51 protein-coding genes, 4 tRNA genes and 1 riboswitch (1 of these 56 running past the window's edge) are annotated in these 57,671 nt (G+C 39.3%); of the genes, 31 read left to right on the plus strand and 24 right to left on the minus strand.

Going from position 1 to position 57,671, the window contains the following annotated elements; all coding sequences use genetic code 11:
• Positions 1-128: 128 nt before the first annotated feature.
• The 7 genes from J8L71_RS16640 to murB form a co-directional block, all read right to left on the minus strand.
• A tRNA-Thr gene (locus tag J8L71_RS16640) sits at positions 129-204 on the minus strand.
• An 11-nt stretch (positions 205-215) separates the two neighbouring features.
• A tRNA-Gly gene (locus J8L71_RS16645) sits at positions 216-290 on the minus strand.
• A 44-nt stretch (positions 291-334) separates the two neighbouring features.
• Positions 335-419: transfer RNA gene (locus J8L71_RS16650), tRNA-Tyr, on the minus strand.
• A 40-nt stretch (positions 420-459) separates the two neighbouring features.
• A tRNA-Thr gene (locus J8L71_RS16655) sits at positions 460-535 on the minus strand.
• Positions 536-652: 117 nt separating this feature from the next.
• Positions 653-1,372, minus strand: a complete 720-nt coding sequence (locus J8L71_RS16660) for a type III pantothenate kinase (protein WP_211001522.1) — start codon at positions 1,370-1,372, stop codon at positions 653-655.
• Entirely contained in the window at positions 1,369-2,361 is a 993-nt protein-coding gene (gene birA, locus J8L71_RS16665) for a bifunctional biotin--[acetyl-CoA-carboxylase] ligase/biotin operon repressor BirA (protein ID WP_211001523.1), read from the minus strand. Before birA ends, J8L71_RS16660 begins: the two co-directional genes overlap by 4 nt.
• Entirely contained in the window at positions 2,358-3,368 is a 1,011-nt protein-coding gene (murB, locus tag J8L71_RS16670) for a UDP-N-acetylmuramate dehydrogenase (RefSeq protein ID WP_211001524.1), read from the minus strand. Before murB ends, birA begins: the two co-directional genes overlap by 4 nt.
• A 143-nt stretch (positions 3,369-3,511) precedes the next feature.
• Here murB and J8L71_RS16675 point away from each other — a divergent pair, with 143 nt between their 5' ends.
• Positions 3,512-5,353, plus strand: a complete 1,842-nt coding sequence (locus tag J8L71_RS16675) for a M1 family metallopeptidase (protein WP_211001525.1) — start codon at positions 3,512-3,514, stop codon at positions 5,351-5,353.
• A gap of 59 nt (positions 5,354-5,412) precedes the next feature.
• On the opposite strand, the gene J8L71_RS16680 is transcribed toward J8L71_RS16675, so the two are convergent.
• Positions 5,413-6,012: a DUF2057 domain-containing protein gene (locus tag J8L71_RS16680; RefSeq protein ID WP_211001526.1), complete on the minus strand. Its 600-nt coding sequence runs from the start codon at positions 6,010-6,012 to the stop codon at positions 5,413-5,415.
• A 92-nt stretch (positions 6,013-6,104) separates the two neighbouring features.
• On the opposite strand from J8L71_RS16680, the gene J8L71_RS16685 reads away from it, so the two are divergent.
• The 3 genes from J8L71_RS16685 to J8L71_RS16695 all read left to right on the plus strand — a co-directional run bounded on the left by J8L71_RS16685 (position 6,105) and on the right by J8L71_RS16695 (position 9,624).
• A complete protein-coding gene (locus tag J8L71_RS16685; protein WP_211001527.1) occupies positions 6,105-6,467 on the plus strand; it encodes a histidine triad nucleotide-binding protein in 363 nt (120 codons plus the stop codon).
• 220 nt (positions 6,468-6,687) lie between these two features.
• The gene (locus J8L71_RS16690; RefSeq protein ID WP_211001528.1) at positions 6,688-7,344 is read left to right on the plus strand and encodes a response regulator transcription factor; all 657 of its coding nucleotides are present in this window, start codon (positions 6,688-6,690) and stop codon (positions 7,342-7,344) included.
• 123 nt (positions 7,345-7,467) lie between these two features.
• Entirely contained in the window at positions 7,468-9,624 is a 2,157-nt protein-coding gene (locus J8L71_RS16695; RefSeq protein ID WP_211001529.1) for an ATP-binding protein, read from the plus strand.
• Positions 9,625-9,649: 25 nt separating this feature from the next.
• On the opposite strand, the gene J8L71_RS16700 is transcribed toward J8L71_RS16695, so the two are convergent.
• From J8L71_RS16700 to J8L71_RS16710, 3 genes are all read right to left on the minus strand, one after another.
• Positions 9,650-11,068, minus strand: coding sequence for a mannose-1-phosphate guanylyltransferase/mannose-6-phosphate isomerase (locus J8L71_RS16700; protein ID WP_211001530.1), 1,419 nt, complete (start codon positions 11,066-11,068; stop codon positions 9,650-9,652).
• Positions 11,069-11,136: 68 nt separating this feature from the next.
• Positions 11,137-11,910 carry an amidohydrolase gene (locus J8L71_RS16705; protein ID WP_211001531.1) on the minus strand — a complete coding sequence of 258 codons (774 nt, stop codon included), beginning with the start codon at positions 11,908-11,910 and terminating at the stop codon, positions 11,137-11,139.
• Entirely contained in the window at positions 11,898-13,040 is a 1,143-nt protein-coding gene (locus J8L71_RS16710) for a methionine aminotransferase (RefSeq protein ID WP_211001532.1), read from the minus strand. The genes J8L71_RS16705 and J8L71_RS16710 overlap by 13 nt, the downstream gene beginning before the upstream one ends.
• Positions 13,041-13,147: 107 nt before the next feature.
• Here J8L71_RS16710 and J8L71_RS16715 point away from each other — a divergent pair, with 107 nt between their 5' ends.
• From J8L71_RS16715 to J8L71_RS16730, 4 genes are all read left to right on the plus strand, one after another.
• Positions 13,148-13,771: a methylthioribulose 1-phosphate dehydratase gene (locus tag J8L71_RS16715; RefSeq protein WP_058548769.1), complete on the plus strand. Its 624-nt coding sequence runs from the start codon at positions 13,148-13,150 to the stop codon at positions 13,769-13,771.
• Entirely contained in the window at positions 13,771-14,454 is a 684-nt protein-coding gene (mtnC, locus tag J8L71_RS16720; protein ID WP_211001533.1) for an acireductone synthase, read from the plus strand. The genes J8L71_RS16715 and mtnC overlap by 1 nt, the downstream gene beginning before the upstream one ends.
• Positions 14,451-14,993, plus strand: a complete 543-nt coding sequence (locus J8L71_RS16725) for an acireductone dioxygenase (protein ID WP_211001534.1) — start codon at positions 14,451-14,453, stop codon at positions 14,991-14,993. The genes mtnC and J8L71_RS16725 overlap by 4 nt, the downstream gene beginning before the upstream one ends.
• A 130-nt stretch (positions 14,994-15,123) precedes the next feature.
• On the plus strand, positions 15,124-16,188 hold the full coding sequence (locus tag J8L71_RS16730) for a RelA/SpoT domain-containing protein (RefSeq protein WP_211001535.1): 1,065 nt from the start codon (positions 15,124-15,126) through the stop codon (positions 16,186-16,188).
• Here J8L71_RS16730 and mtnA read toward each other — a convergent pair.
• Positions 16,166-17,206 (minus strand): S-methyl-5-thioribose-1-phosphate isomerase, encoded by a 1,041-nt coding sequence (gene mtnA, locus J8L71_RS16735; protein ID WP_211001536.1) that lies wholly within the window; start codon positions 17,204-17,206, stop codon positions 16,166-16,168. The genes J8L71_RS16730 and mtnA overlap by 23 nt on opposite strands.
• Before the next feature lie 128 nt (positions 17,207-17,334).
• On the opposite strand from mtnA, the gene mtnK reads away from it, so the two are divergent.
• Positions 17,335-18,552, plus strand: coding sequence for an S-methyl-5-thioribose kinase (gene mtnK / locus J8L71_RS16740; protein ID WP_211001537.1), 1,218 nt, complete (start codon positions 17,335-17,337; stop codon positions 18,550-18,552).
• Between the two features lie 70 nt (positions 18,553-18,622).
• Here mtnK and J8L71_RS16745 read toward each other — a convergent pair whose 3' ends face one another.
• A complete protein-coding gene (locus tag J8L71_RS16745; RefSeq protein ID WP_211001538.1) occupies positions 18,623-20,104 on the minus strand; it encodes an FMN-binding glutamate synthase family protein in 1,482 nt (493 codons plus the stop codon).
• Between the two features lie 96 nt (positions 20,105-20,200).
• Positions 20,201-21,979, minus strand: coding sequence for a DUF885 domain-containing protein (locus J8L71_RS16750; RefSeq protein ID WP_211001539.1), 1,779 nt, complete (start codon positions 21,977-21,979; stop codon positions 20,201-20,203).
• Between the two features lie 345 nt (positions 21,980-22,324).
• Here J8L71_RS16750 and J8L71_RS16755 point away from each other — a divergent pair, with 345 nt between their 5' ends.
• The 14 genes from J8L71_RS16755 to mdoH all read left to right on the plus strand — a co-directional run bounded on the left by J8L71_RS16755 (position 22,325) and on the right by mdoH (position 38,838).
• Positions 22,325-23,311 (plus strand): diguanylate cyclase, encoded by a 987-nt coding sequence (locus tag J8L71_RS16755; RefSeq protein WP_211001583.1) that lies wholly within the window; start codon positions 22,325-22,327, stop codon positions 23,309-23,311.
• A gap of 83 nt (positions 23,312-23,394) precedes the next feature.
• Positions 23,395-24,150 carry a bifunctional demethylmenaquinone methyltransferase/2-methoxy-6-polyprenyl-1,4-benzoquinol methylase UbiE gene (gene ubiE / locus J8L71_RS16760; RefSeq protein WP_058548777.1) on the plus strand — a complete coding sequence of 252 codons (756 nt, stop codon included), beginning with the start codon at positions 23,395-23,397 and terminating at the stop codon, positions 24,148-24,150.
• 11 nt (positions 24,151-24,161) lie between these two features.
• The gene (locus J8L71_RS16765) at positions 24,162-24,845 is read left to right on the plus strand and encodes an SCP2 sterol-binding domain-containing protein (RefSeq protein ID WP_211001540.1); all 684 of its coding nucleotides are present in this window, start codon (positions 24,162-24,164) and stop codon (positions 24,843-24,845) included.
• A gap of 10 nt (positions 24,846-24,855) precedes the next feature.
• Positions 24,856-26,457 (plus strand): ubiquinone biosynthesis regulatory protein kinase UbiB, encoded by a 1,602-nt coding sequence (ubiB, locus tag J8L71_RS16770; protein WP_211001541.1) that lies wholly within the window; start codon positions 24,856-24,858, stop codon positions 26,455-26,457.
• A 79-nt stretch (positions 26,458-26,536) separates the two neighbouring features.
• Positions 26,537-26,785: a Sec-independent protein translocase subunit TatA gene (gene tatA / locus J8L71_RS16775; RefSeq protein ID WP_211001542.1), complete on the plus strand. Its 249-nt coding sequence runs from the start codon at positions 26,537-26,539 to the stop codon at positions 26,783-26,785.
• Between the two features lie 5 nt (positions 26,786-26,790).
• Positions 26,791-27,117 carry a Sec-independent protein translocase protein TatB gene (tatB, locus tag J8L71_RS16780; RefSeq protein ID WP_211001543.1) on the plus strand — a complete coding sequence of 109 codons (327 nt, stop codon included), beginning with the start codon at positions 26,791-26,793 and terminating at the stop codon, positions 27,115-27,117.
• Positions 27,118-27,165: 48 nt separating this feature from the next.
• Positions 27,166-27,906 (plus strand): twin-arginine translocase subunit TatC, encoded by a 741-nt coding sequence (gene tatC / locus J8L71_RS16785; protein ID WP_211001544.1) that lies wholly within the window; start codon positions 27,166-27,168, stop codon positions 27,904-27,906.
• A gap of 1 nt (position 27,907) precedes the next feature.
• The gene (locus J8L71_RS16790) at positions 27,908-28,438 is read left to right on the plus strand and encodes a hypothetical protein (protein ID WP_211001545.1); all 531 of its coding nucleotides are present in this window, start codon (positions 27,908-27,910) and stop codon (positions 28,436-28,438) included.
• Entirely contained in the window at positions 28,438-29,223 is a 786-nt protein-coding gene (locus J8L71_RS16795) for a TatD family hydrolase (RefSeq protein ID WP_211001546.1), read from the plus strand. The genes J8L71_RS16790 and J8L71_RS16795 overlap by 1 nt, the downstream gene beginning before the upstream one ends.
• Positions 29,223-31,073 carry a diguanylate cyclase gene (locus J8L71_RS16800; protein ID WP_211001547.1) on the plus strand — a complete coding sequence of 617 codons (1,851 nt, stop codon included), beginning with the start codon at positions 29,223-29,225 and terminating at the stop codon, positions 31,071-31,073. Before J8L71_RS16795 ends, J8L71_RS16800 begins: the two co-directional genes overlap by 1 nt.
• Before the next feature lie 11 nt (positions 31,074-31,084).
• Complete coding sequence (gene hemB, locus J8L71_RS16805) at positions 31,085-32,095, plus strand: porphobilinogen synthase (protein WP_211001548.1); 1,011 nt, start codon at positions 31,085-31,087, stop codon at positions 32,093-32,095.
• A gap of 136 nt (positions 32,096-32,231) precedes the next feature.
• The gene (locus tag J8L71_RS16810; protein ID WP_211001549.1) at positions 32,232-34,955 is read left to right on the plus strand and encodes an ExeM/NucH family extracellular endonuclease; all 2,724 of its coding nucleotides are present in this window, start codon (positions 32,232-32,234) and stop codon (positions 34,953-34,955) included.
• Between the two features lie 330 nt (positions 34,956-35,285).
• On the plus strand, positions 35,286-36,905 hold the full coding sequence (locus J8L71_RS16815) for a glucan biosynthesis protein G (RefSeq protein WP_211001550.1): 1,620 nt from the start codon (positions 35,286-35,288) through the stop codon (positions 36,903-36,905).
• On the plus strand, positions 36,877-38,838 hold the full coding sequence (gene mdoH / locus J8L71_RS16820) for a glucans biosynthesis glucosyltransferase MdoH (RefSeq protein WP_211001551.1): 1,962 nt from the start codon (positions 36,877-36,879) through the stop codon (positions 38,836-38,838). Before J8L71_RS16815 ends, mdoH begins: the two co-directional genes overlap by 29 nt.
• Before the next feature lie 261 nt (positions 38,839-39,099).
• On the opposite strand, the gene fusA is transcribed toward mdoH, so the two are convergent.
• On the minus strand, positions 39,100-41,184 hold the full coding sequence (gene fusA, locus J8L71_RS16825) for an elongation factor G (protein ID WP_211001552.1): 2,085 nt from the start codon (positions 41,182-41,184) through the stop codon (positions 39,100-39,102).
• An 811-nt stretch (positions 41,185-41,995) separates the two neighbouring features.
• Entirely contained in the window at positions 41,996-42,940 is a 945-nt protein-coding gene (gene ylqF / locus J8L71_RS16830) for a ribosome biogenesis GTPase YlqF (RefSeq protein WP_058548793.1), read from the minus strand.
• 91 nt (positions 42,941-43,031) lie between these two features.
• Here ylqF and J8L71_RS16835 point away from each other — a divergent pair, with 91 nt between their 5' ends.
• Both J8L71_RS16835 and J8L71_RS16840 read left to right on the plus strand, forming a co-directional pair.
• Positions 43,032-43,568 carry a YaeQ family protein gene (locus J8L71_RS16835; protein WP_211001553.1) on the plus strand — a complete coding sequence of 179 codons (537 nt, stop codon included), beginning with the start codon at positions 43,032-43,034 and terminating at the stop codon, positions 43,566-43,568.
• A 21-nt stretch (positions 43,569-43,589) separates the two neighbouring features.
• Positions 43,590-44,195 carry an alpha/beta hydrolase gene (locus J8L71_RS16840; RefSeq protein ID WP_211001554.1) on the plus strand — a complete coding sequence of 202 codons (606 nt, stop codon included), beginning with the start codon at positions 43,590-43,592 and terminating at the stop codon, positions 44,193-44,195.
• On the opposite strand, the gene J8L71_RS16845 is transcribed toward J8L71_RS16840, so the two are convergent.
• Positions 44,192-44,401 (minus strand): hypothetical protein, encoded by a 210-nt coding sequence (locus J8L71_RS16845; RefSeq protein ID WP_211001555.1) that lies wholly within the window; start codon positions 44,399-44,401, stop codon positions 44,192-44,194. The two genes, J8L71_RS16840 and J8L71_RS16845, sit on opposite strands and share 4 nt — an antisense overlap.
• Positions 44,402-44,737: 336 nt before the next feature.
• Here J8L71_RS16845 and J8L71_RS16850 point away from each other — a divergent pair, with 336 nt between their 5' ends.
• On the plus strand, positions 44,738-45,211 hold the full coding sequence (locus J8L71_RS16850) for a Dps family protein (protein WP_211001556.1): 474 nt from the start codon (positions 44,738-44,740) through the stop codon (positions 45,209-45,211).
• A 601-nt stretch (positions 45,212-45,812) separates the two neighbouring features.
• Here J8L71_RS16850 and J8L71_RS16855 read toward each other — a convergent pair.
• Entirely contained in the window at positions 45,813-48,752 is a 2,940-nt protein-coding gene (locus J8L71_RS16855; RefSeq protein WP_211001557.1) for a TonB-dependent receptor, read from the minus strand.
• A gap of 239 nt (positions 48,753-48,991) precedes the next feature.
• On the opposite strand from J8L71_RS16855, the gene J8L71_RS16860 reads away from it, so the two are divergent.
• A complete protein-coding gene (locus tag J8L71_RS16860; protein ID WP_211001558.1) occupies positions 48,992-49,753 on the plus strand; it encodes a response regulator transcription factor in 762 nt (253 codons plus the stop codon).
• Positions 49,754-49,772: 19 nt separating this feature from the next.
• Here J8L71_RS16860 and J8L71_RS16865 read toward each other — a convergent pair whose 3' ends face one another.
• From J8L71_RS16865 to J8L71_RS16880, 4 genes are all read right to left on the minus strand, one after another.
• Positions 49,773-50,174 carry a hypothetical protein gene (locus tag J8L71_RS16865; protein ID WP_211001559.1) on the minus strand — a complete coding sequence of 134 codons (402 nt, stop codon included), beginning with the start codon at positions 50,172-50,174 and terminating at the stop codon, positions 49,773-49,775.
• A 60-nt stretch (positions 50,175-50,234) separates the two neighbouring features.
• The gene (locus J8L71_RS16870; RefSeq protein ID WP_211001560.1) at positions 50,235-52,310 is read right to left on the minus strand and encodes a S9 family peptidase; all 2,076 of its coding nucleotides are present in this window, start codon (positions 52,308-52,310) and stop codon (positions 50,235-50,237) included.
• A 147-nt stretch (positions 52,311-52,457) separates the two neighbouring features.
• Complete coding sequence (locus tag J8L71_RS16875; RefSeq protein WP_211001561.1) at positions 52,458-53,027, minus strand: chitin-binding protein; 570 nt, start codon at positions 53,025-53,027, stop codon at positions 52,458-52,460.
• A 95-nt stretch (positions 53,028-53,122) separates the two neighbouring features.
• A riboswitch (cyclic di-GMP riboswitch) is annotated at positions 53,123-53,213 on the minus strand.
• A gap of 90 nt (positions 53,214-53,303) precedes the next feature.
• A complete protein-coding gene (locus J8L71_RS16880) occupies positions 53,304-53,960 on the minus strand; it encodes a cytochrome b/b6 domain-containing protein (RefSeq protein ID WP_211001562.1) in 657 nt (218 codons plus the stop codon).
• A gap of 107 nt (positions 53,961-54,067) precedes the next feature.
• Between J8L71_RS16880 and J8L71_RS16885 the strand changes: the two genes are divergently transcribed.
• From J8L71_RS16885 to J8L71_RS16895, 3 genes are all read left to right on the plus strand, one after another.
• Positions 54,068-54,769, plus strand: coding sequence for an AzlC family ABC transporter permease (locus J8L71_RS16885; protein WP_211001563.1), 702 nt, complete (start codon positions 54,068-54,070; stop codon positions 54,767-54,769).
• Complete coding sequence (locus J8L71_RS16890) at positions 54,769-55,068, plus strand: AzlD domain-containing protein (RefSeq protein WP_211001564.1); 300 nt, start codon at positions 54,769-54,771, stop codon at positions 55,066-55,068. Before J8L71_RS16885 ends, J8L71_RS16890 begins: the two co-directional genes overlap by 1 nt.
• A gap of 273 nt (positions 55,069-55,341) precedes the next feature.
• Positions 55,342-55,833 carry a glutathione peroxidase gene (locus tag J8L71_RS16895; RefSeq protein ID WP_211001565.1) on the plus strand — a complete coding sequence of 164 codons (492 nt, stop codon included), beginning with the start codon at positions 55,342-55,344 and terminating at the stop codon, positions 55,831-55,833.
• A gap of 118 nt (positions 55,834-55,951) precedes the next feature.
• Here J8L71_RS16895 and J8L71_RS16900 read toward each other — a convergent pair whose 3' ends face one another.
• Positions 55,952-56,137 (minus strand): hypothetical protein, encoded by a 186-nt coding sequence (locus J8L71_RS16900; RefSeq protein WP_082660591.1) that lies wholly within the window; start codon positions 56,135-56,137, stop codon positions 55,952-55,954.
• A gap of 390 nt (positions 56,138-56,527) precedes the next feature.
• Between J8L71_RS16900 and J8L71_RS16905 the strand changes: the two genes are divergently transcribed.
• Positions 56,528-57,325 (plus strand): YggN family protein, encoded by a 798-nt coding sequence (locus J8L71_RS16905; protein WP_211001566.1) that lies wholly within the window; start codon positions 56,528-56,530, stop codon positions 57,323-57,325.
• 78 nt (positions 57,326-57,403) lie between these two features.
• Here J8L71_RS16905 and J8L71_RS16910 read toward each other — a convergent pair whose 3' ends face one another.
• Positions 57,404-57,671: the end of a PLP-dependent aminotransferase family protein gene (locus J8L71_RS16910; protein WP_211001567.1), read on the minus strand. The gene runs 1,178 nt beyond the window's last position; 268 of the gene's 1,446 nt are visible here — the last part of the coding sequence; its start codon lies beyond the right edge, outside the window; its stop codon occupies positions 57,404-57,406.

Genomic DNA, 57,671 nt, shown 5'->3' on the forward strand with positions numbered 1-57,671 from the left:
GACGGAACCTATCAGTTTTGTGTATCTAAATTACATATGAAAATAATCCACCAAAGGTAGATTAAGTAAATTTTTTCAAATAGTATTTTCTGACAGATAAAGGAAGTAATCAAGGAGATTCTTAGGACTGGTGCTGATAGGCAGAGTCGAACTGCCGACCTCACCCTTACCAAGGGTGCGCTCTACCAACTGAGCTATATCAGCAACACAAGAACTGGAGCGGGCAGCGGGAATCGAACCCGCATCATCAGCTTGGAAGGCTGAGGTAATAGCCATTATACGATGCCCGCATAAAAATCTGTTCTTAAACTACCTCTAACCGTCAAGAATAAAGTGGTGGAGGGAGCTGGATTCGAACCAGCGAAGGCTGAGCCGTCAGATTTACAGTCTGATCCCTTTGGCCGCTCGGGAACCCCTCCACGATAATTCTCTACTAATTCACTTCCGGTAAAAGGAAAGTGGTGCCGACTAACCGAGTCGAACGGTTGACCTACTGATTACAAGTCAGTTGCTCTACCAGCTGAGCTAAGTCGGCACTGCTTTAGTACGGGGCGAGATATTAGAGTAAGGTTTATTGGGATGCAACAATAAAATTAAAAAAAATGTAATTTTTTACCTCAAATGCTCACAATTCATGCAAAACAGTGGTTTTTTATACTTTTTGGCCATGTTTACTCAGGTCGCGCCAATAATTTAAGCCTTTCATTACAAGTAGCGAATCAAAAATACTACCCGTAAATTGCTGCTGTAATAATGCGCCATAGCCACCAGCAAAGATTATTTTAGGCAATTGACTACAATTATGCTGCGCTAAGTGACGCTTTGCTTGCTCAATTGCTCCAACTGTTGCTGCTAAAGCACCATTTTTTAATCCGTTAGGGGTGTTTTTCCCTAGCTTATCTTCAAATGGTGTAGTGCCATCATCAAATACGCGTTGAGTATTTTGCGTTAAAGAGGTGGTCATCAAATCAAGGCCCGGTAAAATCCACCCGCCTAAGTGAACACCATTATCAGCAAGCACATCAATAGTGGTGGCGGTACCTGCATCAACAATAATGCACGGCGTATCTGGGTAAAGTGTAAAGCCTGCTATAAGTGCAAGCCATCTATCTATACCTAAATTGCCAACTTGATCGTATGCACAGCTAAGCTTGCCTAATTGTTTTGTTACGTTGGCTTCAAAATTAGGAACGCCATGTGTGCTTGCTTGTGCAAGTAACTCTGCCATTAATTCGCTTTTGCCTACGCAGGCATACACAACTTCAGTTATCTGCTGCCAAGGTAAATTGTTTATATTTGCAGGCTGTGCTTGCTGGTTTTGCCAAAGCACCGCTTTTAATGACGTATTGCCTACGTCGATGAGTAATCTCATGGTTGTGCCTTTCTTAGCGAAACTTCTCCGCCGTAGTAACTTTTTACCTCGCCGTCTTGGCGAATACGAATGCCACCTTGTGGGTCTATGCCTTCACAGATACCACGCCAACTTCTGTGACCTGTGTTGAGCTCTACCTGCTCGCCTGCAAACGCATTTAACGCATTCCATTGATCGTACATTGCTTGTAAACCACTTTGGCTGTACTGCAATAAACGCTTTTCTAAATAATACGTTAGTGAAGCCACCAGCATATTTTTATCAAGCTGTTGAGTGTGCTGATTTAAATCTGTCCATGCCTGATCTATATGTTGGCTAAAGCTTTCTGGCATCTGTAGGTTTATACCTACACCAATAACTAACTGGCAAGGCCCTTGTGGCTGCCCGTCTAGCTCAACTAATACGCCTGCAAGCTTTTGCTTATTTATATATATATCGTTTGGCCATTTAAGCTCTACGTCAATTTGGTATAACGCTTTAATTGCATCATAAACAGCAAGACCTACTGCGATTGATACACCCATCGCGGCTTGTAGCCCATCATCTAAACGCCAAAAATAACTGTAATACAAATTGGCACCGAACGGCGACTGCCAAACACGGCCACGTCGGCCACGCCCTGCTTGCTGCATTTCAGCCACAATGACCTTGCCCGATTCAAGCTCCGCTTTACTTTGTATGCGGCGCATAAGCTCGCTATTGGTCGAATCGATAATAGGGTGCACTTCAACATCTGCCGTGCTCGCACCTAACGCTTTGTAATGCAGATCAATTTGTGTTTTATTTAAAAGGCCCACTTGGCTATTCAAGCAATAGCCTTTGCCGGTTACTTTAAAAATGTCCAAACCCATTTCTTGTAACGTTTTAATATGTTTACTAACCGCAGCTCGACTAATTCCAAGCTCTTCACCTAACGCTTGCCCAGATACAAAACCACCTAGGTTGAGTGCATTTAAAATAGCGAGCTTGTTTCCATCTGGCGCTTTCATTGTATGGGCTCCATTTTAATATGGCATTCGCTGTGTGTATCTATTAAACGCACTTCATGCTCTAGCATAATGTTATAACGGGCATGCACCGCTTGCTGAATATGTTTAATCATTGTTATGAGGTCGCTTCCTTCACTATTTCCATGATTAACTAATACCAAGGCCTGCTGCTTATGCACCTCAATACCTGCAACTCTGTACCCTTTTAAACCTACTTGATCAATTAGCCAGCCTGCCGCTACTTTATGGTGGCTTTGCCCGTATTCATAATGGGGTAAATCCGTAAATTGCGTTAATAGCTCACCTAAATGCTGATTAGTAATAATAGGATTTTTAAAAAAACTCCCAGCATTAGCCAATGTATACGGGTTAGGTAATTTACTATTACGGGTTTGTATAACTTGTTCAAACACAGCTGTTGGCGTAACACTGCTAAGCTGTTGTAAAGGCCCGTAACTTAATACAGGTTGCCATTTTTTAGGCAGTGCAAAATCAACGCGAGTGATCACCGCTCTATTTTTAAGTGAATGCTTAAATATGGAGTCTCTGTAGGCAAATTCACACTGTTCATTATTAAGTGCGTGCACGGCCTTAGTGGTTATATCAAAGTACTCTACTGACTCTACAAATTTTGCAATCTCAACACCGTAAGCACCAATATTTTGTACTGGTGATGCGCCAACAGTACCTGGTATAAGTGCTAAGTTTTCAAGCCCTGGAATGTTTTTATCAAGCAAGTAACTTACTAATGCATGCCAATTTTCGCCTGCGGCAACACTAATTAAAAAGTCATCTTCTCGTTCAGTAACTTTAATGCCTTTGGTCGCCATTTTTATTACTGTACCTGTGTAATCATTTAAAAAAACGGTATTACTGCCCTCACCTAATAGACAAAATGGTGTGTTAAAGCTTTGCGCTTTAAGTTGCTCAAGCTGAGTAATTTCAACAAAATTTTGGCATTGGCTGTTTAATGCAAATGTATGTAAGGAGTGTAATGAATACGCCACAAAGCTCTCTAAAGTTACCGGTAACTAATCGCAATAGTTTACCTCATCGTCGCAAATGTGGCACTAGATTGTAAAAATCACTCAACCCACTGCGGCAATCGTGATATAAAACCAGCACTTTTTTATTTGTGTTCAGGGTAATTATGAAAATTAAACCTCTTTTTTTAAGCCTCGCTATGGCAGGTATGTGTTCGCAAGCAATGGCTAATGCGATTGACCAAAACTCGTATGCTAACCTTGATGACGTTGTGACTACTCACTTAAACCTTGATTTAGATGTCGATTTTGCCGACAAGCAGTTAGAAGGTTTTGTTGAGCACACACTAAAGTGGAATAATTCAAAAAGTAAAACATTAGTACTTGATACTCGCGACTTAGACATTGATAAAGTAATGTATCAAGACGTCGACGGCAGCTGGCACAAAGCAGACTACACACTTGCTAAGCGTGACGACGTAAAAGGTTCTAAATTAACAATTAAATTTAAAGATCAAGCTGCCAAAGCCCGTATTTACTACAACAGCCGCCCAGAAGCATCAGGTTTACAATGGCTAACACCAGAGCAAACAGCCAGCAAAACACATCCTTTTATGTACAGCCAATCGCAAGCTATTCATGCTCGTAGCTGGATCCCAGTGCAAGATACCCCTGCAATGCGTGTGACATATTCTGCGCGAATTCATACACCAAAAGATATACGTGCGGTTATGAGTGCCGATAATAAAGACGCACTTTATAAAGATGGCGACTACATTTTTGACATGCCTCAAGCGATTTCTCCTTACCTTATTGCCATTGGTGCGGGTAACTTAGAATTTAAAGCCATGTCGCGCCAAACAGGTATTTTTGCTGAACCTGAAATTTTAGATGCATCGGTTGCTGAGTTTAACGACACACAAGCCATGATCGACAAAACCAACGAAATGTATGGTGAGTACGCATGGGGCCGTTACGATTTACTTATGCTTCCGCCTAGCTTCCCATTTGGTGGCATGGAAAATCCACGCCTATCGTTTATTACACCTACTGTAGTGGCAGGCGATAAAAGCTTAGTTAACCTAATTGCGCATGAGCTTGCTCATTCGTGGTCTGGTAACTTAGTCACTAATGCAACGTGGGAAGATTTATGGTTAAACGAAGGTTTTACCTCGTACGTTGAAAACCGCATTATGGAAGAAGTGTTTGGCCGTGACCGCGCTGTTATGGAACAAGCATTAGATGCAGCAGGCTTACGCGCTCAGCTTAAAACGATTGATGCGCCAGATACCCGCCTTAACTTAAAACTTAATGGCCGCGACCCAGATGATGCATTTAGCTCAGTGCCATACACTAAAGGTCAGTTATTTTTAATTTACCTAGAAGAAAAATATGGCCGTGATAAGTTTGACCCGTTTGTAAAAGCGTACTTTAAAGAGTTTTCGTTCAAATCGCTGACCACTGCGCAATTTGTTACTTACTTAAAAGCTAACTTAATTGAAAAATACCCAGGCGTTGTAAGCATGGATAAAGTAAATGAGTGGATTTTTGAACCAGGTTTACCAAGCGATGCACCAAACCCTACTTCTGATGCGTTTGATAAGGTAGACACTGCAACAGCAGCATGGCTAAAAGGCGACACAACTGCAGCTGAACTACCAACAGCGCAGTGGACAGTGCATGAATGGCTACATTTTTTAAATAATCTACCACGTGATTTAAGCTTAGATAAAATGAGTGAGCTAGATAATCAATTTAACTTAACGCAATCAACTAACGCTGAACGAGCTTTTGCCTGGTTTATGCTTGCGGTAGGTAATGGTTATCAGCCAATTTACCCTGCGCTTGATAAGCACTTATCAGGTATTGGTCGTCGTAAATTAATTGTTCCGTTATATAAATCACTCATCACTAACGGTAAAAAAGAGTGGGCACAAAGCGTGTACTTAAAAGCACGTCCGGGTTACCACCCACTTGCACAAGGTACTATTGACGCATTATTTGAATAAATAATAGCGTTAACTAAAAAGGGCCAAATTTAATTTGGCCCTTTTGTTTTTGTACTATTTTATTTTGTTACTTTTTCTAAAAATGCTTTTCGTTCCGTTGCAGTGGCTTGCTGCCACCAAAAATCGAGCATTTGGGGTGCACTTGGCATTCCTTTCCCATTTATAGGCGCAATAGGCTTTATTGGCTGACTAGGACGTGAAGGCCCTGCTGGAACTGTGTTTTGCATTGCAGGTTTATTACTTGCAAGCTGGGTATTAGAAACAACACTTAAAGGTATCGCCACCGCGCTACTTTTTGCTTTTAAACTTACTTGTGGTGCTTCAGCGAACACTTTTGCAGACACTGCATTTTCAGCACGGTTAAACACTAAGGTATAGTCTTTACCAGCCTCAATAGTTACATTCACCCAAAACGGTTCTGACTCTACAACTTCGTGTGTATCGTAATCATCTTCGTATAAGTCTGTATATTTGAGTTTTAGTTGATAAGTGCCCGGTGCAAGCTCTACATCATCAATACGGCTAAACAAAGAACTTTCCAGTATACGATCGCCCACTTGCAAAGGAACAAACTCTTCTGGGAAGTGAATATTTTCAGCATTAGCAGAAGAACTAAGTAGTAATGCAACAGCACTACCTATTAAAATTGGTTTAAGCATATTAACTCCTTTATTTGATTTCAGTTTGACACTGCTTTGAAAGTTTGTCATTAGTGAGCTTAAATTTCGTACCACTTAATTAGGGACACAGCATGAGCCAAGAAACTATTTTTACCAAAATAATAAATAAAGAAATCCCAGCAGACATTATTTATGAGGACGAAGACACACTTGCATTTAAAGATATAAACCCACAAGCCCCTTTTCACGCTCTTATTATCCCAAAAAAAGCAATTTCAACAATCAATGATATTACGCCTGAGAACTCTCATTTAGTCGGTAATTTATATGTGGTTGCTGCTAAATTAGCAAAACAATATAACTTTAGCGATGAAGGTTACCGCGTAGTAATGAACTGTAATGAACATGGTGGACAAACTGTTTACCACATACATTTACACATGCTTGGCGGTAAAGAAATGGGTTGGCCACCGTATCAGAGCACTAAAAAGTAAATTAATTATTTTAGTGAAATTATCCGGCTCAAATATTTAGTTACAAATGTTATGGTTTTTCATGATTATAAAGTGAAAAACAGTTACTTATTTGCAACATTTTATGTTTAAATAATCGTAAAATCGTATTTGTTCTTGAGTACATCGGCGACTTCCTAATACAAAAGGTGTGGAAGTCGTGGTAAACTCAATCAGTCAGCTTTATAAAAGAGTAAAAAACATGAGCAGTTCAGCCTTTTTGTTATTAGATCAAGAGCCAATTAACACTATTGGTATTAACGTTTTAGAACCTTTGTTAAAAACGCAAGGCCTTGACGTAACCACTGGTACAAACATTTTAGATGTGCCTGAAGGGACTCGACTTCTGTTTATTGAAACATCTAATAAAGATGCATGGGGAAAGCTAAAAGAACAATTAGTAAACCTACGTATTAAATGCGATATCATATTATTTAATCTAGACGAAAACCCAGAGCTCGCTAACCGCGCGCTATTAAGCGGTATTCGTGGTGTTTTTTACACAACAGATAACGCCGATGTATTAATGAAGGGCATTCGTTTATTACTTGAAGATCAACTTTGGTACCGCCGCGATATAATGTGTAACGCACTAAACCGTATGCTTCAGTTTAATAAAGATGCACTACATAAACTAACCGAAGGTGATATAGAGCCTGTTAAACTTACAAAGCGAGAGAAAGCAATAATCTCACTTATGAGCAAAGGTTCTAAAAACAAAGAGATTGCAGAAGATTTAAGTATTAGCCCGCACACAGTTAAAACTCACTTATACAGCGCATTTAGAAAAACTAAATGTCGTAATCGTATTGAGCTACTATCTTGGGCACAGCAAAATATTCCAGACGAAATTCGCTAATCTAAATATTTATTGGTAACTTTAAAAACAGACACTTAAGTGTCTGTTTTTGTATGTGTTATATGCTTGTCTAATACCATACTTTTTATTATTCTCAACTAAACTCCTTTTGCTGGAATATTAATGCTCGACTCCTTTACTCTTTTTTTTGCCAGCATTGCGACTATGATCGTCATGACTTTTCTTAACTTTTTAACATGGCGAACAAATAAAAATACTCCTGGTACGCTACTTTATATTTTTTATCCCATTTTATTGCTGGGTGCTGCAATAGGCTTTACCACAGTAGTCGAAAGTCACAACCTTGTTGTAGTAAGCATTGCCACCCTAATGATGTTTTCAGCGTCACTGGTGCATTGCTTGTCGTTAAGCCAGTTTTTAAATTACCGGGGCTTAAGCTTTAAATTTCTGTGCTCATTTACTCTTTTTAGCGCTGTAATGCTATTTTACTACTCATTTATAAACCCATCATTAGAAGAGCGAATACTAGCCTCAGATTTACAACACATAACCGAAGCAATATTTTTACTTTATATTTTTATAAAGTATGCCCGTAAGCCCTACCCCAATGGCAGTATTGTTTACATAACCATTTTAACGTTGGTTGTATTTAGCTTTATTGGCCGCTCATTTTTTATGGGTAACATCAACCAAGCAACGTTATCAGAAAGCGGCTGGTTTAGTTTATTACTTTTTTTGAATGGTGTTATTGCTCCCATGTTTTATGCCGCAGGCATGGCACTATTATGTAATGAACGCAGAGAGCAAAACTTAAACCAATTAGCCGACAAAGCACAAAAAGATTTGGAAATACGTGGCTTATTTTTATCAACGATTAGCCACGAAATACGCACTCCACTTAATGGCATACTCGGCAGTGCGCAACTGGTTATGAACCAAACAAGTGACACGCGAAATAAAGCCTACTGCGAGGCAATTATTAACTCCACCGAGTCACTTAACTTATTGGTCGATAAAGTACTCGACTATGCAAGCCTAGATCAAAGCGATGAAGCGCTTTACGAGGAGGATATAGAATTTAAGACATGGCTTAATAACTTATGCTTGTTATTGAGCCCGCTTGCAGAGCAAAAACAGCTTAAGTTTGAGCTAATTTGTAATATTCCCGAGCAAGCATGTTATTACTGCGACCAACAAAAATTAAGGCAAATAATTATTAACTTAGTGGGCAACGCCATTAAGTTTACTGATTACGGAAGTGTTAAAATTCAGGTCGACTTAGTCCTCGAAAAGCAGCTTGAGCACACCATAAAAGTTAGTGTAAAAGACTCAGGCCCCGGCATCGAAAACGACGAAATAGCCTATCTCACAGAGCCTTATGTACAAAGTAGTGCCGGCAAAGAAAAAGGCGGCACAGGCCTTGGCCTTGCTATTACTAGTCGACTTTTAGAAAAACTAGGCAGTCGCTTAGAAATAGCCAGCCAATTAGGCACAGGCAGTGTATTTAGCTTTTCTGTAACCTTTGCTATAGGCGAATTAAGCCTTGTAGAGCAACGCCACCAAACAAAGGATTACCTAACAGGCCTAGATGTTTTGCTGGTTGAAGATTTAGATTTAAACCAAAAAATTGCCATTGAATTTATGGCCGATGATGAGCATAAAATTAAGCTTGCCAAAGATGGTAAAAGCGCTATTGAGCTGATGCAAGCCCATCATTTCGATGTTGTATTGCTTGATATGAACTTACCTGACTTCACAGGGCAAGAAGTACTCAAGCAGCTAAAACGCATAGATCATAAAAACCAGCGCACCCCTGTACTTGCTTTTACAGCAAGCCTTAGCCCTGATGAAGTAAAGGAATATTTATCTTTAGGAATAAAAGACATTGTGGGTAAGCCAATAAAACACGAAAAACTAAGACAAGCGCTTAGTGATTCTCAATCAAATCAGACAACAAATATTGCCGTAGAGCTTGTTGATACCTTATATGATGAAACCGCCGCAGAAACGCTAACGAGTTCGTTTAGTGAAGACGAAGTGTCGTCTATTTATAATGAGTTTGTCCTCTCTGCGCGTAACAAACTAATACGTTGCCAAGGTTTAATAGACCATCAACCCGAGCAATGCATTAAGTTATTGCACCGCCAAGCAAGCACCGCTTTACAACTCGGATTTAACCGCTACGGCATTGAACTGAAAAAGATAGAGCGCCGATTGCTTGATAATAAACCCCATAACAACCTGCTTGATGAAGCGTTAGAACTATGGCAGCGCAGCCTAGAGCAATATTTAAAGTACGTGCGCGGGCAGTTGGGGTAATGGGCTTTTTTGCAGGTTAAGGTTTTTATTCTCTACCATACTTATCATTAAATCGCTCTATGTCGCTTTCATCTAGTACAGCGCCGGTTTGCACTTCAATGACTATTAACGGCTCTTTTTGATTGTTAGCTAAACTGTGTATTTGTTTTGCTGCAATATAGCAAGATTGGTCATGGTTGAGTGTTAATGCTTGCTCATCAATACGAACATCAGCAATACCCAATACCACCACCCAATGCTCTGCACGATGCTGATGGCGCTGCGTCGAAAGTTTAGCACCGCTATTAACGGTTATTTTTTTAACTTTAAAACCACTACCTTCAACCAAAGTGCGGTAGTTACCCCATGGACGATACACAATCTGATGGTGATTGAGTTTATCGCTTTGGCCCATTGCTAATTGTTTTAGTAATAAAGGTAAGCCATCGAGCTTATTTTTATCGGCAACAAGTGTGGCGTCGTGAGTGTGAATAATGGCTAAGTCACTTACCCCAAGCGTTGCGATACTATGGTCATGTTCGCTAATAACAAAATTATTAGTACTGTTTTGCGCTATATGATTTTGGTTTTCATTATTACCGTGCGCATCTTGCTTAGTAAGACTTGCAAGAGCACTAAAGCTACCTACATCACTCCATTTAAGCGCAACAGGTATCACCGCTACATTATTGCTGCGCTCTAAAATAGCGTAATCAATAGAGTCACTTGGGCAGTTTTTAAGTGGCTCTATGTTTGGCCTTGTAAAGCCTAAGTCGTGTGAAAACTGAGATGCCGCTTTTACACTGTGCGCTATTTTTGGCGCAAAACGTTCAAGCTCATTTAAATAAGCACGTGGCGTAAATAAAAACATGCCGCTATTCCAACTATAACCGCCTTCAGCTAAGTATTTTTGCGCCGTAGCTAGGTTTGGCTTTTCTTTAAATTCAGCGACTTCAAAGCAGTTTGAGCCGGAAATTTTACTGCCTTGCTTTATATAGCCAAACCCGGTGTGCGCCTTGGTGGGTGTGATTGAAAATGTAATTAGCATACCTTGCTCAGCTAACTTAACAGCATCATTTAACTGAAGTGTTAGCTCAGCAAAGTTTTCAATATGATGATCGGCTGGCATCACCAACATTGGCCCTTCAATACCCTGCTGTAGTGCGTAATGTGCAGCTAACGCAATAGCAGGTGCCGTATTTTTACCCTGCGGCTCTAGTAAAAGCCCTTGCGGGTTAGCAATTGTGCTTTGCTCGGCGGCAATAAAACGGTGTTGTTCGTTACAAACAAGTATTGGCTTTGCAAACTGATCACCTGATACACGCGCTAAAGTGCTTTGTAATAACGAGTGCGTGTTATCAAGCAAGGGTAAAAATTGCTTAGGCATAGCTTGGCGAGAAAGCGGCCATAACCGAGTGCCAATGCCGCCAGCTAAAATTACCGGTGTAATAAGGGATGTATTCATAAAGCCGCCAATAAAAATATCAGCAGCTATTTTAGCACTTAATATTTTTAGTGCTACGTGAAGATAATTTAAGTTAGCGTAAACTGATCTGCATCTAAATAAGCGGGAAACGCGGTTTTAAAATCTTCCAGCGGTGCTTTTTCAAGCGTTACAGTGAGTAACTCTTGCGTATTATCTTTTGCTTTAGCGAGCGTATCGCCTTTAAAGTCGTATACGGCCGTACCGCCATTGTGCGCTTCGCCGTTACCGTCATCACCAACACGGTTTACGGCCACTACGTAACATAGGTTTTCCATTGCGCGGGCCATAAGTAATGTATCCCAAATGTGGCGACGAACCGCAGGCCAGTTAGCTACGTTTATCATTACATCGTAGTCGTTGTTATTACGCTGAAACACCGGAAACCGTAGGTCGTAGCACACCTGTGGAAGTAGCTTAAAGCCATTAATTTCAAATGTTTTACGCGCTTGTCCTGCTACAACATAGTCGCCCTCACTTCCTAACCTAAATAAATGACGTTTGTCGTAATAATTCACTTCACCTTTAGGGGTTACCCAATAAAACCGATTGGCTTTTTTATCGCCTTGTGCAACTAATACCGACCCTGCAATAACTGCGTTATGCTTATGTGCTTGCGTTTTTAGCCAAGTGAGTACTTTGCCGTTTTCAGGCTCTGCACAATCAAGGTTAATAGCAAAACCAGTGGCAAAGGTTTCGGGTAATAAAATTAAATCGGGGTTAGCGGTTATCTCTGCTAATTTTTTATCGAACATGGCTAAATTGGCGTCTTTATCGAGCCAGTGCAGCTCACTTTGCACTAAGGTAAGCGTTAAAGTTGACATAATATTTGCGCAGCCTCTATTAAGGTTTCATCGTTTTTAGCAAAACATAGTCGAATCACTTTATCATTTGAGGGCTGCTTATAAAACACACTAAGCGGAATTGCCGCAACACCTGCCTGCTCTACAAGCCAGTGACAAAAATTAACATCGCTTAAGTCAGACACATCACTATAATCGAGTAATAAAAAGTAAGTGCCTTGGCTTGGTAAAATGTTAAAGCGGCTATCACTCAAATGCTTTATTAATAAATCGCGTTTTTGCTGATAAAAACCACTTAACTCATCTACATGCCCACCTTGTTGCTCTAGCATATCGGCAAGTGCATGCTGCGCTGGCGTAAAGCTTGAAAATGTAACGTATTGATGGATTTTTCTAAACTCAGTAGCTAGGTGTGCAGGTGCAATACAGTAACCCATTTTCCAACCTGTACTATGAAATGTTTTACCAAAGCTTGATATAACAAAGCTTTTTTCTCTTAGTTGCTCATCACGCAGCATACTTAAATGTTGCTGGCCGTCAAAAGTGATGTGCTCATAAACCTCATCGCTAATTACAAATAAGTTGTGAGCACTTACCAACTCTTTAAGTGCTTTTATATCTTGCGGCTGAAGTATTTTACCACTTGGGTTATGTGGCGTATTAATAATGATAGCGCGGGTGTTTTTTGTAATTGCTTGGCTAACTATCTGCCAATCGATTGTATAATTTGGCGCATTTAACGCAACATTTACTGCCTTACCGCCTGCTAACTCAATAGCGGGTTGGTAAGAGTCATAAGCGGGGTCGAATACGATGACTTCATCATCAGGGCGTACTATAGTTTGAATAGCAACAAATAGCGCCTCAGTAGCACCCGATGTAACCGTAACTTGCTCTGCCGCATTAATTTTTGCAGCGTATTTTCGCTCAACCAAATTGGCTATTTCTTGCTGTAATCGTGGTACACCGCTTGAGGGCGAATACTGATTTACACCTTGCTGAACATAGTAATTCAACTGTGTTTTTAAAAGTGCGGGAGCGTCGAATTCAGGAAAGCCTTGCGATAAGTTAATTGCTGAAAAATGATTAGCTAAGCCACTCATTTGGCTAAATATACTAACACCTAAATTTGGTAATTTACTTTCAAACACGTGATGCCCTTAATGATGGTTTTGCGCTCAAAGCGATGCTATCATTGCTTAAAACAGAAGTATAGCCGTCTAAAATAACAAACTTAATGCTCATTAGTGAGGAACGTATGCAAAACAATACCGCTATTTCACAACTTATTGAAGCTGGAAAGTGGGTAAGCCAAAAAGGCTGGGTACCTGCAACTGGTGGAAATTTTTCATCGCGCACTGCATCAGGGTTTGTAGTTACCGCTAGCGGCTTTGATAAAGGCCAACTGGGTACACACACCTTCATTGAGCTTGACCATGAAGGAAACCGCATTAAAGGTGCTGGCAACCCATCGGCCGAAACACAACTGCATTTAGGTATGTACAAACTTATACCGCACGCTAACGTAGTGCTGCATACGCACTCGGTTGCGGCAACCGTATTATCGCGAGTTATAAAAAGCCATACGCTAAATTTATCAGGTTACGAAATGCAAAAGTCGCTCAGTGGTGTTACCTCACACTTAGATACCCTGAGCATCCCTATTTTTGAAAACGACCAAGATATAGAACGCTTAGGTTTGCTGTTAAGCGATCATCATTTACATACCCCTATTGAGCATGCTGTATTAATTCGTGGACATGGCGTGTACGTAGTTGGACGCAATTACAAAGAAGCGCTTCGCCACTTAGAAGGCCTAGAGTTTTTATTTAGCTGTGAACTAGAACGCATAAAAATAGAAGGCATTGAGGCAAACCTATAATGATAAAAGCAATTTTAACCGACATTGAAGGCACCATTACACGCATCTCTTTTGTAAAAGACGTGCTATTTCCGTATGCAGCAAAGCAATTGGCCACCTTTTTACGATTAAACGCTAAAAAAGCCCATGTTGCAGAGCAAATAACGGCTGTAAAAACGATTATTGATGAGCCTAACGCCGATTTAGAACGAGTCATTAGCGTTTTACTCACTTGGATTGAAGAAGATAAAAAAATAACGCCTTTAAAGCAATTACAGGGGCTTATTTGGCAAACTGGTTACGAACATGGTGATTTTAAAGGTCACTTATACCCAGATGCATTCGACTTTTTACAAGCGCAACATGCACAAAATATTGCGCTTTATGTGTACTCGTCAGGATCAGTTAGAGCGCAGCAGTTACTATTTAAATACAGCGACTACGGTGATATTCGCGCTCTTTTTAACGACTTTTTTGATACAAAAGTAGGCGCAAAGCAAGAGCAAGCAGCATATAACACCATTATTGAACAGCTGCCATTTGATGCAAGCGAGGTATTATTTTTTAGTGATGTAGCCGCAGAACTCGATGCCGCAAAAGCTGCAGGCTTTAAAACACTTCATTTAATACGTGATGGACAAGCGCAAAGCGAGCATCCTTATGTGCATGATTTTACCAATGCTAAATTAGAGCAATTTATATGAGCCAATTAACAATTTATGCTGACAACAACCCTAAAAATGTACTTACCAGTACAGAATATGCAGATGAAATTGCAGCGCAATTAGCTTTAGTAAATGTGCGCTTTGAGCAGTGGCAAGCAAATGCTCAAATTAACGAAAGCACTACAAATGAGCAGATCATTGATGCGTATAAAAATGATATAGCACGCTTAAAAGAACAAAACGGTTACCAAACTGTAGATGTTATTTCGCTTACTAAAGGGAACCCAGCTGCACCACAAATGCGTGAAAAATTTTTATTTGAGCACACTCACAGTGAAGACGAAGTACGCTTTTTTGTAAAAGGCCAAGGGCTATTTTGTCTACATATTGGCACTAAAATTTACCAAGTGTTATGCCAAAAAGGCGATTTAATCTCAGTACCAACCCTTACCCCGCATTGGTTTGATATGGGTAGCGACCCAGAATTTACCGCTATTAGACTATTTAATAACACCGAGGGCTGGGTTGCAAAAAGCACTGAATCACAAATAGCTAAAGATTTTCCACTATTGGCATAGTATGAGATTGCCTGCAATTATTTAACAAAATCCACGCAGGTAGTTTATTCACGTTAAACTTGCATGATGACTTCAAACGTTTAACTCTGTAATATTATTTCTAGTAGTAACAATGATAATGAGTGCTTTTATGGTAAACGAACAGTATCAAAAGTCTAAACAGCAACTAGCTTATTCACGTAAGCAAGTTGAAAAGGCTGGCCGTATCTTTCGTAAAAATGAAGGAGACTTTGATTTTGCTACTGAAGTTATCCAAAATTACAGAGCTGCGCATTTATATCCACTCACGATAATTAAAAACTTAGTATGGAAACATATAAAAAAGCTTCATTTGCTTGAATCTGCAACCATTGTCAGACGCTTGAAACGCTTACCTACTATCATCGATAAACTTCAAAGAGCATCGTTAGATGGCAAAAGTGAAAATGCAATTAACCTAAAACGTATGCATGATATTGGAGGCTGTAGAGTAATTTTAGACAACCTTGAGCATTTATATAAATTAAACATGAGCTTAGATTCAAGCAGAACTGTCCATAGCGTTAAATCGTATGATTATATAGAAGAGCCTAAAGCAACTGGCTATAGAGGGATTCATCGTGTTTACAAAAGCTATAACCATTTAGAGTCTCACGATTACAAAGGCTTTCAAATTGAGGTTCAGTTACGTACTAAACTGCAACACCTATGGGCTACCACAGTTGAAATAGTAGATATTATAGAAAAAGAAACCCTAAAAACGAATCCTCAAGCAGCCGACACAGACTGGAAGCGATTATTTTTTATTATGGGTGAGTTTCTGGCGGTCAAAGATGGTTCAAATATTTTAAGTCAAGAAGAGGTGCAAAGCTATGTTGATGAGCTGGCTAACTTAAACAAAAAACTTGCTGCCTTCCAAAAACTGGATGCATTTAACCGAGCATTCCAAGTTGATGAGATTAAAAACAAATCCAAAGATACAGGCTTTGCTTTATTAGTTCACAATACAGAAACACAAATGGGTCGAGTATATCTATATGCCGCAAATAAAAAACAAGAAGCGCTAACACACTATGCTGAACAGGAAAAACAAACCCATAATAATGTGCTTTTAGTAGCTGGGAATGATTTAAAATCCATAGAAAAAGCATATCCCAACTACCTTAATGATACTTCCGAGTTTTTATCTGAGTTTAGTCGTATTCTACTTGGTTAATTTTAAGTAATGCCCCACTTTCTACATCACTTTTATCGTAAACACCGGTATCTAACACCCAACCTGTTACCAATTTTGCAGGTGTTACATCAAACGCGGGGTTGTAAACATTGGCATTAGTTGGCGCCCATAACGCTTCACCAAAACTGCCACTTACACCACGTACTTCTGCGCTATTTCGCTGCTCTATTTCTATATCACTTCCGCAAATGGTGTGTGTATCAAGTGTGGTCACGGGGGCTACAACATAAAAAGGAATATTATGAAAATGCGCTAACACAGCTAAATTATACGTTCCCACTTTATTAGCAAAGTCGCCATTAGCGGCAATACGGTCTGCCCCTACAACTATTTTATCAACCTTGCCTGCCGCCATTAAACTTGCTGCCATATTATCGCAAATGAGTGTGTATGGTATTTTCCAGCGCTCAAGTTCAAACGCAGTTAAACGCCCGCCTTGTAATAATGGACGGGTTTCATCAACCCATACATGTACATTGCCATGTTGCTGCTGCGCTTTATAAATAACACCTAAAGCAGTGCCTATCCCTGCGGTTGCCAATGCGCCGGTATTACAATGCGTTAAAATGTTATCGCCGCTGTTTATAAGTTCAGCGCCAAAGGTTGCCATACGTTCACACAACTCAATGTCTTCAATAAATAGGCGCTCGGCAGTGGCTACTATAGCTATTACAAAATCACTTTGCTTAAGCGCCTCTCTTAATGCGGCCATGCAATGCATTAAATTAACCGCTGTTGGGCGTGTGGCTTCCAGCTCATTAATAGCATCATCAAGCGCTGCTTTTGTAGCGCCTTGCTCTGCTAAATAAGCAACAAGCAAGCTAGCACCTAAACCAATTAAGGGCGCTCCACGAATTTTTAGGCTAATGATCAGCTCTTTCATGGCTTCAACGCTACTGCACTCGTGCCACACTTGCTGATGCGGAAGTAAATATTGGTTTAGTACACTCAATGTACCGTTTTCATATTTTAAACTGCTTGCTACTAAGTTTTGCATGGTGACTTTGCTTAATTTAAATGCGTAAAGGTATTTTACATCAGTTTGAATAACTCTCAAGTTAGACTTGTAGACATCTAAACATTTAAAGGTATAGAATGCCCAAAAAGTTAATGTGAGATTTGGCCATGGCTAACTATGTCGCTTTTAATGCGCAGCGCGCAATCGAATACGTAAATTCGTTAATTGATTCTAAGCAATGTGATTTTTTTATCGCAGGGCAAAACTTATCTGCGTATGAGTTTGGTGACGGCAACCTTAATTTAGTTTTTAGAGTTAGTGATGAGCAAAGCAACAGCATTATTTTAAAGCAGGCACTACCTTATGCCCGCTGCGTGGGTGAGTCGTGGCCATTAACGCTTGATAGAGCCCGCATTGAAGCGCAAGTATTACTTAATCATGGTGCTATTTGCCCCAAATACACGGCAAAAGTGCTGCATTACAATCATGATTATGCACTCACTATTTTAGAAGATTTAGGCAGTTTACAAATATTGCGCGCTGCACAAAATAACGCGCAGCAATTCCCTAAATTAGCCCAGCATGTGGCTACTTACTTAAGCCACACTGGTTTTTACAACTCAGATTTTTACTTAGCCGCTCAATACAAAAAAGCATTAGTTAAGCAATTCACTAACCCTGAGCTTTGCCAAATAACCGAAGATTTATTTTTTAGCGATCCGTACATAGATCATGAGCGCAATAACTTTCCGGCGCAGCTAGCTGCGCAAGTGAAAGCTCTTCGCGATAACCGAGTACTTAAGTTAGAAATAGCCAAATTAAAAGCTAATTTTTTATCTAACCCGCAAACATTACTACACGGCGACATGCACAGCGGCAGCATTTTTGTTGATACAAACACAACTAAGATGATTGATCCCGAGTTTGGCTTTTTTGGCCCTATAGGATTTGATATTGGCTCTTTTATTGGCAACTTACTACTAAACTACTGCGCACAAGCAGGGCATATAGAAGAGTTTCTTGCTCGTCGTAACTATCAAACACATTTGCTTAGCTGCATTGTCGAAACCTACAACTTATTTGAACAACACTGGCTAAATTTAATCAATACCAAAACAATAGATGAGACACTTAATAGCGATGCTTATGCGCAATATTTTATGAAAAACGTGTTGCAAGATGCTATAGGTTACTGTGGCGCAGAGCTTATTAGACGTACCATAGGGTTAGCACATGTAGTTGATATTGATAGCATTAGCGATGAAAGCACACGCCTTAGCGTACAAAAACAAACACTTGCCCTAGGCGAGCAACTGATTTTGAATGCGCAAACCTGCGAAACAAAAGATACCTTTTTTAGTTTGTTAATAAGCCAGCTTAATTAAAAAAGGCGCAAAAGCGCCTTTTTACCTGTAATGCAGTTACCAGCGCTTATTTACGCATTTATTTGCGCTTTTATTGATAGTTCTCATAAATTTTATCTAACGGCTCAGAAAGCCCGCTTTCTTGCACTATTCGCACATGTTTACGCCCTAATTCGCGTGCACTTGTTACACCACATGAGTGAGCAATTAATCCAGCGCCATAATGAATATACCTATTATAGTTAGCAACTCGCTGGGCTTTATCTGCAACGTTTAAGCCCTTTTGCAATCGTTTATTATGGGTGGTGACCCCTGTTGGGCAGGTATCTTTATTACATTGCATTGCCTGAATACACCCTAATGCAAACATATGTCCACGAGCAGATACAACAAAATCTGCGCCAAGCGCAAGTGCCCACGCCACTTTTGAAGGAACAATAAGTTTACCTGATGCTATAACTTTTATACGCTCTCTAAGCCCATGCTTTTCAAGCATATTCACAACAAGCGGTAAGCTTTCACGCAGTGGTAAACCAACCGAATCTAATAGCGGTTGCGGCGCAGCGCCCGTACCACCATCGGCACTATCAATTGTAATAAAATCAGGGGCTGACTCAACGCCGCGATGATTTATTTCAGCAAAGAGTGTTTCAAGCCAAGTGTAATCACCAATTACGGCTTTAAAGCCAGTCGGTTTGCCTGTTGCGTTGCGCACTGTGGCAATCATATCTAAAATATCACTAGGCTTTTTAATTTCAGGATGACCATTGGGACTAATTGAATCTTGCCCCTCGGGTATTCCTCTAATTTTTGCTATTTCAGCATTTACTTTTCGACCAGGCAGCATACCGCCTTTACCAGGTTTTGCACCTTGGCTCATTTTAAGCTCGAACATTTTAACTTGATCATGAGCTGCAATTTCTTTTAGCTTGTCGGTGCTTAAGTTTCCATGCTCATCACGCACACCATATTTTGCTGTCCCAATTTGAAACACCAAATCGGCCCCACCTTCCAAATGGTAAGGGCTCAAGCCCCCTTCGCCCGTGTTCATCCAACATCCAGCAAGCTTTGCCCCTTTTGATAAAGCACGTACCGCTGGTTTTGAAAGTGCACCAAAGCTCATACCTGACACATTAAATAATGAATTTGTGGTGTAAGGCGTTTTACAATGCGGCCCAAGAGTAACATTACTTGGGTCGAGCGCCTCCTCATCTAAAGTAGGAAAAGCACAGTTCATAAACATGACTGTACCGGTTACTTCAAGGCTTTGTGTTGAGCCAAATGCCGCTGTGCGATCTACATCTTTTGCCGCACGGTAAACCCAACTTCGCTCTGCGCGGTTAAATGGCATTTCTTCTCTGTCTTGGGCAAAAAAGTATTGCCTAAAAAATTCACCTTGGCGTTCAAAAAAATACCTAAAGCGGCCAATAACCGGGTAGTTGCGCCTAATTGCATGTTTTGTTTGTGTAATATCACGAAAATAAAAAATAATAACAGTTAGAACAATTAGCCCAAGTGCGACAATAAAAATACTCGCAAATACATCAATACTAAAAATTATAAAGTTGCTCATCCAAGGCCCCTTGATGGCGGTTTTAAAAAATAAAAAAGGTGTTGCGCCAAAATGACACAACACCTTTATTTGTTCAAGGTTTATACGCCTTGAGCGTTAATTTTGCGAATTTTCTAGCTCGTTTTTAATGTATAAACGCACTTGTGTTTCTAGCACCGATAATGGCACAGAGCCATGTCGCAATACTTGATGATGAAACTCACGTATATCAAAGTTTTGCCCTAGTGCTTGCTCAGCTTCTGTGCGTAAACGTTTAATTGTTAGCTCACCAATTTTGTATGAAAGTGCCTGCGCAGGCCACGATATATAACGGTCGGTTTCGGTTTTTACATTATGAAGTGAAAGCGCCGTGTTCTCGCTCATAAAGTTCATAGCACGCTCACGACTCCAGCCGTACATATGCATACCTGTATCAACCACTAAACGTGCAGCTCGCCACATTTCATACGTTAAGCGCCCAAAACGGCTGTATGGGTCTTGGTAAAAGCCAGCCTCTATTCCTAAATATTCAGAATAAAGCCCCCACCCTTCACCAAAGGCAGAAAGGTACGCATTTCGACGATAGCTCGGTAAATCTTCAAGCTCAGCATTTAGTGATATTTGTAAATGATGCCCAGGTACAGCCTCATGCAGAGTAAGCGCTTCTAAAACGTAAAGTGGGCGCTTATCAAGCGCGTATGTGTTTACCCAATAAAACCCGGCCTGATCGTCTCGGCTTGAGCCTGAATAGCGCCCTGTTGTGTATTTTGGCGCTATAGCTGCAGGCACCGGCGCTACACCATAAGGCATACGCGGTAATGTATGAAATAATTTAGGTAACTGCGCATCCATTTTTTTTGCAATATAAGCCGCTTCCTTTAAAAGCTGCTCTGGTGTTGTTGCATAAAATTGTGGATCGGTTCGTAAAAAGTGAACAAATTCAGCAAACGTGCCCTTAAAGCCCACCTCCGCTATGACCGTTTCCATTTCACTACGAATACGAGCAACCTCCTTTAAGCCTAACTCGTGGATCTCTTTAGGTGTCATATCTGTGGTGGTGTAGTATTTAGCTCTATTTTTATAAAATGCCTCGCCATTAGGCGTACTTGAAATACCAATACTTGTACGAGCTCCGGGTTGGTATTGCTGGGTGAAGAACGTTAAATAATCTTTATAAGCAGGGATAACTTTATTTTTTAACACTGCCTTAGCTTGTTGCTGAAGGGCGTAAAAGTCACTATCACTCAAGCCCGCTGTATTAGTTAAAAATGGTTTATAAAATTCTGATTGGGTTACATCGTCAACAATATAGGTTGTTATAGAGTCTTCGTAGCCTTTAAGTACAGCTTTTGGTTGAGTGAGACCGGTTTCTAGGCCTTTTTTCATCCAATAGATATTTTGCTCAAAAAAGCGTGGAACTTGCGCCAAACGCGCAAGATACACTTCTAAATCTTGCTCTTTTTTATATTGAGAGCTGTTTATTATGTAAGATAACCCAGAATGAAAGCCATATTCCGAAGTGAGTGGCATGTAGTGCGCATGAAATACATATTCATCAACGCTGTTTTGGACCTGCGCACGAATAATACTAAAGTTAATTTGGTTTTCATCACTCAATTTAGCAGTATCAACTGCATCTAAATCAGCCAAGAGTTGTATTTTATTTTTATATTCTTGTTCTACATAATCAGGCGATAAGTTAGCTAACAAATAACCATCAACACCCTGAGGGCTGCTATAAGGGCTTGTACTTTCTCTATATTGCACAATAGATTGTGCAACTTTAGTAAATTGCTCATTTGCATTTGGGGTTGTTATTTGACATGCACTTAATGAACATAAAACAGCCATACTAAAAAGAGACTGGCGAAACGTTTTTGGTAATAAATAATTCATTATAATTTAGCTTAGTAATACAACAGATTGCTTTAAGCTATCGTAGGGTAAATAAATAGCAAGTAAATGAGATGAGCTTTACTGTATTGGCCTCCCAAGCTTTAAGGTTTTATACATAAAAGTATATAAAAATCAGTTTAATTGATGACAAAAGCAGCGGTTAAACGGTTAAAACTAAATTTATGTTCCCTAACCCTCATTTTTGCTTTTAAATGGCCGCTAATATGGTTACTGTTTTAAAACAATAAAAAGCTTGGACGCATTACCACCTCACGGAATGAGATATTTTAAACCTGCGATTAATGCGTACTTAGTTGGTGTTTAATAATGATGTTCCATGATTCCATGGCTATTGCTCAAGAAAAAATGACTAAAGTGTGTATTTTTTTAGAGCGCTTTTCGCTTCCCCCTACGCCACTTAACTATCAAGTTATTTATACTTATACTAGCCAAGTTAATAACAAACTAAATGATGCCTTAGACCGCATAATTTCTAAAAATGATAATATTGATAGTGTTTTAATAGAGCAGCTCTATAGTGAGTTTTTAAATGCTGGCCATACAACACAAATCAATATGATTCAAAATGTTGATAGTGTAATAAAGTCGCTCTCTAACAACGCCCAAGCAACGGAAAAACAAATAATTCGCTTTGCAGGCCACGTAAGTGAATGTGTGCATACACTTGATGAAAATAATATAGAGCAAAGTCGCCAAGCGCTTAGAGGCCTTAACAACCAAACTGCTGAGTTATTGAATCAACATAAGCAATTTAAACAAGAGTTAATCAAAGCCAAACAGCTGCATCAAAAAACACAAAAACAGCTAACTCAACTTCGAAAGCAACACATTGTAGATACCCAAACAGGCCTCTATAAACGCTATTACTTAACGCAGCAAGCTCAAGCTTGGAGCAACCAGCAAAAATCAATTTGCGCTATTGCTATTCAAATAGACAACCTTGAACACTTCACACAAAACTATGGAGACATCATTGGTGAAGTAATATTAAACAAGGTAGCAAAACAATTACAAAAATATGTTTTTCAAAGCGGCCTACCGGGGCGTACAGCTAAAGATCAGTTTATTGTTTTGTTGGCTGATATTGATGCTGATACAGCAAGCTTAATAGCTGAAAAAGTGCGTAACGGTGTTGAAAAACTTCGCTTTGTGAGCTCAAAAACAGGTATTAAACTGCCTAGTATTGACCTATCACTAGGAATTGCTCAGCATCAACATGAAGATGATTTTAATAAGTTAGCTAAAAAAGCCTCCCAAGCGGCATTTAAAGCTCGCTCTTTAGGGCTTAGCAGCTACACCGCTGGTCAATAAATTACCTGATAAATCATATTCAAATTGCACCTACCGCGTACAATCAAGTACACTAACCTCTATTGTCACGATAGAGATTAATCATGAACGAAACCGAACAAAAGACCACGCATTTTGGATATAAAACAGTAGCCGAGAACGACAAAGCTTCTATGGTTGCTGACGTATTTCACTCAGTTGCTGCAAAATACGATGTAATGAATGATTTAATGTCTTTTGGTGTTCATCGTTTGTGGAAACGCCAAACCATTGCAAGCTCAGGTGTTCGTAAAGGTCATCACGTTCTTGATTTAGCCGGAGGCACTGGCGATTTAACAGCAAAATTTAGTCAATTGGTTGGCGAAACTGGCCAAGTTGTATTGGGTGATATCAACTCATCTATGCTTAAAGTTGGTCGTGAAAAACTGCATAATCTTGGCTTAGTTGGCAATATTGACTACGTTCAAATGAACGCCGAAATGCTACCATTTCCAGATAATAGCTTTGATGTGATCACCATTGCCTTTGGATTACGTAATGTAACCGATAAAGACAAAGCGTTACGCTCTATGTACCGTATATTAAAGCCAGGTGGTCGCTTACTTGTTTTAGAGTTTTCAAAACCTGAACATGAGCTACTTAGCAAAGCTTACGACTTTTACTCGTTTAATTTATTGCCAACCATGGGCAAAGTAGTTGCTAACGATAGTGAATCGTACAAATACTTAGCAGAATCCATTCGTATGCATCCAGATCAAGACACTCTAAAAGCAATGATGGAAGATGCAGGGTTTGAGCAAACAACATATCAAAACCTTACTGGCGGAATTGTTGCTCTACACCGTGGTTTTAAATATTAAGGCAGGCATTTATGGCGCTTGATAACACAGCTAAAAATAATAGTGGCGTAACACCCGCTGAGTTTTTTATGTTACCTAATTTTGTACTGTCGCTTATTGAGCGAGTACTAAATCAAGCGCTAAATCTTGACCCGCAATTATCACAAAAGCTCAATGCAGTTAAACATCAGCGCTTAGTAGTTGAAGTAAGAGACTGGCAGCAAAGTATTCAGCTAATTTACAGTGATGAACAATTGCATTTATACAGCGCACTAAATAACGAAAATGCAGATTGCATGATAAGCGCCGATATAAATACGCTGTTAGCACTTAAAAACCCTGCAATGCTTACTCAATTGATTCGCCAAGATAAGCTCGACTTACAAGGCGATTTAAACATTGCACAAACCTATAGTAGTGCGTTTTCAAGCCTAGATATTGATTGGCCTGAGCAACTATCTAACTACATTGGTGATGCTCCTGCTCAACTGTTATTTCAAAATCTATCTATGCTCAAACATCAAGGCGCTAAAGCTCACTCAAAAATAAGTACAATGCTTAGCAGCTTATTCCAAGATGAGCTCGCGATAACCATTCATCCGTTAGAGCTCGAGCAATTTAAACAGCAAAATAGAGCGCTAAAAAGTAAAGTAGCGGCTGTTGAGCAGCGCATAAACACCTTGTTAAACTCTTTCTCACCTTCTGATACACGCTAAGGACTTTTTTGTGTCGACTGCACGTTTGTATTACATCACTAAAACACTACTTAGCTATGGATTAGACGAGTTAGTACCTAAACACAAAATCCCCTGGTTTGGTAAAGTAGCGCGAGGTAGTTTGTTTTGGTTACGTAACCAACATAAGGAAAAACCAGCTGGTTTACGCCTACGCTTAGCATTACAAGAGCTTGGCCCTGTGTGGATTAAGTTTGGCCAGATGCTCTCTACTCGCCGTGATCTACTCCCACACGATATCGCACTAGAGCTTGCTTTTTTACAAGACCAAGTTGAGCCATTCGAAGGTGAGCTTGCACAACAAATAATAGAAAAAGCACTCGAAATTAACGATATAAGCGAGCTATTTAGTGAGTTTTCACAAACACCACTAGCATCAGCTTCTATTGCGCAAGTGCACACAGCAAAATTGATTGATACTCAAAACATTGAGCAAGATGTAGTAATAAAAGTAATTAGACCCAATATTCACGAACAAATTAATGCTGATTTAGCGCTAATGGAGAAGCTCGCTAAGGTACTGGCTAAAATACTTAATGAAGCTAAGCGTCTTCGCCCTGTTGAAGTAGTAAAAGAATACAAAAAAACATTACTAGATGAACTCGACTTAATGCGCGAAGGGGCCAATGGTATTCAATTAAAGCGTAATTTTGAAGGCTCAGAATCATTATATATACCTGCAGTTTATAGTGACTATAGCCGAAGCAATGTGCTTGTAATGGAGCGTATTTACGGGATACCAGTATCGGATACCGAATCATTAATTGCGCAAAACACGAACATGAAATTGCTAGCTGAGCGCGGTGTAGAGGTATTTTTTACACAAGTATTTAGAGACAGTTTTTTTCATGCAGATATGCACCCTGGCAATATATTTGTTTCTCGCGAGCACCCTGAAAACCCGATGTATATTGGCATAGATTGCGGTATTGTTGGCACACTTAATAAAGAAGATAAACGCTACTTAGCAGAAAATTTTATCGCCTTTTTTAATCGCGATTACCGTCAAGTTGCACAGCTTCATGTTGACTCTGGCTGGGTACCACCCGATACCAGCATCGAAGAGTTTGAATTTGCAATACGTACCGTGTGCGAACCTATATTTAATAAGCCACTGGCTGAAATTTCATTTGGCCATGTACTGGTTAATTTATTTAATACAGCAAGACGTTTTAATATGCAGGTACAGCCGCAACTGGTATTACTGCAAAAAACATTACTTTATGTTGAAGGGCTAGGCCGTCAGTTATATCCACAGCTCGACTTATGGAAAACGGCTAAACCATTTTTAGAAGAATGGGTAAAACAACAAGTAGGCCCATTATCAGTACTGAAACAAATGTATGCTAACTTGCCGTTCTGGGCTGAAAAAATGCCAGAGCTGCCTGATTTAATTTATCAAAATTTAAAGCGCACACCTCAGGTTTACCCTCAAGAGCAAAAGGGTTCTCATAAACCTTTAATATTGAGTGTATTTGGTGGTGCGACTATGGTTATGGCAACGCTTTGTTACTTGCAACATGATTTTATCGTTGCGGGTATTGCTATTAGCTTATCAACAATAAGCTTTGTAGCAGCATGGCGTAGCTCATAAACAAAGTGCTATTTGTGCTATTGGGCGTATAATTAATTTTTAAAATACGTATTTAATCGTTTATTTATTGGAGAAAAACATGGGTCTTGGTGGTATTAGCATTTGGCAGTTATTAATTGTTTTGGCAATTATTGTTTTAATCTTCGGCACGAAAAAATTACGTGGTATGGGTGGTGATATTGGCGGTGCTGTTAAAGGCTTTAAAAAAGCAATGTCGGACGATACTGCAACCGAGCAAGAAAAATCAGAGCAAATTCAGCAATCAGAGAAAAGTACAGTTCAAGATTCTACCACCACTGAAAAAGCCAAAGAAAACGATAAGGCTTAATTAGAATGGGAATGTGGGAACTTGTTGTTATTTTTATTGTTGGCTTAGTGGTACTTGGCCCTGAGCGTTTACCGGTTGCTATAAGAACAGTGAGTAAATGGATCAAAACAGCTAAGTCGATGGCTAATTCAGTTAAAGCCGAAGTAAGCGAAGAGCTGCGCGTTCATGAACTTCATGAAAACCTAAAAAAAGCAGAACAACAAGAGCTAAAAGATTTAAGCCCTGAGCTACAGCAGTCGGTTGACGAGCTCCAAAAAGCAGCTCAGTCAGTAACTCATAGTTATAAAAGCCCCCCAAGCAAAGCAACTAACGAACTTGATGAAAAAAAGTGAAATTTATTTCTCACTTTGTGGTCAACTTACTACATGGTATAAAAAATAATGGCTGAGGAAGTTAAATCGGGGTTTGTAGCGCATTTAATTGAGCTACGCGATAGGCTAATTAAAGCACTACTAAGTATCTTAGTGATATTCATTGGCTTGATATATTTTGCAAATGATATATACGAGTTTGTATCTGATCCATTAATAGCTCACTTACCAAGTGAAGCCACTATGATTGCGACAGATGTGACTGGCCCATTTATAGCACCACTAAAGCTAACATTATTTGTAGCCTTATTCGCCGCTATTCCATGGATATTACATCAAATCTGGGGATTTATGGCACCCGGCTTATACCAGCACGAAAAGCGCATGTTAATGCCAATTTTGGCCTCTAGCATTTTGCTATTTTATGGCGGTATTGCCTTTTGTTATTTCGTAGTACTGCCTAGTATATTGGGGTTTTTTACCAGTATTGGGCCACAAGTGATGACCCTAGCACCCGATATTAGTAGCTATTTAGATTTTGTACTTAAGCTGTTTTTTGCTTTTGGTGTAGCGTTCGAAATACCTGTAGCTATTATGCTGCTATGTTGGAGCGGTGCAACAACAACTAAAAGCTTAAAAGAAAAGCGCCCTTATATTGTGGTTGGCGTATTTGTAGTGGCTATGTTTTTAACGCCACCGGATGTGCTTTCACAAACATTATTAGCATTTCCTATGCTGCTTTTATTTGAGCTAGGGTTAATTTTAGCGAAATTTTATACAGTTAAAGAACAACAAGAATCTGAGGAATAAAATGAAAAAGCAATTACTCTCACTACTGGTTTTAATAAGCGCCCCTGCATTTGCAGCACAAGAGATTAATGTACAAGCACTGCAAGCATGTAGCTTTATTGAAAACGACTTCAATCGCTTACTTTGCTACGATAATACTGTTGCAGGGAAGCCATTAACCAAGCCAAGTGAGAAAAAAACACTTACACCGCCAAAAGCCGTTACCAATATTACACCTAACGTAAGCGCTCCGGTTGCAGCTGTAAAAGAAAAAGCCCCTGTAGCAAAAGCTGATGACTTTGGCCTAGAGCATAAAGAACTCACCAAAGATAAAGAAGAGAACATCACCGCGCTTGTATCATCAGTTAAAAAAGCCCCCTATGGCGAGCTTATTATTAAACTTGATAATGGCCAAGAGTGGCGTCAAATTGGATCTGACAGTCTTAAACTAAACGAGTCAGACACAGTTAATATTAGCCGAGGTGTATTTAATTCATTTCTATTACGTAAAGAGGGTCAAAACCGCTCTATTCGCGTAAAGCGTACTCAGTAATGACTAATACCTTAATTGATGCTGGTGTTAATTTAACTAATCATCAATTTGATCAAGTTCATGATGACGTAATTGCCCGCGCAGATGCTGCGGGCGTTTCAAAAATGCTTATTATAGGTTGTGATATCGCAAGCAGCCAACAATCGTTAGGGTTAGCGATTAAGTACAACCAATATGCAACAGCAGGTATTCACCCACATGATGCTAAATTGGCAACGAGTGAATTAGAAGATCAATTAACAACGCTTGCAAATAACAATCAGGTGATAGCTATTGGTGAATGTGGGCTGGATTATAACCGTGATTTTTCACCTCGTGATGTGCAATGTGAAGTTTTTAAACGCCAACTCGCATTAGCGGAAAAATTAGATTTACCTGTTTATTTACATGAACGCGATGCAAGTGAAGACATGCTAAATATTTTGCGAGAGTATAACGTACGCGGTGTTCTTCATTGCTTTACAGGTAATGCACACGCATTAAAAAACTATTTAGAGCTGGGCCTTTATATTGGCATAACTGGCTGGGTGTGTGATGAAAGGCGCGGCCAAGAACTGCAAAAATTAGTTCCAAGTATTCCTTTAGAACGACTGTTAATAGAAACAGATTCACCTTTTTTAATTCCACGAACAGTAAAGCCAAAGCCGAAATCACGTAAAAATGAGCCCGCGTTACTGCCTTATATTTGCCAAACAATTGCTCAGCTTTATCAAATTGATGAAAGCGTAGTTGCAAATCAAACGACAAAAAACTTTTACCGTGTTTTTGGTTTAGAGAATCGTTAATGACGCACGCAAAGGTATTTTTAGGCCTGTTATTGCTTCTTTGTTCTTTTTTCTCTTTTGCTAATCCTGTTGTAACTAAAAACTTTAAATCTGTAAAAGTAGATACATTAAGTTATTCTTTCTCACCTACCTCTGCACAAGATGCCTATATAAATAATAAGTCTAATTGGCGAGCAATAACTAATGAGCCTCTAAACTTAGGTTTTGAGCAGCGCCCTGTATGGCTAGCATTTACAATTAAAAATACGTTAACAGTGAATACCTCTTCTTTGCTTTCTTTGGATAACCCGCTTTTAAATGAAGTACAGATTTATCACTTTTACAACTCCAAATTACTATCGCATACTCAGCTTGGCGATGCATTTGCGCTTTCACAGCGAACGCTTAAGAGCGAATCTCTACTAGCAAAGCTAACACTACCCGCAAACAGTGTGAGTACTATAATTATAAAAGTAAGTAATTCTGCAGGATTACGTGTGCCTATTACACTTTGGCAACAAGACGCATACCTTGTCCATAAATCAAAACTTAATTTGATTTATGGACTACTCATAGGCTTTTTGTTTTCACTTGCTATCAGCTGCTTAGTTTTATATGGTTTTTCGCGCAAGTTATACTTTGCTTACGCTGGTGTAATCACTCTCATTTTAGGCGTGTTACTAGCGTATTTGTGCGGTTTTGGGGTGCGTTACTTTCACCCTAACACGCCTGCTGCACAGCAGTTTATGATCCCTGTATTACTCATGCTTACAACACTTGTGTTTTTACCACTTCAAAATCAAATATGTGAAATAAAAACATCTAAACTTGTTAAAGGGCAAAACATAATAACGAGTATATTTGCAGTGACCTTACTATTTACTTGGGCCCTGCCTAACGCACTACTGACTATTTTTTGCTTAACAGCTACACCTATTGTTATTTGCTATTATCTCGCTACAACAATAATGTACATGCACCATACACCATCAAAACCAGTACAAGCGTTAACCGTTGCCCTGATATTCTTTTTACTCGCTCTTGCTTACCTAATTATTGTTGTTTTTGGGTTGTACCCGCTGAGTATAAGTAGCTTAGCGTTTATATTTATTTGCTTTTTTAGCAGTACATTCTGTTTATGCTTTGGCGTTTTGAAGCAGTTTATATTAGAGCGCGATGAGCAAGTAATTACACAGCAAACCCTAATTGCTGAAAATGCCGCCCAAGATACACTTCTAAAAGAGCGTTTAATGCTACAAGAACAAGCGCAAAAAGAGCTTGAATCGCAAGTTGATGAGCGTACTTTTGAGCTGCAGGTTACACTTCGCGAGCTTGAAGATAAAAATCATGAGCTCGAGCAGCTTAATATGGAAGATGCGCTTACAGGTGTAAAAAACCGCCGCTTTTTTGATAAAAAACTCATTATGGAACTTCGTCGCTCACGACGTGAACAAACGCCATTAAGTATAATTATGCTTGATATAGATAGATTTAAAAGCATCAACGATAATTACGGGCATTTAACCGGTGATCAAGTTATTCGCGCAGTTGCTGATACAATTAAACAACATTTAAAGCGTCCTCTTGATGATGTTGCACGCTATGGTGGTGAAGAGTTTGTGATTTTGTTACCAAATACTGCCCATAATGGCGTACTTGATATTGCTGAAAAAATACGTAAAGCAATTGAAATCAACCAAATAAATGTGGCTGGCACATTTATTAATACTACCGTAAGTGCGGGGACATACACCGCCGTTATAGATGATATAAACAACCCTGAGCTTTTTACTCATAACGCCGATAAAGCACTTTATTACGCAAAACAACACGGTCGTAACCAAGTAATTAGTTTTCCAATACCACAGTAGGAGCATAGATTATGGCCCAATCAGGACTCGACCTTTTCCCATATACCCGCATGCGTAGAATGCGCCGTAGTGACTTTTCTCGCCGATTAATGGCTGAAAATCAACTATCTGTAAACGACCTTATATTTCCCGTATTTGTGCTCGAAGGTAAAAACCGCCGTGAAGCTATTGAATCAATGCCGGGTATTGAGCGCTTATCTATTGATTTACTGTTAGATGAAGCGAAAGAACTTGTTGAATTAGGCGTGCCTGCCATAGCTATTTTCCCGGTAACACCTTCTGATAAAAAATCTCTTTTTGCTGAAGAGGCTTATAACGATGATGGGCTTGCACAGCGAACTGTCCGTGCACTAAAAGAAGCCTTTCCTGAACTAGGTGTAATTACTGATGTAGCACTTGACCCATTTACCACCCATGGTCAAGACGGCATTATTGATGATACAGGGTATGTAATAAATGATGTAACAACCGAAATTTTGGTTAAGCAGGCACTTTCACACGCGCAAGCTGGCGCAGACGTAGTTGCTCCTTCGGACATGATGGACGGTCGTATTGGCGCTATTCGTGAGGCTCTTGAAGCGGATGGTCACATTCATACTCGTATAATGGCGTACTCGGCTAAGTATGCATCTAGCTATTACGGTCCTTTTAGAGATGCCGTTGGTTCAGCAGGTAATTTAAAAGGTGCCGATAAGAAAACCTATCAAATGGATCCAGCTAACTCAGATGAAGCGATTCGTGAAGTGGCTCTTGATTTACAAGAGGGCGCAGATATGGTGATGGTTAAGCCAGGTATGCCATATCTGGATGTGGTACGCCGTGTAAAATGTGAGTTTGGTGTACCTACTTTTGCTTATCAGGTAAGTGGGGAATATGCAATGCATAAAGCGGCAATCGATAACGGTTGGTTAGCGGAAGAAGCCACCATAATGGAGTCTTTACTTGCTTTTAAACGCGCTGGCGCTGATGGTATTTTAACCTATTTTGCAAAACAAGCCGCATTGTACCTATCTAATGAGTAAATATTTTTAAGAAGGGCGTTCTGCGCCTTTTCATTTACATCCATTAACAATCATTAACACTTTTGTGTTATTTTTATCATTTATATTCTCTACACTGTTGTCCCATTTTGGGATTGATACACGGGAATAATTAAAAATGTTTAAAACAAAAATAACACCATTAGCACTTGTAATAGCAAGCCTCAGTGCGCCAGCATCTGCTGATCTAATCATTTCAGAATATATAGAGGGAAGCAGTAACAACAAGGCAATTGAGCTTTATAATAATGCTGACACTGAAATTTCTCTTGAAGGTTATAATTTAGGACTCTACTCAAATGGTAGTAGCTCGGTTGGTAACTCAATTGATTTAACAGGTACATTAGGTGCTAATACCACCTATATTATCTCAAACCCGAGTGCAGCAGCTGCAATTCTTGATATTGCAGATGCAACTAGCACAGCCACTTATTTCAACGGTGATGATGCCCTTGTTTTAACTAAAGACGGTGCGATTGTTGATAGTTTTGGTCAAGTGGGTGTTGATCCGGGCTCTGAGTGGTCTGAAGGCGGTGTAGCGACAGTTAACAAAACATTGCGCAGAAAAAATAGTGTTACAACGGGCCGAACTGACTCGACCGGCGCATTTGATCCTAGCGATGAATGGGAACAGTTTGATATAGACACTTTTGATGGATTAGGTTCGCACGCTGGTGACGGTGGCACGGCCCCTGAGCCAGACCCTGAACCAGAACCACTAGAACCCCTTGTTTGTGGTGCAGATAAAACCCTAATTAGTGCAGTACAAGGCGCAGGCGATGCAAGCCCACTAGTCGATACCATGGTTGAAATTGAAGGTATTGTAACGGCTGATTTTCAAGGTGAAGATGGCTTAGATGGTTTCTTTATTACATCACTAGCTGCAGACGTAGATAGCGATCCAGTGACCTCGGAAGGCCTATTCGTATACTCTACCGATACCGACGTTGATGTAGGTAACTACGTACGCGTACAGGGTACTGTTGATGAATACTTCGACTCAACACAGCTAGCAGATGTAACTCAAATTGCTATATGCGGTACTGGTGAAGTAGCTTCTGCAACCACTGTAAGCTTACCTTTAGAAAGCCAGGCAGACCTAGAAGCCTATGAAGGAATGTTGGTAAGCCTAGATCAAACATTGGTTGTTACTGACAACTATGGTTTAGGTCGCTACGGAGAAGTTGAACTTGCCACTGAGCGTTTGTACCAAGGTACACAAGTTGCATTGCCAGGCGATGCAGCAAATGCTGTTGAAGCGGCTAACTTAACTAAAAAAATCTTATTAGATGATGGCTCTACAGCTCAAAACTCGGAGTTATCAGCTTACCCAGCAGCAGGTTTATCTGCAGAAAATACACTACGTACTGGTGATACTGTAAATGCAGTAACAGGCGTAATTGCATACAGCTTTAGCACGTATCGCATCCACCCAACGGTTACACCACAGTTTATAGCAACGAATGCGCGTGAAGATGCGCCAGAGCAAAGTGAAGAAGCCGATTTACGAATCGCCAGCTTTAACGTACTTAACTACTTTAATGGTGACGGACAAGGCGGTGATTTTCCTACTAGTCGTGGTGCTGACTCAGAAGAAGAATTTGTACGTCAAGAAGCAAAAATTGTAAGTGCAATTAGTGCCATGCAGGCAGATGTTGTTGGCCTAATGGAAATTGAAAACGATGGCTTCGGTGAGTTTAGCGCTATTGCAAGTTTAGTTAATGCATTAAACGAAGCAGATACCGCTAACAACTACGCCTATGTTGATTTTAATGTAAGCCAAATTGGTACTGATGCAATTACCACTGCCCTTATTTACCGCGCAGATAAAGTAGAAGAGGTAGGCACAGCGGCAATCACTACTGATTATCCATTTGATTACAGCAACCGTGCTCCTATTGCACAAAGCTTTAAATCACTCTCTACCGATGAAGTGTTTACGGTTTCTGTTGCGCACCTTAAATCTAAAGGTAGCTGTGGCGATGACAATAACGACGACCTAGGTGATGGCCAAGGCTGTTGGAATGAAATTCGTACAGAAGCTGCAACGGCATTTAGTAGCTGGCTTGATGGTAAACCAACGGGTGTAGACGATGAAGATATTATTCTTGTGGGTGATATGAATGCTTACGCAATGGAAGATCCAATCCGCAAGTTCGATGAAAAAGGCTACAAAAATATAGTCGCTGAACTTGATGGCAATACGCTGGGTTATTCTTATAGTTTCTCAGGCCGTGCAGGTAGTCTCGATCATGCATTGGCAAGTGAGTCACTACTAAGTAAAGTAGTCGCGGCGACTGATTGGCACATTAATGCAGATGAACCTATCGTGCTTGATTACAACGTTGAGTTTAAGAGCGACGGCCAACAATCTACACTTTATGCCGAAGGCCCTTACCGTGCCTCTGATCACGACCCGGTGATCATCGATATTAAGTCTGAGGTTTTGCTAACACCAGAAGAGCAAACACCTGTTATCACTCCGGATCAGGTTTTCGCAATTGATGAAGGTACCTCACTTGATACCGTGATTGGACAGCTGGCTTTCAGCGATCCTAACGCAGATGTTTCTCCTGTTATTGGTTTTACGTTGACGGGAAGTGATAAAATTTCAATCAATGAACAAGGACAGCTAATTGTGGCCTCAGAGCTTGATTACAGTGTCGAGAATACAATTACACTGTCAATACAAGCAACAGATAGCGCTAACAATGTTTCAGAGCCCACTTCTGTAGTAATCAATATCAATGAAGTGCAAAATGATGATGACTCAGGCTCACTACTTTGGTTAACGCTTCTTTTAGCACCGCTATCTGTGTTACGCAGATTGAAAAAGAAATAACGCACCTAGTTAACAATAAAAGCCGCTTTATTAAGCGGCTTTTTTCGTTTTATACAAATGTAATTCAGATAAGCTTCATTAAAGCCCCCGTAATATGTACATATTGTCTATAAATGCCCTAATAAGTAATCTGTACTCTTATAAACCAGAGCAAATTCACTCAATTTAATCTGTGCTTATACTTTAAAATCAGCTACTTATTGAATAATGTAATTTTTTAAACAGGCTCACATTTTGCTGTAATTGGTAAGCCGATATTTACAATCTATAACAAAAATCAATATTTACCCTAATACGTAAAAATAAGTGTGTTTTTATTAAGGAATGAGAATGAAACAATTAACCCAAAAACTGCCACAATGGCCAAAGAAGTCAGCGCCATTACTGGGTCTACTTATTATTTTTTCTACTTGGGGCAATAGCAATCAAGCAATTGCTGCAACCGGCGACGTTGCCATACCACAAAGCAGTTTATTTGATGTAATCAGCGCTCGTGCTAAAAAGTTAGCAAGCGAAGAGTACATAGCGCCTAAAAACATTGAACTTGAAGCGCTAAATAATATTGATTATCAAGATTATCGTTCAATTCGATTTAAAAAAGATAAGTCAGTTTGGAAAGATGAAGGCCTATACGAATTGCAACTCTTCCACCCTGGGTTTTTATATAAAACACCCGTTACTATAAATACTGTTGATGGCGACTCTAACCGTAGCCGCTTACCTTTTAGCACCGATTTTTACCAATACGATGGGACAGCAGCCCCTTTACAAGAAGAAATAGCAAAAAGTGTTGCTGGCACTCAGTTAGGTCATGCAGGCTTTCGTGTACATTTCCCATTGAATACTAATGAATACAAAGACGAAGTAATGGTATTTCAAGGAGCATCATATTTTAGGGTTGTTGGGCCAAATCAAGTGTATGGTTTATCTGCCCGTGGCTTAGCTATAGATACCGCTGAAAACTCGGGAGAAGAATTTCCAGTGTTTAAAGAGTTTTGGCTCGCTAAACCAAAACCTGAACAAACTAATATTACTATTTTTGCTCTGCTAGATAGCCCGTCAGTTTCTGGTGCGTATAAGTTTAACGTAGACCCGACAACAAATATGCTTGTTGATGTTGATATGCAAATTTTTGCCCGTAAGGATATTAAAAAGCTGGGCGTGGCACCGCTGACCAGTATGTTTTATCACGGTGAAAACAGCACTAAGTTCTTTGATGATTACCGCCCTGAAGTTCATGACTCAGACGGCTTATTAACTCAATCAGCTGATAATAAATGGGTATGGCGCCCACTCAACAACCCTTCTCAGTTGAGTGTTACATCGTTCTCATACAATAATCCAAAAGGTTTTGGTTTAGCGCAGCGTGACCGTGAATTTAATAATTACCTTGATACAGAAGCGCATTACCATAACCGCCCTAGCCTATGGATCGAACCAAAAGGTGAGTGGGGAAATGGCCGTGTAGAGCTAGTAGAAATACCAACCGATACAGAAACTAACGATAATATTGTAAGTTACTGGGTACCTGAAAAGCCAATGAAGGCAGGTGACTCGTTAAAACTAAGCTACAAAATGACTACCTTTAATGCTTTTTTAACTCAGCACGAAAAAGCGCGTGTACTACGAACAAGAATTGGCAGTGCAGCCTTGCCAGGTGAAGATAATCCGCCGCCACCAAGTCACCGCCAGTTTACCGTGGACTTTACAGGCTCAGATATAAATCACCTTTCTGAGCAACTAAAACTAGATGCAGACATTCAACTTACAACGGGCGAAGTAACCGATGTAAATGTGCAAAAACTGCCAAATTCACAAGGATGGCGTGTAGCCTTTAAAATTGCACCACAGGACGATCAACCTGTTGATATGCGTTTATCGTTAAAACTACGTGACAAAGAAATTAGCGAGGTATGGAGCTATGTTTGGTACCCAAATGACATCAAGTAATAAAGGAAAAGGCACACCCATGCCATTCAAAACATTAAGAGTATGGCTGTTTGCCATTGCTGCCTTGGGCACATCTGGGTACGGCATATCAATTATGTTTGAGATTTTGAGCTCAAACGGCATGACTTTGCTTGAATATGCCCTTTTGGTTTTATTCTCTATTACCTTTGCATGGATTGTAACGGCTTTTTGTAGTGGAACCATTGGTTTTGTGCTGCAATTGTTGCGTATCGACCCACTCACATTAAAACGTATTAAACCTATTGAGTTTGATAATGCAGCCCTTGCTAAGCAAAAAACGGCTGTAGTTATGCCTATTTATAACGAAGATACTCACCGAGTTATTGCGGGCTTTGAAGTAAGCTTACAATCTTTAAAAGAAACGGGTCAGCTTGATAATTTTGATTTTTATTTACTAAGTGACACACAAGACTCAGAAATAGCCAAAAATGAGTTAAGTGCGTGGCATGCATTATGTGAACGTCTTGGTGATACTGCCAAACACGTATTTTATCGTCGCCGTGAAGACAACAAACACCGTAAAGTAGGTAATCTTACCGACTTTTGTGAACGCTGGGGTAGCCAGTACGATCACATGATTGTACTTGATGCCGATAGCGTAATGACGGGTAAATGTATGTTAGAGCTAACAACTAGCATGCTTAATAACCCACAAGCCGGTTTGATTCAAACAATCCCTATTCCTGTACGCCAAGACACCTTTTTTGGTCGTTTTTTACAATTTGCTTCAGTGCTTTATAGCCCAATGCTCGCCACTGGATCTGCATTTTGGCAAACAGATAAAGCCAACTATTGGGGTCATAACGCAATTATAAGAGTCGAGGCGTTTATTACCTGTTGTGGTTTACCAACGCTTAAAGGTAATGCACCTTTTGGCGGCGAAATTTTAAGCCATGACTTTGTTGAAGCTTCGTTACTTCATAGTGCTGGTTGGGATGTACTACTGTTATCTGAAATTGAAGGTAGTTATGAAGAAGTACCTAGTAATATTCTAGACTATGCTGTACGCGACAGACGTTGGGTACAGGGTAATATTCAGCACTTAGGCTTATTATCTTCATCAAAATTAAAACTCATGAGCAAACTGCATTTTTTATTAGGTGCAACAGCGTATATCTCGTCATTAATTTGGCTTTCAATGCTTGCACTTAGCACTATAGATGCTGTTACTCGTGCGCTAAACAGTGATGTTTACTTTAACCGCATTTATCAGTTATTCCCAACTTGGCAAATAGCTAAAACAGATCTAATTGATTCGTTACTTTACTTAACCATTGTTATTTTGTTAATGCCTAAATTAATGGGCCTCATTGTTACTCTGATCCACAGGAACAAACGCTTTGGGGGCTCAATTAAACTTATACTGGGTTCAATTATCGAAACCGTATTTGCAATTGTTGTTGCACCATTAATGATGGTCTTTCATGCTTATTTTGTACTATGTGTATTTTTAGGTAAGAAAGTAAAATGGGATGCGCAACCTCGCGAAGGACGAATGGTTCCGTGGAAAGAAGCGTTTGGTTACACATTATTTTCAACCTTGGTAGCCATAGCCTGGGGTAGCGTTGCCTATTACTTCACGCCTGTATTCTTTTGGTGGTTATCCCCTATTTTACTTGGTTTGATTTTAGGGGCTCCAATTATTCGCTACACAAGCAGCATTAAACTAGGTGTACAATTAAGAAAAATGGGAATATTTATTTGTCCTAGTGAAGTCGATAACGACACAACTCTAGAGGCACTTAAAACACACTTAAAAGAGATTTCTGTACCAGAGGAAGGTTTATACCCACAAACCACACCTGCTCTTCCTCAAGAGCATATGGTCACGATGCCTATTCAAAGCTTTAGTAAGCCTCGCAAGCTAAAGATGAAAGCGCTAAAAGCTAAAGCAATTAAAAAGTTCAATTAGCGCTAAATAGATAGTCATCAGTAACTAACAAAAAAGGAGCAATGAATTGCTCCTTTTTATTACCTAAAATTTAGCCGAATCGAAATAACCGTTTTTTTAATTAGAGAACGCCTCTAATAAGGTATGTTATTGAATAAGTACACAGGCACTTACATAGGGTATGTAGCAATGATTTACTGTGTCTTTACTTTAACTCTATAAATTATAGGCAATAAAAAACCCGCAATATGTGCGGGTTTTTTTAAAGAATTAAAGCGCTAATTACTTAGCCGCTTTTTTCTCTTTTTCTGCAGCGATTACCGTTTCAGATACGTTAGCTGGACAAGGTGCATAGTGTGAGAACTCCATAGAGAACTGACCACGACCTGATGTCATAGTGCGTAGTGAACCGATGTAACCGAACATTTCTGATAACGGTACGTCAGCTTTAATGCGAACGCCAGTTAAACCAGCTTCTTGGTCGCTTAGCATACCACGACGACGGTTAAGGTCACCGATTACGTCACCAACGTGATCTTCTGGCGTGAACACGTCAACTTTCATGATTGGCTCAAGAAGTTGTGCGCCCGCTTTAGGGATCGATTGACGGAAAGCGCCTTTAGCAGCGATTTCGAATGCGATTGCAGATGAATCCACGGCGTGGAAGCCACCGTCGAAAAGTTCTACTTCAACGTCAAGTACAGGGAAGCCAGCTAGCACACCTTCTTGCATCATTGATTTAAAGCCTTTCTCAACTGCAGGCCAGAATTCTTTAGGTACGTTACCACCAACAACTGATGATGTGAACGTGAAGCCTGAACCCACTTCGCCTGGCTTGATGCGGTAATCAATTTTACCGAACTGACCAGAACCACCAGATTGTTTCTTATGCGTGTAGCTATCTTCGATTTCACGAGTGATAGTTTCACGGTAAGCAACCTGTGGTTGACCAACGATAAGGTCTACACCGTAAGTACGCTTAAGGATATCTACTTTGATATCTAAGTGAAGCTCACCCATACCTTTAAGGATAGTTTCGCCTGAATCTTCATCAGTCTCAACTTGGAAAGATGGATCTTCTGCAACCATTTTACCGATAGCAACACCCATTTTCTCATTACCGCCTTTATCTTTAGGCTGTACAGCAATCGAGATTACTGGAGTTGGGAATACCATTGGCTCAAGAGTTACTTTGTCTTTCGGATCACATAGAGTGTGACCAGTTTGTACGTTTTTCATGCCTACGATTGCAATGATGTCACCAGCTTGTGCGCTAGTTAACTCTTTACGTTCGTCAGCTTGCATCTCAACCATACGGCCAACACGCTCTGTTTTACCAGTAAACGAGTTAAGGATAGTATCACCCTTGTTAAGTTTACCTGAGTAAATACGTACGAATGTTAATGCACCAAAACGGTCATCCATGATTTTAAATGCTAATGCTTTAAATGTTTCATCAGCAGATACGATTGCATGGTCGCCAGTTTCGTTACCTTCTTCATCCATAAGAGGTTGAGGGTCAACTTCTGTAGGAGATGGTAAGTAATCAACAACAGCGTCAAGTACTAGTTGAACACCCTTGTTTTTAAATGCAGAACCACAGAACGTTGGGAAGAACGCAAGGTCACGAGTACCTTTACGGATACAACGCTTGATATCTTCTAAAGAAGGTACTTCACCTTCCATGTACGCTTCCATTAGGTCATCGTCTTGCTCTACAGCAGTTTCGATAAGCATTTCATGGTATTCTTCAGTTTTTTCTACCATATCTGCAGGAACGTCTGTGATTTCGTAGTTTTCTGGAAGACCAGTGTCATCCCAAACGTATGCTTTTTTAGTAAGAACGTCTACAACACCAACGAAGTCATCTTCAATACCGATTGGTAAAGTCATAACTAGTGGTACAGCACCAAGTACTTTACGTACTTGCTCAGTTACACGGTAAAAATCAGCACCCATACGGTCTAATTTGTTTACGAAGATAATACGTGCAACTTCTGATTCGTTAGCGTAACGCCAGTTAGTTTCTGATTGTGGCTCAACACCACCAGAACCACAGAATACACCAACACCGCCGTCTAATACTTTAAGTGAACGGTAAACTTCAACTGTGAAGTCAACGTGTCCAGGAGTATCGATAACGTTGAAACGGTGATCTTTCCAGAAACAGCTTACTGCCGCAGACTGGATAGTAATACCGCGCTCAGCTTCTTGATCCATGAAGTCAGTAGTAGATTCACCATCATGAACCTCACCTGTTTTATGGATAGTACCTGTAAGCTTCAGGATACGCTCAGTAGTAGTGGTTTTACCCGCATCAACGTGCGCGAAAATACCAATGTTTCTGTACTTCGATAAATCTGCCATTATTTTACTCTTAATAAAGTCGATAAATTATTCGGCGGGAGTATAGCATTACTTCAAGCGAACATCACCATACAAGTCGCTTAAAATGCAATCAATTCAATAAAATTTTTTTAGATTTGAATGATGTACCAACTAAATAACACTGATTATTATATAAACCATTAAAACTATTATATTTTATTCTTAAAAACTGAGATTACAAAAGTGAGTTAATTATTATCTTACTACGCTTATATCATGTGTGTTTGCTTTAACTTTCGTCAAGAAGTAATACATCAGCCTTTTATAAAATAACCAAAAGTAATTAATATTTGTACATCTACCCTAATAATTTTCTTGTTATTTAAGCTGACAAAAATCCTCCTTGCTATAAATAGATAAACTGCTTTTTATATTAGCCCCGACTAAGTTACTTATTAAAGTTTGTAATTAATAAAAAATATTTCTAAATATTCGTTTTTAAAAGTGCATAAAAAACAAACCAACTAAAATAAGAATTATTTGCATTTAGGTGTTGACAGATAATTAAATCTAACTGATAATCAATATCAACAAGGCGGAATGCATACCCCTTGTTAAGGAATGAACTAATTTGTTTCTCGACCCTGAAACAACGTGTGGCGCACGTAAACAGCTATGGTTACTTGTTATGAACCGCAACGCCCCTTGATGTTGATGATGAGTAACCGCCCTACTATTTTACTTGCTACATTGCTCATATCGGTGACGGTAGATATGAAACTAAAAAAGCCCTTTCGGGCTTTTTTTATGTCTGAAATTTGGTGAGTCGCTTACTCACATAAATTTCCCATTAACGGCGGTTTTTTCGGGCGCGTGCACGGCGCTGTTTTTTCTCTTCTTCTTTAGCTGCTTTTTTAGCTTCTGCTGCGGCTCGTAATCCTGCTACCATAATTTCTTCCTCTTCACGCATGGCAGGGGTTTCCATGGTGATGCGGCCAATAATGCCATCACGAAGTTCGTTAATTAGTATTTCAGACATTTTGTACGTGTCTATTTGATTACCACCTCGAATACAGCCACGCTTTTTACCGGCCATTTCTACAAATTCCCAGTCACTTTCTGGCAGTTCGGCAATTTTATAGCGTGCTTTTAAAAGCTCTGGGTATGCACGTAGTAAATACTCAGCGGTGTAACTTGCTACTTCTTCGTATTCCAGCGCTGTGTCGCGTATTGCACCAGTGGCACCTAAACGATAACCCGAATTTTCGTTCTCTACTTTAGGCCAAAGCATTCCTGGTGTGTCGTAAAGCATAATGCCATCTTCAAGCTTAATGCGTTGCTGCGCTTTAGTAACTGCAGGCTCATTACCTGTTTTTGCCACTATACGCCCAGCTAATACATTAATTAATGTAGATTTACCGACGTTTGGAATACCCATTATCATGGCTTTAATCTGCTTATCAGCACCTACTTTGTGCGGCACGAGCTTTTTACACAGCTCGTTAATACGGTGTACTTCAGCAGCTTTATCATGCCCAAAAGCAATGGCTTTAACGCCACTTTCTTGCTCAAAGTAATCTTTCCACGCTTGGGTCATTTTAGGATCGGCTAAATCAGCCTTATTTAATATTTTGATGACCGGTTTGCCTTCGCGCAAAGTTGTCACCATTGGATTTTCGCTACTATAAGGAATGCGTGCATCTAGCACTTCAATGATCACATCCATTTGTGGCATTATTTCTTTAATTTCATTTCGGGCTTTATTCATGTGCCCAGGGAACCACTGGATAGCCATTTTTAACTCCTAACATATAATTTGACGCTATTTTAACTGGCAATTCATTTAATTGCGCTATACTGGGGCAAATTTTTTCAGATTAGACATTATGGCTCTTAAATCTACCATTATTAAAGCGCAATTATCGCTAAGCGATATGGATCGTTACGTGTACCAAGATTTTAATTTAACCTTGGCGCAGCACCCCTCAGAAACAGATCAACGCTTGATGATTCGCTTACTCGCTTTTGCGCTAAATAGTTGTGATGGTTTAGAATTTACTAAAGGGCTAAGTGCTGATGATGAACCTGAGCTTTGGCATGTAAACTACAGTGAAGAAATAGAGCTGTGGATTGAGCTTGGGCTGCCGGATGAAAAACGTCTCAAAAAAGCCTGCAATAAATCTAAAAAAGTGGTGCTTTATACTTACGGCGAAAATAATCAAACAATTTGGTGGCAAAAGCATCAGCCTAAGTTATACGAATTTAAAAACTTAAGCATTTTTAGCCTCGATTATGCAGCTACTCAAGCATTAGCCGATTTAGTTGATCGAAATATAAAACTCACTATTACCGTACAAGATGGTGAAGTATGGGTAAGCACCGATACAGCTAATATTGAAATTAAGCCGCAGCAATTAATGTAATAACCATAAATTAGAGGGCCTATGAAAGTTAAACACGTTATTGTTTTGCATGGTTTGTATATGTCTGGCTTTGTTATGCGCCCTCTTTGCTCGCGCCTTGAAGAATCAGGGATGACTGTACTCAATATTACCTACAATACGCTTGACCCAAACCTCGAAGCCCTATTTGAACAAATTGATACGTTTATTGGCGACGAACCCTCAGCGCTGGTATGTCACTCTATGGGTGGATTAATTGCACGCGCTTATTTAGAAGCAAGTTCAGCAGCTAGCCACTATGTATCTAAAGTTATTACCTTAGGTACCCCGCACAAAGGTAGTCATATTGCGCAAAAAATGAAGCAAAAAGGATTTGAATCATTTTTAAAAAATAGCGTGGAATTTTTATTAACTAAAAATGGTAATTGGCCCTTTAAAGCCAAACTTTATAGTATTGCCGGCGACTTGCCTATTGGGCTAATGCCATTAATCGTTAAAGGCAGTCAATCAGACGGCACCGTATTACTCGATGAGACTAAACTAAAAGGTATGGCTGAACATAAAGTGTTTCATTTAAGCCATACCAGTATGATTTATTCACGCCAAGTGCTCGATTATATTTTAAAATGTTTAAGTGAGAATGATTAGCCCTCTGCATTGGCTGCTATTTTATAACTAATTAAAAATACGATACCTAAAATTAGCGGTATTGGGGCTGCAATATAGCCAAACGTATCTGAGTTTGCCAAACTTGCCCCTGCTAAATGCGCTACTAACCCAAGTACAAATGTGATGACTGCAATTCCTACTACGATTAACTCTGCTTTATTTTGTTTAGCTGTTTTTGCATGCATGTTATCTCTCCTAATTATTTAGACAGCATTATTATGCGCCGTTAGGATGGATGATTTTTGACCTAAACCAATAAAAAAATAGCTAAGTTATTACCTTGAATAAAGCTTGTTTTAGATCATGATTTATATACTTTTGAGTTTTATTTACTTTTGAGGGGTAGTATTTTTATTAATCAGTCCCACTTCTATTAATAGTCTAAAGTGAATACACATATCAAAAATAACTAATAGATAAAAGCTATTAGATAGATAAATTTATACGATTTTACTAATTTATAAAAATTAGTAATACTTATTCACAAGTTCACAAATCAACGGTTATTCAAGGAGCAAGTTATGTCACATGTAAACGCAATAGGTCTAAACAGTGCTAAAAGTGATGACATTGTAAAATCACTCAATACGCTATTAAGCAGCTACCAAATTCAGTATATGAATGCGCGTGGTTTTCACTGGAATATTAAAGGCCGTAACTTTTTTGAACTACATGTTAAGTTTGAAGAAATTTATAACTTACTACTTTTGAAGGTAGATGAAGTTGCAGAACGTATTTTAACGTTAGATGGCGCCCCACTACACGCGTTTTCTGATTACCTTGAGGTAAGTAAAATTAAAGAAGCTAAAGGTATCAGTGACGGTGTAACAGCTGTAGAAAACCTTTTAGCTGGTTACAGCACATTAATCCACATGCAGCGCGATATTTTAAACCAAGCTAGCGACGCAGAAGATGAAGGCACAGCCTCACTAATGAGCGATTACATCTCAGAACAAGAAAAACTGGTTTGGATGTTAAAAGCTTACTTAGATTAAGCGAGTAGAAAAAGCCCTCAATGAAGAGGGCTACAAATAGGGATAAATCGTTAAATAATTAATCGATTCGGTTACTATATTAGCTGGCTCCCAATACCAAGCAACGCCCCTGTTACCAGTGGCGTTGTTTTTGGTTTAAGCGGGTATAGTGCTTATATACAGTTATGAATAGCATAGTAACTTCATCATACCTAGCGCAATAATACCCTTAAATAAACGCAGCAGAATCTTAGTAATACTCTTATTTAAGAATAGTCTTTTCCCATCGAGTCGCTTTGCGGGTAAAAATATTATCAACACATATTTTATCCAACAAAAACTTATTTATGCTGAACAAAAGGTTCCGTAATAATTACTAAATTACTACATATTTTCTTTCTATATTTGCATTAAAAATTAGCTTTAACCTCGCTGTTGAATATTAGGTTGTAGCCTAGAGTAGAGTTATTAAATACAGTGGTTAAGATGGGGTAGGGGGAATTAATCGTCTGATTCTAATGTAGTCATTTTAGCAACAACCAGTACAAATAAGGGGCGAGTTAATCGCCCCTAGCATAACGTAAATCAAGCTAATGATTTTAATGAGCTATATTTACTAAAATTAAAAGTTAATACTAAAGTTAGCAAAAAAGCGTCGACCTATCGCATCATAAATAGCTTCATTACTACCACTAGCAGAAATATATGCTGGAGGTAACTTATCAGTTACATTGCGAAGGCCAAAATCTACACGCGCATTATCAAGTACATTGTAACTTGCTGAAATATCATGCGTGACTATAGAGCCAACGTAACCAGGCTGTAAATCCTCTTCGATATCTCCATCTGGTGATAAATCAAAGCGCGCAGAACGGTCAGTATAGCGAGTAGTCCAATTAAGCGTTAGATCGTTATATTTATACACAGCAGAGAAACGTGCTTGCCATTCTGGATCACCAACCTCACCGTCTTCAACATTTACTGTATCTGGGCGACTTTGAAATTCGAACACATCAAGCTCAAGAAGATGATTCACAAATAAATTGAACTTCAAATCACCTTCTAGTGAGTAATCAGTTAAGTTCATATCGTAATCAAAATCAGCTTCTATACCTCTTGTTGTTATTGAGGCTGCATTTAAATAACCTGAACGAACTAAAGTTATATCGTTGCTAGCTGAATCACGATCAACTTGCGAACAAAACGCCGCATCAGGACCACCCGCAGCATCAACACAGTTATCAATAACACTTTGTGCAGAAATGAAAGAAATTGCATCTTCTATTTCAATATCATAGTAATCAACAGTTAATGAAAAATTTTCAAAAAAGCTCGGAGTCCATACAACACCAGCAGTTAGCGATGTTGATGTTTCTGACTCTAGTTCAGGATTACCACCGCTAAGAACATCAATACTTACATTATCGTTAGCTTGAAAGCCTGCACCTATATTTAATGCCGCACAGTTAGCTGTTCTATTTGGGTTGTTATCTATACGATCTGCATCACAAGGATCTGCAATATTATCAAAACCAGGTGATACTGGATCGAAAGCTTCGGTAATGTTTGGTGCACGAACAGCTTGTCCATATGTACCACGTATACGAACATCATCTACTGGACGATATAGTAAGCCAACTTTCCATGCGTCAGCTGTACCAGCGTGAGAATAATCAGCCGTCCTGTATGCAGCATCAATACTTAACTCTTTTGCAAAAGAAACATCTGCTAATAAAGGTAAATTTACTTCAATAAATGCTTCAGTAACATCAAATTCACCATATGCATCAGGTGTGGCCGCATTTGATAAAAATCCTGCTTTTGTGAATTCATCAGTAATACTTTCTGAAGTCTCTTCTCTGTATTCAAAACCTGTGGCCAAACCAATTGCACCACCTTGAAGCTCAAAAAATTCACCTGTATCAAATGTTACACTACCACCAATAAATTCTTGGGTGATCGTATCTGTGCGTGTTACATCTGCTGATACATAATCTTTGGCAGCCGCTGATGCTTGATCAAAGCCAAAAGCATTATATGGCGTACAAGCATCACCATTTACACTAGCTGGATCGCTATAGCCTTCACCTTGTAAGCTAGGTACCTGACTACGACATGCAGCTTCACCTGTAGCAGGATCAATAACAGCATCAAGTGCCGCGACTAAATTATCTGGAATTAAATCGTTAAGTGTTTTACGTCGATTATCTGTTTGGCCGTAAACATAGTAAAAGTCATAGTCAAAATCTGTTTCACTTAGAGTAAAAAAGCCTTTAAACCCTGTAACAACGCGAAATAATTCTCGCTCATTGTCAGCACTACGATTTCCGAGTTCACCAAAAAACTTAGACATCGCAACGCTAGTCGTACCTTCGCTAAGTAATTGTTGGCGAAGATTACTATCTAAATATGGATTATCTGCAACATTAATCGAAATATCACCAAATTGAAATGAAGGTTGAAATTGTTGTTCAATTTCAGAGCGAACAAACTTAAAGTCGCTATAGAATGTATGATTATCAGTAAGGTTATAATTTAATGTCGAACCAAGTGTTAACTTTTCAAGCTCAGGTAATACGTTTTCATAATCTTGTGTATTAGCACAAAACTCACATCCATCAGGGAAGTTACCAAAAGCAAAACTTCCACTCGCTTCACGTGCAGGCATTAACTCTGCTACGCCACTATTATTAAAAGTATAGATACTTCCATCAGCGCCAAATGGGTTAATTACACCATTCTCACTTATTCTTTCCGAAAGCACATTCGGGACCGTAAGACGATCAGGGATACCATCATTTTCCCCAGTATTTAATGGGTTATCTACAGTACCGTAAGCATTTGTTTGGCGTAAGTCATTTGCCAAAACCTGGCGTACTCTATCTTGGCCTGCAAAGAAAGTAATGTTACCTTTACCACCCGCAATATCAGTACCTGCAACAACACTGAAACTATGATTTTCAGTACCAACCCCCTCCGTAGAGTTACCTACAGACGCATTAAACTGTAAACCGTCAAAATTATCTTTCAAAATAACATTAACTACACCAGATACCGCATCAGAACCATAGATAGCAGATGCACCACCCGTAATAATTTCTACTCTTTCTATTAAAGCTGAAGGTATCGTATTTAAATCTACTTGCGATGAACCTGGAGCACCTGCAACATGACGCTTACCATTTACTAAAACTAGTGTTCTTGCGGCCCCTAAACGTCTTAAGTCAGCAGAACTAACGCCTGCTGCTGCATTACTATCGTTATTGCCAACTAAGGTATCTGTTGCACCTATTGATGGTAATTCAGCTAAAATACTACCTAGATCTGGAGTACCGCCTTTAGCAATATCTTCCGCTGTAATTGTAACAATAGGCGCTGGTTGGGAAAGCTTTGCTTTGCTAATTCGAGAACCGGTTACTTGAATACGTTCAACCTTTTCAAGCTCTTCATCTTCTGCTGCAAAGCCTTGAAACGAAAATCCAGCCAGTATTGCACCACTTAGAGCAACGGTTAGTGACGATTTTTTGAATGACCGAGCACCTGTCTTGTTTATTTTTTTCATATTAACCCCCCTGAATTGTTATTTTTGTAACTAGTTGGTTACAAGAATTGCAACATTAAGGGGAATAAATATAAGACTCTACAAGGTTTATTCAGACGGCTTTTTATTTGGTGTAAAGGGCAGGTTTGGTGGGGTAAAAGACTTCTTGTTTTATTTTTATTAATAAAAAATAACTTTTGGTCACATATTTTCTCAAATACACGGTCTTTATTATTATAGACAGCAGGAGATACATTATAATGATTGCTTCGTTTCACGCATTAACACACATTAACACTTCAAAGTTTGCAACATTTTTAACACAGCATGCGCAAGCACATCGGCACTTTAATTCTCTACTGCACATATCTGATAAGCGTTTAGATCAAATAGATACTTTACAACATAATGTGCTATTTTATGAGCTAACTAACCTCTCTGATCCGACTCAAATAGTTCATTTAACTGAGCTTGCTAAAAAATTAAAGTTAGTGATTATTGCCCAGTCTAGGCACTTTGCAAACTTTGCCTTTGAAGTAGGAGCCGTGGACTTTTTAACAACTGATGCAACCACATCACGAGTAGAAAAGTGCTTCGAAAAGCTCATTCATCTTTGCCCAATAGCCAGTGCTGCTGAGCAAAAGTACCAGCAAAGTATTGATGAAGAACACGCTAAATTACCGTCGTCACATATCGTTGTTAAAGATGTAGGGAAAGTGCGTTTGATAGATATTAAAGACATTGTTTGGGTCAATGGTGCAGGAAATTACGTTGAGCTTCACTTTGCTGAGGGCACCTCCCCTATTTTACACCGTGAAACCATGAAAAATATTGAGCAGCAGTTAGAGCCAGAGGGGTTTATACGCATACATCGCTCTACGCTTGTCAGAAAACAAGCTATTACAGAGCTAATGCCAACTGATAGTGGCGATTACAAAGTAAAACTCAAAAACGATACTTACTTGAATTTATCAAGAAGGTATAAAGGTTGTTTAGAAAGTATAATAAGCCCCATGGTTTAGAAGCTTAATAATAGTGAAGTCACAACCAATATGTTTTTATATATTCATCGTCAGGGTGTTGATGTAAATAGCTTGCTGAATCTTTATAAAAGTTAACTTCAACATCACTGTTATTCCATACTTTTTCAAACATATCTCTAGCAATAATGTTGGCATATAAGTAGTCAACACGCTGGTAACCACGTTCTTTTACACTGGCAAAATAAGTCTCTAAGGAATCTAAGCTATCAAGTGTTAATAGTTCAAATTCTTTAAGATTTACCACAACAAATTTTACCGCACCTTTAGAGTGGGTACTCAACTCATGTACCACGCCATTTGTTAACGAGTTAATCCCTTCATTATTAAAGCTCCCCACTAACTTTAAATACATAGTGGGTGGTTGAGAACAAATATTAAACTCACCATGTGCTCCAAACATAAATTACCTTTTATATATCAGTACATGATTAAAGCTTAATACAATTTTTTAATTTTGCAGTTAATTTATAAGAGCAATAAAAAAAGCCATTTCGAGCGCTTTTTCTTCGAGGCTTTTGAAGCGACCCGATGCTCCGCCATGCCCTGCATCCATATCTGTTTTAAACACTAAAATATTATTATCGGTTTTAAGTTCACGCATTTTTGCCACCCATTTCATAGGTTCCCAATACTGTACTTGTGAGTCATGAAGGCCTGTTGTTATTAGCATATGCGGGTAGTTTTGCTCGCTAATATTATCGTACGGTGAGTAAGCTTCAATTATCTCGTAAAACGCAGGGTCGTTTGGGTTACCCCATTCGTCATACTCATTGGTGGTAAGCGGAATACTTTCATCAAGCATGGTTGTAAGCACATCCAAAAATGGAACATGGCAACCAACACCACAGTATAGCTCTGGAGCTTGGTTTACTACGGCTCCCATTAATAAGCCACCAGCACTTCCGCCTGATGCAAAAATTTTATTTTTATCACCATAACCTTGCGCTACTAATGCCTTAGTTACATCAATAAAATCGTTGAAGCTATTTTGCTTATGCTCTTTTTTACCTTGCTCATACCATTGGCGCCCCAGCATTTCTGAGCCTCTAACATGGGCAATTACATATACAACCCCACGATCGAGCAAGCTTAATGCTGTACTTGAAAAGCTTGGATCAATTGTATAACCATAAGCACCATAGCCGTATTGAAACAACGGGTTTGTTCCATCTTTTTTAAAGCTGTCTTTTTTATACACTATTGATGCAGGTACTTTAATACCGTCGCGTGCTGTTACCATTAATCGTTCAGATTCATAGTCATCGGCGTTGAAGCTACCTAGCACTTTTTGCTGTTTGAGTAATGTTTTAGCGCCGGTTGCTAAATCAACATCATACAAAGAACCTGGCGTTGTGAGGCTCGAATAATAAATACGCGCGCTTTTAGACTCAGGCTCTGGGTTCATCGCTACTGCGGCGTAATAACAAGGGTCATCAAACTCCAATGTCATACGCTCATTGCGCTTATTCACAACTACAAACCGAGCTTGCCCTTGCTCGCGCTCGCTCAGTACTAAAAAGTCGTTAAATAATTCAACACCCTCTAACAATACACTTTCGCGATGCGCCGTATGTTCTTGCCAACGTGCTTTATCCGCAATAGTTTGGCTAGTCGCCATCATTAATCTAAAGTTTTGAGCTTGCCAGTTAGTTACTATGTAAAAAGTATCGCCAAGTTTGTCTACATCAAACTCGTGACCCTCTTCGCGAGGCATTAATGCTTTAAACTCACCTTTTGGGTTATTAGCATCTAATACCCATGTATCGTTTGTTTCTGTACTCGCTAAATCAATAATAATTAAGCTTTCATCGCGGCTTTTACCAAGACCCATAAAAAAGCTACTGTCGTGCTCTTCGTAGACCATTACATCTTGAGTTTGTTTAGTACCCAGTTCGTGTCTAAACACCTGAAAACCTAATAGCGTTTGCAGGTCTTTTTTTACATAAAAAACAGTTTTATTATCGTTTGCCCAAACAATTTGCCCTTCGGTATTTTCAAGTACGTCATCAAGCATTTCATCTGTTAAAAGATTTTTAAAACGTACGGTGTAAATACGACGCCCTTCAGTATCTTCAGAATACGCCATAAGCTGCTCGCATGGGCTAAGGGCAACTTCACCTAATTCAAAAAACTCATAACCCGTAGCAAGCACATTTACATCTAACAGCAGACTTTTATTGTCTGTGCTCATGCTAGTGCTTCGGTAATGGCGAGAGTACTCATCATCACCGCGTACTTCTGAGTGATACCAGTAAGCGCCATCTTTTACAGGTACTGTATTGTCATCTTTTACTATGCGCCCTTTCAGCTCTTCAAAAATAGCTTCTTGCAGTGGCTTCATTGGCGCTAGTTGTGCAGCGCAATAGGTGTTTTCTGCTTTTAGGTGCGCTAATACATCTTCGTTTTGACGCTCATCGTCACGCATCCAATAATAATTATCGACCCGCGCTTTATTGTGGGTAGTTAATGTATAAGCTTGCTTTTTAGCAACAGGGAAATCAGGCAATAAACTTAAAGAGTAATCAGGACGAGGCACAAAATAACCAATATAAAAAATAACAATGTGGTCAGTTTAACATAAAAATAAAAAAGCCCACCCAATACTTGGGTGGGCTAAAACGGTAAACGCTTCATCACTAAAACCGTTATACCTTTGGGAAGATAGTCTATTTAGTACACTTAATTAACAGGGTACTTTTTGCCAAGCCATAGCCCAGCTTTTGCCTACACCAGGTTCAAACATAGGTTTTTCATCATCGCTTGCACGGCAAAACTCATTAAATGGCCATGGCTTGCATTGATAAACATACCCTGTTTTAGGTTGTAGTACCTTTGTACCAGCACTGTAGTTATTAATATGTTCTGGGTATATATAATCATATTGCTGGCTGCACTTTTCAGGGCGTTCATGGCACTTAGCAATGCAATGAAAATTAACTTCAGCTTTGCAAATACCACTTGTTTCTAAAGCAAATATTTTATTATGCCGATACGCTACAACCAAACCTTGTTCAGTCATTCGCCCTGCGCTTACTAAAGGTACATGCACGTTTATATACTCGGCGATTAAACGTGGCCAAGCATGCGGTTCACCTTCTTCGCAAGAGATAATTTTATAATCAAACGATAAATCAACGAGCACTCCTTGCATGTCGTAAAAAGTTACACTCACCACGTCGCCAATAAATAATTGGGTATGATGATTTAAGCAACCTATTACTGACCACGTTCCACAGGCCAGCGTCGTATGCATAAACACAGCAACACCTTAGAGTCACAAAAATTTATCCATGGTATATGGATACACAATAAATATATTGAGGGCAAGAGATACACGATAATACACAGTGCAGCAGTCCCGCTATCGTAGTTTTACAAGTAAAACCTTAGACCGGAAACTTTGCGTCCTAACCTTTAGGTTAGTTTGCCAACAACTCGGCGATTATAATTAGCCACCGCACAACAATCAAACAAAAGAATGTAACCGAGACAAAAAAACAACCCTTTAAGATTATTTTTAATCCATTTATTAGCTAAATAAATAATTTAACGGCTCTTTGGCCCAACTAAATGCTAGCACCGCTAATAGCCCTAAAAAGATCACCCACGCAGGCCAAGATGATTTAATAAGCTTTGTTTGTGCATTTTCATCACCAAGTTCTTTAGTACCTGTAACCATTGCTTTAACAAGTGGCTTACCTTTAAATTTATATACAATAATAGCCAGCATATGCAAACCAATAGCGTATAACAAAATGTCAAAATTAAGGTGGTGTAGCCAATTAGCAAAATCTACGGTATCGCTCGATACATACTCAACTAATGGGCCGTCTGTTAAAATACCATCACTGCTCATTAGCCCTGTTAAAAGCTGAGTACTAATAAGTATAAAAAACAAAATTATCATGTAGCTGCCCTGCGCAGAGTGCCCAGGTGCATCTGTAGGGGTTTTAATTGCGCTAATTACCGACTTTGGTGAATGTATTAGCGCACTAATTTTTGCTGTTTTACTGCCAAACACTCCCCAAATAAAACGGGTAACAATAAGTGCAAGCGTAAAAAAGCCCATTACAAAATGTAGCTCAATCATGCCCTCTTCGGCACTAAAATATAACGCAGCAATACTCATTACTAATAACCAATGAAAGCTTCTAATAAAGCTATCCCAAACCTGTACTTTTGACATTGCGCCCACCCTAAATAAAACAGTACTATTTAATATGTTATCTACTTTAACATCATCATATTAAGGTATCCTTATGAGTCATTCTACAAGTCATATGAGTAAAAACCATGCAAGGAACTAAAAAAGCTATTTTAAAGGGCTTTTTAGATATGCTACCACTTTGTTTAGCGGTTATTCCGTGGGGTATTTTGTGTGGTTCTTTAGCTATTCAAAATGGCTTTAGCGCTTTTGAAACCCAAGCTATGTCACTTTTGGTTTTTGCAGGCTCTGCGCAATTAGTCGCTATAGAGCTTATGGCGGGTAATACTCCGCTACTCACTATTTTATTTACTACGTTTATTATCAGCTCTCGTCATTTTTTGTATGGTCTCGCTGTTCGTCATAAAGTCATTGATAAACCCATGCGCTGGCGCTTACCGATAAGCTTTGTATTGACCGACGAGCTATTTGCTTTTTCGCACCATCGCAAAGCATATAGAACAAAAATAAGGTTAATATACGCACTTAGTGCCGGGTTTAGCTTTTATATAGCTTGGAACTTGTGGACTCTCATTGGTATTGTGGCGGGCTCTATGCTGCCTGACTTAACCAATCTAGGGCTAGACTTTGCAATTGCAGCTACGTTTATAGCGTTAGTTATTCCAGGTGTTAAAAACTTAGCCACCTTAGTCACCGTGATAGTCGCGGGTATAAGCGCAACTCTATTAAAAAGCACAGGGTTTGAGCTGTGGTTAGTATGCTCGGCTTTACTTGCTATGTGCGCAGGGTACTTCACATCAAGAATAACCACAAAGAAGGACGCGCACTAATGATGATCACAATATTACTTATGGCGTGTATTACCTTTTTTACGCGTTACTTATTTTTGCACCGTGCATTACCATTTAAGGTGGGCCCCAAGATGCAGCAATTTTTAAGCTTTAGTGCCCCAGCCGTACTGACAGCTATTTGGGTCCCTATTGTATTTTTAAATAAAGAGGGTATTAACCTTAATTGGCAAAATCCCTATTTAAGCGCGGCTATTGTGGCCGTTATTGTGGCTTACAAAACACATAACATTTATTACACCACCCTTGCAGGAATGGGTCTTTTTTTAATACTTAATTAGGGCATGTTGATCGTCCCTAGAAAGAGCTAAAGGGCAGCGCATGTTTGGTATTTATGCCGCGTTATAGCTTATTCATAGAGAATAACCACACTACATAGGCTAAGCCTTGCTTACAAACAAACATACTGATGCAAATTTACCCACAAAAGTTCAACATGCCCTAAGCAACCCTACATTTATTAATAGATTTTTGTTACTGCAGTGAAACTTTATACTTTTCGATATATGCATCAGCGAGTAGAATGCTTGAAACAATAATAATAAGCGTCAATCATGCACGAATTTTATCAATTAAGCGCAACTAGCTTGCAAGGCCAGCCCATTAACTTTAGTGATTTTAAGGGGAAGGTTGTACTTATCGTAAATACCGCCAGTAAGTGTGGGTTTACCTACCAGTATGAGTCTCTTCAGGCCTTACACAATAAATATGCAAGCCAAGGTTTGGTTATTTTGGGTTTTCCGTGTAATCAGTTTGGCCAGCAAGAGCCTGGCGAGGCCACCCAAATAGAGCAAGGCTGTTTAATTAACTACGGTGTTAGTTTTTTAATGTCGGCCAAAGTCGATGTAAACGGTGAGCATGCCCATCCTATTTTTCGTTATCTAAAATCAGCATTGCCTGGTTTTTTAACACGTAAAATAAAATGGAACTTCACTAAGTTTTTAATAGCGGCCGATGGCACACCGATAAAACGCTACGCTCCTTTTACTAAGCCTGAAAAGCTAGAAATAACTATTCAAAAAGCACTTAAAAACAGTACGGCATAAAATTAATAAAGAGGCGTATAGCCTCTTTATTGCCAGTTAAAACTAAGCGTTAAACATGTTTATAACCACACGTATAAATACCTAAACAAAACTGGCGATGTATTTTTACTAGTATAATTTACTCTATGTAATCGCTTAAATCGTCTTCGCCTAGGTTTTTACGCAAACGTTTTTGTTCAAGATAGTCTTCCAACTTTTTCTTAACTTTTTGCTTGTTTTTATCATGTTGATTACGCCCGACCATTTCGTATTCGTCTTCAACAAAATCATCATCTAGCGCATCGTAACTAAATGTCTTACCCACAACCCACTCCATAAAGTGTTTGAGACCAATTAAGGATTTTATAATCGCAATAATTGGTGAAATTAAAAATGTTCAGTACTAAATATGATTTACAAATTAGTACCAAAATAAAGCCATGTAGCTATCGTAAATAGTCTTCATGTCAGTATTGTGAATAAATAGCGCTAAATTCGAATTGAGGAAAGTGAGAGTTTTTTATCGTATCGATAAATAAAATTTATCACTTTTTATTTTTTAGCCAATTTGACTAAAAAATAGTTATTTACTTAATGAAAGAATCATTATCAAGCCGCCCACAAACACTTAACCTATTGTTTAAAATAAATAAATAAAACTGGCACCAAACTTGTTATTAGTTAATCGTCATCAACAAAAAAGTAGAGAACAAACATGAAAAAATTACTATTAGTAAGTGCTTTAATTTGTACACCCGCTGCAATGGCTCACAACGATAACGATTCTGCAATTTCATTTAGTAATGAACAGTGCAATGTTGAATTTAAAAATGATGTACGTATTAAGCCAAACGAACTAGAAATTTTTACAGCTAATAATCGCACCATGCAGTTCACTACTGACGGCGATTTAACTATAAACGGTGAGTTAATTAACCTTAGTAGCAACCAACGCGCAGCGTTAGACACCTACTCTGATAGCTTACGCACTCAATTACCTGAAGTAGCGAATATAGCTTTAGAAGGCGTTAAAATTGCAGGTGTTGCACTCGCTGAAGTAGGCAACGCATTTAATATTAATGGCTTAGATAATATGTCTGAACTAATGGACGATATTAAAGTGGAAGTAGAAAACACTTTTTATCAGCAAGGCACCTTTGTTATGGGCCAGCAAAGCTTTAATCAGTTTGGTGAAAACTTTGAGCAGCAATTCGAAAATCAAATAGAAACGGCTGTTGAGTCTGCAGTTATGCAATCAATGGGCAGCATTTTAGTTGCACTAGGCTCTGAATTATTAGGCTCAGGTGGTGATATGGAAGCATTTGAGCAGCGCATGGAAAGTATGGGCGCACAAATAGAAGAAAAAGTAGAACTACATGCTAATGCACTTGAAGAACGTGCTAACGATTTATGTGGTAATTTTGCCGACATTGCTAAGCAAGAAGAGCAATTAGTAGCACAGTTACCTGCGCTTCAAGGCTATGAGTTATTTACAATTAAGCCAACTAAGTAACCCAAGTAACTATATTTAACATCCCTTTAGCAGCATTTAAGGTTACTTAAATGCTGCTTTTTTATGTACTGATTTACATTATTTTCTTGCTAATAAAGTAAGCTCGCCTAATGTAATAATAGCGTGCTCCATTTGCTCACTCCATTGCACACCATAACTTAATCTAAAACAGCTTTTATATTTACTCGTCGCAGAAAATATAAGCCCAGGCGTTATGCTTATGCCTACCTCAAGCGCCAGTAAAAAAAGCTTTTGGCTATCGTACTCGCCACCTAAGTCGAGCCAAATAACGCAGCCGCCTTGAGGGTCACTTATGCGAGTATTTTTTGGCATGGCTTGTTGTAAA

Origin of the sequence: Pseudoalteromonas sp. MMG007 (assembly GCF_018100985.1) — a bacterium.
GTDB lineage: Bacteria > Pseudomonadota > Gammaproteobacteria > Enterobacterales > Alteromonadaceae > Pseudoalteromonas.

Coding starts and splice junctions, on each gene's coding strand:
- J8L71_RS16660 (WP_211001522.1), bottom strand. CDS start 1,372: ATGAGATTACTCATCGACGTAGGCAATACGTCATTAAAAGCGGTGCTT.
- birA (WP_211001523.1), bottom strand. CDS start 2,361: ATGAAAGCGCCAGATGGAAACAAGCTCGCTATTTTAAATGCACTCAAC.
- J8L71_RS16675 (WP_211001525.1), top strand. CDS start 3,512: ATGAAAATTAAACCTCTTTTTTTAAGCCTCGCTATGGCAGGTATGTGT.
- J8L71_RS16680 (WP_211001526.1), bottom strand. CDS start 6,012: ATGCTTAAACCAATTTTAATAGGTAGTGCTGTTGCATTACTACTTAGT.
- J8L71_RS16685 (WP_211001527.1), top strand. CDS start 6,105: ATGAGCCAAGAAACTATTTTTACCAAAATAATAAATAAAGAAATCCCA.
- J8L71_RS16690 (WP_211001528.1), top strand. CDS start 6,688: ATGAGCAGTTCAGCCTTTTTGTTATTAGATCAAGAGCCAATTAACACT.
- J8L71_RS16695 (WP_211001529.1), top strand. CDS start 7,468: ATGCTCGACTCCTTTACTCTTTTTTTTGCCAGCATTGCGACTATGATC.
- J8L71_RS16700 (WP_211001530.1), bottom strand. CDS start 11,068: ATGAATACATCCCTTATTACACCGGTAATTTTAGCTGGCGGCATTGGC.
- J8L71_RS16705 (WP_211001531.1), bottom strand. CDS start 11,910: ATGTCAACTTTAACGCTTACCTTAGTGCAAAGTGAGCTGCACTGGCTC.
- J8L71_RS16715 (WP_058548769.1), top strand. CDS start 13,148: ATGCAAAACAATACCGCTATTTCACAACTTATTGAAGCTGGAAAGTGG.
- mtnC (WP_211001533.1), top strand. CDS start 13,771: ATGATAAAAGCAATTTTAACCGACATTGAAGGCACCATTACACGCATC.
- J8L71_RS16725 (WP_211001534.1), top strand. CDS start 14,451: ATGAGCCAATTAACAATTTATGCTGACAACAACCCTAAAAATGTACTT.
- J8L71_RS16730 (WP_211001535.1), top strand. CDS start 15,124: ATGGTAAACGAACAGTATCAAAAGTCTAAACAGCAACTAGCTTATTCA.
- mtnA (WP_211001536.1), bottom strand. CDS start 17,206: ATGCAAAACTTAGTAGCAAGCAGTTTAAAATATGAAAACGGTACATTG.
- mtnK (WP_211001537.1), top strand. CDS start 17,335: ATGGCTAACTATGTCGCTTTTAATGCGCAGCGCGCAATCGAATACGTA.
- J8L71_RS16745 (WP_211001538.1), bottom strand. CDS start 20,104: ATGAGCAACTTTATAATTTTTAGTATTGATGTATTTGCGAGTATTTTT.
- J8L71_RS16750 (WP_211001539.1), bottom strand. CDS start 21,979: ATGAATTATTTATTACCAAAAACGTTTCGCCAGTCTCTTTTTAGTATG.
- J8L71_RS16755 (WP_211001583.1), top strand. CDS start 22,325: ATGGCTATTGCTCAAGAAAAAATGACTAAAGTGTGTATTTTTTTAGAG.
- ubiE (WP_058548777.1), top strand. CDS start 23,395: ATGAACGAAACCGAACAAAAGACCACGCATTTTGGATATAAAACAGTA.
- J8L71_RS16765 (WP_211001540.1), top strand. CDS start 24,162: ATGGCGCTTGATAACACAGCTAAAAATAATAGTGGCGTAACACCCGCT.
- tatA (WP_211001542.1), top strand. CDS start 26,537: ATGGGTCTTGGTGGTATTAGCATTTGGCAGTTATTAATTGTTTTGGCA.
- tatB (WP_211001543.1), top strand. CDS start 26,791: ATGGGAATGTGGGAACTTGTTGTTATTTTTATTGTTGGCTTAGTGGTA.
- tatC (WP_211001544.1), top strand. CDS start 27,166: ATGGCTGAGGAAGTTAAATCGGGGTTTGTAGCGCATTTAATTGAGCTA.
- J8L71_RS16790 (WP_211001545.1), top strand. CDS start 27,908: ATGAAAAAGCAATTACTCTCACTACTGGTTTTAATAAGCGCCCCTGCA.
- J8L71_RS16795 (WP_211001546.1), top strand. CDS start 28,438: ATGACTAATACCTTAATTGATGCTGGTGTTAATTTAACTAATCATCAA.
- J8L71_RS16800 (WP_211001547.1), top strand. CDS start 29,223: ATGACGCACGCAAAGGTATTTTTAGGCCTGTTATTGCTTCTTTGTTCT.
- hemB (WP_211001548.1), top strand. CDS start 31,085: ATGGCCCAATCAGGACTCGACCTTTTCCCATATACCCGCATGCGTAGA.
- J8L71_RS16810 (WP_211001549.1), top strand. CDS start 32,232: ATGTTTAAAACAAAAATAACACCATTAGCACTTGTAATAGCAAGCCTC.
- J8L71_RS16815 (WP_211001550.1), top strand. CDS start 35,286: ATGAAACAATTAACCCAAAAACTGCCACAATGGCCAAAGAAGTCAGCG.
- mdoH (WP_211001551.1), top strand. CDS start 36,877: ATGTTTGGTACCCAAATGACATCAAGTAATAAAGGAAAAGGCACACCC.
- fusA (WP_211001552.1), bottom strand. CDS start 41,184: ATGGCAGATTTATCGAAGTACAGAAACATTGGTATTTTCGCGCACGTT.
- ylqF (WP_058548793.1), bottom strand. CDS start 42,940: ATGGCTATCCAGTGGTTCCCTGGGCACATGAATAAAGCCCGAAATGAA.
- J8L71_RS16835 (WP_211001553.1), top strand. CDS start 43,032: ATGGCTCTTAAATCTACCATTATTAAAGCGCAATTATCGCTAAGCGAT.
- J8L71_RS16840 (WP_211001554.1), top strand. CDS start 43,590: ATGAAAGTTAAACACGTTATTGTTTTGCATGGTTTGTATATGTCTGGC.
- J8L71_RS16845 (WP_211001555.1), bottom strand. CDS start 44,401: ATGCATGCAAAAACAGCTAAACAAAATAAAGCAGAGTTAATCGTAGTA.
- J8L71_RS16850 (WP_211001556.1), top strand. CDS start 44,738: ATGTCACATGTAAACGCAATAGGTCTAAACAGTGCTAAAAGTGATGAC.
- J8L71_RS16855 (WP_211001557.1), bottom strand. CDS start 48,752: ATGAAAAAAATAAACAAGACAGGTGCTCGGTCATTCAAAAAATCGTCA.
- J8L71_RS16860 (WP_211001558.1), top strand. CDS start 48,992: ATGATTGCTTCGTTTCACGCATTAACACACATTAACACTTCAAAGTTT.
- J8L71_RS16865 (WP_211001559.1), bottom strand. CDS start 50,174: ATGTTTGGAGCACATGGTGAGTTTAATATTTGTTCTCAACCACCCACT.
- J8L71_RS16875 (WP_211001561.1), bottom strand. CDS start 53,027: ATGCATACGACGCTGGCCTGTGGAACGTGGTCAGTAATAGGTTGCTTA.
- J8L71_RS16880 (WP_211001562.1), bottom strand. CDS start 53,960: ATGTCAAAAGTACAGGTTTGGGATAGCTTTATTAGAAGCTTTCATTGG.
- J8L71_RS16885 (WP_211001563.1), top strand. CDS start 54,068: ATGCAAGGAACTAAAAAAGCTATTTTAAAGGGCTTTTTAGATATGCTA.
- J8L71_RS16890 (WP_211001564.1), top strand. CDS start 54,769: ATGATGATCACAATATTACTTATGGCGTGTATTACCTTTTTTACGCGT.
- J8L71_RS16895 (WP_211001565.1), top strand. CDS start 55,342: ATGCACGAATTTTATCAATTAAGCGCAACTAGCTTGCAAGGCCAGCCC.
- J8L71_RS16905 (WP_211001566.1), top strand. CDS start 56,528: ATGAAAAAATTACTATTAGTAAGTGCTTTAATTTGTACACCCGCTGCA.